This window comes from Pandoraea bronchicola (assembly GCF_902459805.1).
Classification (GTDB): Bacteria; Pseudomonadota; Gammaproteobacteria; order Burkholderiales; family Burkholderiaceae; genus Pandoraea; species Pandoraea bronchicola.
Window position 1 is genome coordinate 1 of sequence record NZ_CABPST010000017.1, and the last position, 57,671, is coordinate 57,671.

At 63.3% G+C, this 57,671-nt stretch carries 48 protein-coding genes (1 of these 48 running past the window's edge); 31 read left to right on the forward strand and 17 right to left on the reverse strand.

What is annotated here, in order from left to right; all coding sequences use genetic code 11:
* Positions 1–97: 97 nt before the first annotated feature.
* Complete coding sequence (locus PBR20603_RS22590) at positions 98–1,201, forward strand: NAD(P)/FAD-dependent oxidoreductase (RefSeq protein ID WP_150561701.1); 1,104 nt, start codon at positions 98–100, stop codon at positions 1,199–1,201.
* A gap of 145 nt (positions 1,202–1,346) precedes the next feature.
* Here PBR20603_RS22590 and PBR20603_RS22595 read toward each other — a convergent pair whose 3' ends face one another.
* Complete coding sequence (locus PBR20603_RS22595; RefSeq protein WP_039366796.1) at positions 1,347–1,742, reverse strand: transposase; 396 nt, start codon at positions 1,740–1,742, stop codon at positions 1,347–1,349.
* Positions 1,743–2,470: 728 nt separating this feature from the next.
* On the opposite strand from PBR20603_RS22595, the gene PBR20603_RS22600 reads away from it, so the two are divergent.
* The 3 genes from PBR20603_RS22600 (at position 2,471) to PBR20603_RS22610 (ending at position 6,467) form a co-directional block, all read left to right on the forward strand.
* Positions 2,471–3,286 carry an IclR family transcriptional regulator gene (locus PBR20603_RS22600; protein WP_150561702.1) on the forward strand — a complete coding sequence of 272 codons (816 nt, stop codon included), beginning with the start codon at positions 2,471–2,473 and terminating at the stop codon, positions 3,284–3,286.
* Positions 3,287–3,902: 616 nt separating this feature from the next.
* Complete coding sequence (locus PBR20603_RS22605) at positions 3,903–4,988, forward strand: porin (RefSeq protein WP_174978032.1); 1,086 nt, start codon at positions 3,903–3,905, stop codon at positions 4,986–4,988.
* 96 nt (positions 4,989–5,084) lie between these two features.
* On the forward strand, positions 5,085–6,467 hold the full coding sequence (locus PBR20603_RS22610; protein WP_246174947.1) for an MFS transporter: 1,383 nt from the start codon (positions 5,085–5,087) through the stop codon (positions 6,465–6,467).
* Between the two features lie 15 nt (positions 6,468–6,482).
* On the opposite strand, the gene PBR20603_RS22615 is transcribed toward PBR20603_RS22610, so the two are convergent.
* The 3 genes from PBR20603_RS22615 to PBR20603_RS22625 all read right to left on the reverse strand — a co-directional run bounded on the left by PBR20603_RS22615 (position 6,483) and on the right by PBR20603_RS22625 (position 10,098).
* Positions 6,483–7,493 carry an AraC family transcriptional regulator gene (locus PBR20603_RS22615; protein WP_150561704.1) on the reverse strand — a complete coding sequence of 337 codons (1,011 nt, stop codon included), beginning with the start codon at positions 7,491–7,493 and terminating at the stop codon, positions 6,483–6,485.
* Between the two features lie 143 nt (positions 7,494–7,636).
* Positions 7,637–8,404 (reverse strand): 3-hydroxyacyl-CoA dehydrogenase, encoded by a 768-nt coding sequence (locus PBR20603_RS22620; protein WP_150561705.1) that lies wholly within the window; start codon positions 8,402–8,404, stop codon positions 7,637–7,639.
* Positions 8,405–8,439: 35 nt separating this feature from the next.
* Complete coding sequence (locus PBR20603_RS22625) at positions 8,440–10,098, reverse strand: acyl-CoA synthetase (RefSeq protein ID WP_217425997.1); 1,659 nt, start codon at positions 10,096–10,098, stop codon at positions 8,440–8,442.
* Between the two features lie 440 nt (positions 10,099–10,538).
* Between PBR20603_RS22625 and PBR20603_RS22630 the strand changes: the two genes are divergently transcribed.
* The 3 genes from PBR20603_RS22630 to PBR20603_RS22640 all read left to right on the forward strand — a co-directional run bounded on the left by PBR20603_RS22630 (position 10,539) and on the right by PBR20603_RS22640 (position 13,548).
* Positions 10,539–11,672: an acyl-CoA dehydrogenase family protein gene (locus PBR20603_RS22630; RefSeq protein ID WP_150561707.1), complete on the forward strand. Its 1,134-nt coding sequence runs from the start codon at positions 10,539–10,541 to the stop codon at positions 11,670–11,672.
* 90 nt (positions 11,673–11,762) lie between these two features.
* Entirely contained in the window at positions 11,763–12,926 is a 1,164-nt protein-coding gene (locus tag PBR20603_RS22635; RefSeq protein ID WP_150561708.1) for an enoyl-CoA hydratase/isomerase family protein, read from the forward strand.
* Between the two features lie 64 nt (positions 12,927–12,990).
* Positions 12,991–13,548: a YggT family protein gene (locus PBR20603_RS22640; RefSeq protein ID WP_150561709.1), complete on the forward strand. Its 558-nt coding sequence runs from the start codon at positions 12,991–12,993 to the stop codon at positions 13,546–13,548.
* Here PBR20603_RS22640 and PBR20603_RS22645 read toward each other — a convergent pair.
* Positions 13,522–13,914 carry a hypothetical protein gene (locus tag PBR20603_RS22645; RefSeq protein WP_150561710.1) on the reverse strand — a complete coding sequence of 131 codons (393 nt, stop codon included), beginning with the start codon at positions 13,912–13,914 and terminating at the stop codon, positions 13,522–13,524. The two genes, PBR20603_RS22640 and PBR20603_RS22645, sit on opposite strands and share 27 nt — an antisense overlap.
* Before the next feature lie 418 nt (positions 13,915–14,332).
* Here PBR20603_RS22645 and PBR20603_RS22650 point away from each other — a divergent pair, with 418 nt between their 5' ends.
* The 14 genes from PBR20603_RS22650 to PBR20603_RS22715 all read left to right on the forward strand — a co-directional run bounded on the left by PBR20603_RS22650 (position 14,333) and on the right by PBR20603_RS22715 (position 30,866).
* Complete coding sequence (locus PBR20603_RS22650) at positions 14,333–15,436, forward strand: MurR/RpiR family transcriptional regulator (protein ID WP_150561711.1); 1,104 nt, start codon at positions 14,333–14,335, stop codon at positions 15,434–15,436.
* On the forward strand, positions 15,433–16,389 hold the full coding sequence (locus tag PBR20603_RS22655) for an isoaspartyl peptidase/L-asparaginase family protein (RefSeq protein WP_150561712.1): 957 nt from the start codon (positions 15,433–15,435) through the stop codon (positions 16,387–16,389). The genes PBR20603_RS22650 and PBR20603_RS22655 overlap by 4 nt, the downstream gene beginning before the upstream one ends.
* Before the next feature lie 80 nt (positions 16,390–16,469).
* Positions 16,470–18,356: a dipeptide ABC transporter ATP-binding protein gene (locus tag PBR20603_RS22660; protein WP_150561713.1), complete on the forward strand. Its 1,887-nt coding sequence runs from the start codon at positions 16,470–16,472 to the stop codon at positions 18,354–18,356.
* Positions 18,357–18,545: 189 nt separating this feature from the next.
* Positions 18,546–20,105, forward strand: coding sequence for a glutathione ABC transporter substrate-binding protein GsiB (gsiB, locus tag PBR20603_RS22665; RefSeq protein ID WP_150561714.1), 1,560 nt, complete (start codon positions 18,546–18,548; stop codon positions 20,103–20,105).
* Between the two features lie 97 nt (positions 20,106–20,202).
* Positions 20,203–21,123 (forward strand): glutathione ABC transporter permease GsiC, encoded by a 921-nt coding sequence (gsiC, locus tag PBR20603_RS22670; protein ID WP_150561715.1) that lies wholly within the window; start codon positions 20,203–20,205, stop codon positions 21,121–21,123.
* A 10-nt stretch (positions 21,124–21,133) separates the two neighbouring features.
* A complete protein-coding gene (gene gsiD, locus PBR20603_RS22675) occupies positions 21,134–22,042 on the forward strand; it encodes a glutathione ABC transporter permease GsiD (RefSeq protein WP_150561716.1) in 909 nt (302 codons plus the stop codon).
* Between the two features lie 20 nt (positions 22,043–22,062).
* On the forward strand, positions 22,063–23,184 hold the full coding sequence (locus tag PBR20603_RS22680; RefSeq protein ID WP_425495840.1) for a DmpA family aminopeptidase: 1,122 nt from the start codon (positions 22,063–22,065) through the stop codon (positions 23,182–23,184).
* A gap of 24 nt (positions 23,185–23,208) precedes the next feature.
* Positions 23,209–24,027 (forward strand): M55 family metallopeptidase, encoded by an 819-nt coding sequence (locus tag PBR20603_RS22685; RefSeq protein WP_150561717.1) that lies wholly within the window; start codon positions 23,209–23,211, stop codon positions 24,025–24,027.
* A 330-nt stretch (positions 24,028–24,357) separates the two neighbouring features.
* On the forward strand, positions 24,358–25,239 hold the full coding sequence (locus PBR20603_RS22690) for a DUF4118 domain-containing protein (RefSeq protein WP_150561718.1): 882 nt from the start codon (positions 24,358–24,360) through the stop codon (positions 25,237–25,239).
* A 2-nt stretch (positions 25,240–25,241) separates the two neighbouring features.
* Complete coding sequence (locus PBR20603_RS22695; RefSeq protein ID WP_150561719.1) at positions 25,242–26,111, forward strand: alpha/beta hydrolase; 870 nt, start codon at positions 25,242–25,244, stop codon at positions 26,109–26,111.
* Positions 26,112–26,366: 255 nt separating this feature from the next.
* Positions 26,367–27,575, forward strand: coding sequence for an ABC transporter ATP-binding protein (locus PBR20603_RS22700; RefSeq protein ID WP_150561720.1), 1,209 nt, complete (start codon positions 26,367–26,369; stop codon positions 27,573–27,575).
* A 118-nt stretch (positions 27,576–27,693) separates the two neighbouring features.
* Positions 27,694–28,998: an ABC transporter substrate-binding protein gene (locus PBR20603_RS22705; RefSeq protein ID WP_150561721.1), complete on the forward strand. Its 1,305-nt coding sequence runs from the start codon at positions 27,694–27,696 to the stop codon at positions 28,996–28,998.
* 111 nt (positions 28,999–29,109) lie between these two features.
* A complete protein-coding gene (locus PBR20603_RS22710) occupies positions 29,110–29,985 on the forward strand; it encodes a carbohydrate ABC transporter permease (RefSeq protein WP_150561722.1) in 876 nt (291 codons plus the stop codon).
* Positions 29,982–30,866 carry a carbohydrate ABC transporter permease gene (locus tag PBR20603_RS22715; protein WP_246174948.1) on the forward strand — a complete coding sequence of 295 codons (885 nt, stop codon included), beginning with the start codon at positions 29,982–29,984 and terminating at the stop codon, positions 30,864–30,866. Before PBR20603_RS22710 ends, PBR20603_RS22715 begins: the two co-directional genes overlap by 4 nt.
* A 145-nt stretch (positions 30,867–31,011) precedes the next feature.
* Here the strand turns inward: PBR20603_RS22715 and PBR20603_RS22720 are convergent, their stop codons facing one another.
* From PBR20603_RS22720 to rarD, 3 genes are all read right to left on the reverse strand, one after another.
* Positions 31,012–31,473, reverse strand: a complete 462-nt coding sequence (locus tag PBR20603_RS22720; RefSeq protein ID WP_150561723.1) for a universal stress protein — start codon at positions 31,471–31,473, stop codon at positions 31,012–31,014.
* Positions 31,474–31,722: 249 nt separating this feature from the next.
* Positions 31,723–31,977, reverse strand: coding sequence for a hypothetical protein (locus PBR20603_RS22725; RefSeq protein WP_150561724.1), 255 nt, complete (start codon positions 31,975–31,977; stop codon positions 31,723–31,725).
* A 92-nt stretch (positions 31,978–32,069) separates the two neighbouring features.
* Positions 32,070–32,990 carry an EamA family transporter RarD gene (gene rarD, locus PBR20603_RS22730; RefSeq protein WP_150561725.1) on the reverse strand — a complete coding sequence of 307 codons (921 nt, stop codon included), beginning with the start codon at positions 32,988–32,990 and terminating at the stop codon, positions 32,070–32,072.
* Between the two features lie 207 nt (positions 32,991–33,197).
* Between rarD and hisN the strand changes: the two genes are divergently transcribed.
* Entirely contained in the window at positions 33,198–33,998 is an 801-nt protein-coding gene (gene hisN, locus PBR20603_RS22735) for a histidinol-phosphatase (protein ID WP_150561726.1), read from the forward strand.
* A gap of 15 nt (positions 33,999–34,013) precedes the next feature.
* Here hisN and PBR20603_RS22740 read toward each other — a convergent pair whose 3' ends face one another.
* Positions 34,014–35,345, reverse strand: coding sequence for an MATE family efflux transporter (locus PBR20603_RS22740; protein ID WP_150561727.1), 1,332 nt, complete (start codon positions 35,343–35,345; stop codon positions 34,014–34,016).
* Positions 35,346–35,566: 221 nt separating this feature from the next.
* On the opposite strand from PBR20603_RS22740, the gene PBR20603_RS22745 reads away from it, so the two are divergent.
* The 5 genes from PBR20603_RS22745 (at position 35,567) to PBR20603_RS22765 (ending at position 43,660) form a co-directional block, all read left to right on the forward strand.
* Positions 35,567–35,956 carry a YXWGXW repeat-containing protein gene (locus PBR20603_RS22745; protein ID WP_174978033.1) on the forward strand — a complete coding sequence of 130 codons (390 nt, stop codon included), beginning with the start codon at positions 35,567–35,569 and terminating at the stop codon, positions 35,954–35,956.
* A gap of 719 nt (positions 35,957–36,675) precedes the next feature.
* Positions 36,676–38,364: an aspartate-alanine antiporter gene (aspT, locus tag PBR20603_RS22750; RefSeq protein WP_150561729.1), complete on the forward strand. Its 1,689-nt coding sequence runs from the start codon at positions 36,676–36,678 to the stop codon at positions 38,362–38,364.
* A gap of 73 nt (positions 38,365–38,437) precedes the next feature.
* Positions 38,438–40,123, forward strand: coding sequence for an aspartate-alanine antiporter (gene aspT, locus PBR20603_RS22755; protein WP_150561730.1), 1,686 nt, complete (start codon positions 38,438–38,440; stop codon positions 40,121–40,123).
* 129 nt (positions 40,124–40,252) lie between these two features.
* Positions 40,253–41,866 carry a bifunctional aspartate transaminase/aspartate 4-decarboxylase gene (locus tag PBR20603_RS22760; protein WP_150561731.1) on the forward strand — a complete coding sequence of 538 codons (1,614 nt, stop codon included), beginning with the start codon at positions 40,253–40,255 and terminating at the stop codon, positions 41,864–41,866.
* Between the two features lie 579 nt (positions 41,867–42,445).
* Positions 42,446–43,660 carry a ShlB/FhaC/HecB family hemolysin secretion/activation protein gene (locus PBR20603_RS22765; RefSeq protein WP_150561732.1) on the forward strand — a complete coding sequence of 405 codons (1,215 nt, stop codon included), beginning with the start codon at positions 42,446–42,448 and terminating at the stop codon, positions 43,658–43,660.
* On the opposite strand, the gene PBR20603_RS22770 is transcribed toward PBR20603_RS22765, so the two are convergent.
* On the reverse strand, positions 43,644–44,192 hold the full coding sequence (locus tag PBR20603_RS22770) for an SLOG cluster 4 domain-containing protein (RefSeq protein ID WP_246174949.1): 549 nt from the start codon (positions 44,190–44,192) through the stop codon (positions 43,644–43,646). The genes PBR20603_RS22765 and PBR20603_RS22770 overlap by 17 nt on opposite strands.
* Before the next feature lie 323 nt (positions 44,193–44,515).
* On the opposite strand from PBR20603_RS22770, the gene PBR20603_RS22775 reads away from it, so the two are divergent.
* Positions 44,516–45,010, forward strand: a complete 495-nt coding sequence (locus tag PBR20603_RS22775) for a hypothetical protein (RefSeq protein ID WP_150561733.1) — start codon at positions 44,516–44,518, stop codon at positions 45,008–45,010.
* Between the two features lie 390 nt (positions 45,011–45,400).
* Positions 45,401–46,249, forward strand: coding sequence for an EamA family transporter (locus PBR20603_RS22780; protein ID WP_150561734.1), 849 nt, complete (start codon positions 45,401–45,403; stop codon positions 46,247–46,249).
* Positions 46,250–46,279: 30 nt separating this feature from the next.
* Here PBR20603_RS22780 and PBR20603_RS22785 read toward each other — a convergent pair whose 3' ends face one another.
* From PBR20603_RS22785 to PBR20603_RS22815, 7 genes are all read right to left on the reverse strand, one after another.
* A complete protein-coding gene (locus PBR20603_RS22785; protein ID WP_150561735.1) occupies positions 46,280–46,513 on the reverse strand; it encodes a formate dehydrogenase subunit delta in 234 nt (77 codons plus the stop codon).
* 211 nt (positions 46,514–46,724) lie between these two features.
* Positions 46,725–49,589, reverse strand: coding sequence for a formate dehydrogenase subunit alpha (gene fdhF / locus PBR20603_RS22790; protein WP_150561736.1), 2,865 nt, complete (start codon positions 49,587–49,589; stop codon positions 46,725–46,727).
* Between the two features lie 13 nt (positions 49,590–49,602).
* Entirely contained in the window at positions 49,603–51,201 is a 1,599-nt protein-coding gene (locus PBR20603_RS22795; RefSeq protein WP_150561737.1) for a formate dehydrogenase beta subunit, read from the reverse strand.
* Positions 51,198–51,665, reverse strand: a complete 468-nt coding sequence (locus PBR20603_RS22800; protein WP_150561738.1) for a formate dehydrogenase subunit gamma — start codon at positions 51,663–51,665, stop codon at positions 51,198–51,200. Before PBR20603_RS22800 ends, PBR20603_RS22795 begins: the two co-directional genes overlap by 4 nt.
* A 582-nt stretch (positions 51,666–52,247) precedes the next feature.
* Positions 52,248–52,961, reverse strand: a complete 714-nt coding sequence (locus PBR20603_RS22805) for a GntR family transcriptional regulator (RefSeq protein WP_039409675.1) — start codon at positions 52,959–52,961, stop codon at positions 52,248–52,250.
* A gap of 29 nt (positions 52,962–52,990) precedes the next feature.
* On the reverse strand, positions 52,991–53,209 hold the full coding sequence (locus tag PBR20603_RS22810) for a hypothetical protein (protein ID WP_150561739.1): 219 nt from the start codon (positions 53,207–53,209) through the stop codon (positions 52,991–52,993).
* Positions 53,210–53,782: 573 nt separating this feature from the next.
* A complete protein-coding gene (locus PBR20603_RS22815) occupies positions 53,783–54,796 on the reverse strand; it encodes a 2-dehydropantoate 2-reductase (RefSeq protein ID WP_150561740.1) in 1,014 nt (337 codons plus the stop codon).
* Between the two features lie 740 nt (positions 54,797–55,536).
* On the opposite strand from PBR20603_RS22815, the gene oxlT reads away from it, so the two are divergent.
* On the forward strand, positions 55,537–56,883 hold the full coding sequence (gene oxlT / locus PBR20603_RS22820) for an oxalate/formate MFS antiporter (protein WP_010806386.1): 1,347 nt from the start codon (positions 55,537–55,539) through the stop codon (positions 56,881–56,883).
* A gap of 191 nt (positions 56,884–57,074) precedes the next feature.
* Positions 57,075–57,671, forward strand: partial view of an oxalyl-CoA decarboxylase gene (gene oxc / locus PBR20603_RS22825; RefSeq protein WP_174978034.1) — the start only. It continues 1,194 nt past the right edge of the window; 597 of the gene's 1,791 nt are visible here — the first part of the coding sequence; the start codon lies at positions 57,075–57,077; the stop codon falls past the right edge of the window.

The following is a 57,671-nucleotide window of genomic DNA, read 5'->3' on the forward strand; positions in this document are numbered from 1 at the left end:
GTCGGTGGAAGATGCGCTGCCCGCAGCCGATTCGCATGAGGAGACCGGCGGCGGTGCGGTGTCTTTATGCGAATCGGAAGGCAATCAAGGAACAGCAATGGACAAAGTCGATTGCGTCGTGATCGGCGCGGGCGTAGTGGGATTGGCCGTCGCGCGGGCGATGGCCGTGGCCGGCCGCGAGGTGATCATCCTGGAATCCGAGCGCGCGATCGGCACTGGCACGAGTTCGCGCAACAGCGAAGTTATTCATGGCGGTATCTACTATCCGCCCGGCTCGCTCAAGGCAAAGCTGTGCGTGGAGGGCAAGCACCGGCTGTATGACTTCTGTGCCTCGCATGGGGTGGAGCATCGCCGCTGCGGCAAGCTGATCGTCGCGACCACCGATCACCAGGTGAGCGAACTCGAAGCCATTGCCGCCAATGCGCGCGCCAGCGGCGTCGACGACTTGCAGTGGCTCACCGCCGACGAGGTCACTCAGCGCGAGCCAAGTTTGCACACATTTGGTGCGTTGCTTTCCCCGTCAACGGGCATCGTGGACAGTCACGGTCTGATGCTGGCCTTGCAAGGCGACGCGGAGAACGCCGGTGCCATGCTCGCGTTCGACGCGCGCGTCGTCGGCGCCCGTGTCGGCCACGCGCACGGCATCGAACTGGATGTCGAGACGGACGGCGTCACGTCGACGTTGCTCGCCGGCACGGTCATCAACAGCGCGGGACTTTACGCCGTCGACATCGCCCGCACGTTCGAGGGGTTGGCGCCCGAGCACATTCCGCAGCGCTACTACGCGAAGGGGAGTTACTTCACGTGTGCGCAGCGCGCACCGTTCTCGCACTTGATCTATCCAGTGCCGGAGCCTGGCGGGCTGGGCGTACACCTGACGCTCGATCTGGCGGGACAGGCGCGTTTCGGGCCGAACGTGCAATGGATCGACGAGATCGACTACACGGTCAATCCGGCCGATGGTGATGGCTTTTATGCGGCGGTGCGGCGCTATTGGCCGACGCTGGCGGACGGCGCGTTGCAACCCGGCTACGCCGGCATTCGACCGAAGATCAGCGGACCGGGGGAAGCGGCGGCGGACTTCCGTATTGACGGGCCGGCGGTGCATGGTGTCGCGGGACTCGTGAACCTGTTCGGCATCGAGTCGCCCGGCCTCACTGCGTCACTGGCCATTGCCGAAGCGGTGCGCGCGGCGCTTTGACGCGAGACGTGACCGTTGGTCACATCTCGCGCATTGGCTGCTATCTGGCTAACCCCGTGATTCCTGCCCGGCGGTGCCGCGAGCGTTGCGCGGGCATTCCTGTCGGATGAGAATGGTTGCGATGGCGTTGCGGCTTTTCGGCCGATCAACGCATGGCAACCGGCGGCTTCCACGAAGCCGGGTTCGTCCAGAACACCCCGCGCAGGCGATCGGTGTCACCGCACGGCGTGCTGCGCGCCGGCTTGCTGATTTGGCCTGCACAGGCGCTGATATCGCGGCCCGATTGTTGCAGGCGTTTCAAGATCGTATCGAGCATGCCCGATTCACGCCATTCATTGAGTTTGCGGCGGCAAGTCGGCACGGAAGGGTACTGCATGGGTAACTTGGACCAGCTCTCGCCAGTGAACAGCACCCACAAGACAGCATTGGTCAGCGTGCGCTGCTCGACTTGAGGGCGGCCGCGTCGTTCCGTACGGACCGGTCGGTCGCAAATCAGATCACGCAGGGCGTGCCATTCAACGTCGCTCAGTTCAGTAAACATAACACCTCGACCCAAAACAAACGGAGGCGCCGCAGGGGGCGAGTCCGGGCTTCACGATCTGGCAGGCACCGATGCAATCTGGTGAGTGCTTATCAATGAAACCTCGGCCAAGGCGGCGTCGTTCCCCGATGCTGGAAATACAAGCAACAAGCATGCCAGGGCATCGGGTTCTCTCGTGAAGAACGCCGAGGGCGGGTCGAACCACACTGCGAAGGGAGCGTTTAACCAGCAAAAAAACGCCCACTTGGCAGGTGGGCGCAGCTCCTGAGTGGCTATTGGGATAGGCAATCGCAAAAGCGTCAGGAGAAAAGGAATACGTGCCTTTTGGCCAGTCCGGATCGTTTGTTATTCTCGGCCCAGGCCACGGTGTCTCGCTCCACATGCGCCAGCTTGTCAAGCTTGCAGGCGCAATGATGACAAAAAGCAGGAGTCGACGCGCTTCGGAATTACCCCCATTGCGGTGCATGGCCCATGCCGAAGGCGACCCGCCCAAGTTGAGTGCCCGTTTGCGCCCCGATAGGGCACCATGTCGCGAGAATGGGCGCAACCCGATATTGGCAGGGAGCAACCCAATCTCGTCAGGCGAGAAAGTGGTCCGGTCGCGGCCTGATATTCCGTCATGGCCGGGTAGCGGGCCCGTAGCCTATAATGTGCGCCTTCCATGAATATCGTCTATCGGTTGCGCGGAACTGCCGCAGCACCGGTCGGCGCCAGTGTGCGCAAACGGCATGAGCAACGACAGCGATAACAAATACTCTGTTCCGGGTCTTGAGCGCGGCCTGCGCATTCTCATGACCTTCTCTGCGCGCGAACCCGTGCTGGCCGGCGCCGATCTTGCGCGACGTCTTGGCATTCCGCGCTCGACCGTGTTCCGTTTGTTGCAGACGCTCGAAGCCGAGGGCTTCATCGAGAAGGCGGGGGACGACCGTCACTACCGGCTTGGGGTGGCGGTGCTGCGCCTCGGGTTCGAGTATTTGAACTCACTGGAACTGACCGATCTGGGCACGCCGGTCATCGAGAAGTTGCGTGATGCGACAGGTTTCTCGAGCCACATTCTGATTCTCGATCAGCGCGATGCGGTATTCGTCGCCAAGGCGGCAAGCCGTGAACTGGTGTTCGGCACGGTGCGTGTCGGCACGCGTCTGCCTGCCCATGCAACGGCCGTCGGGCACATTTTGCTGGGCGACTATTCGCTGCCGTCGCTCAAGCAGCTCTATCCGGAACGTAAGCTCGAAGCCTATACGGCGCACACACCGACAACGGTGGAAGCGCTGTACCGTGTGGTGCAGGAGGACATCGCTCGCGGTTACAGCATGAGCCAGGCATTCTTCGAGCAGAATATCTCGACGATTGCTGCGCCCGTGCGCAATCATCGCGGGCAGATCGCTGCCGTGATCAGCGTAACGATTCCTCAGGCACGCGTCGAAGCGGATTTGCTCGAGAACGGGATCGTCGAGAAGGTCGTGTCCGCCGCCGACGAGCTTTCGCACAAGCTCAACTATCGTGCCGAACATTCCGGTGTTGCGCCGCTGGCGGTGAAGTAAGCCGGCTTGCCAGGCCACCGCTGCCTGCGTGATTGATGTGGCCAAAAAATAGCGGCCAGTCAGCCGGCGCGACTGCGTGCAGAACAACATATCCTTCTGCGCTTCGGGCCGCCTTTCAGTCAACCGAGCAATGCCGGTCTGCGTATTGGTGGGCCGGTCGCCGGTCGCCGGTAGCCGGTAGCCGGTAGCCGCCGCACTTCCGATCGTGCGGGCAGATGTCTCAATCTGCCCCCCTCTCCACTGACGCACCACCTGGCTCATTGAGCACCGGGCCCGCCTCACGAGCGCCGTCGCTCAGGTCGCGGACCTGCATATTTCCAGTACGCATGGGCCCGCGCAGCAAGGCGTTCGTCGACCTGCAGCATCGAACCTTCCTCAATTTTTTCCGCAGACGCGCGAAGGCTTTGTCATTAGCATTTGCGCAACATCAATAAGCACCGACTTATTTTCTGCTTGTCTCGCGATATTCACTTCGCCATAATTGTCTCACCTATTAACCATTGTTTCATAGGTAAGACAATATCGATGCGACGGCCGGAACGTCACTGGTGACGTCAACCGTAACGGCATGGGGTGTCAGACAGCCTCAGAGCATCAGGAAGCACAACAGGAGTGGATGGTGAAGAGACGCAGTATCGGCGCAGCATGCCTTTTGGCGTGCATTGGCGCGGCGCATGCCGCAGGCAATTCGTTGCAGATTTACGGGACGATCGACGACGGCCTCACGTATGTGAGCAATCAGGGCGGTGGCCGTCTGTTCAAGATGGATGCCGGTATCGGGCAACCCGATCGCTTCGGCCTGAAAGGCCGTGAAGACCTCGGTGGCGGACTGGCGGCGGTGTTTCAGTTGGAGCAGGGCTTCAACACGAGCAGCGGGGCACTCATCAACAGTGGTGTGGAGTGGAACCGCCAGGCGTGGGTCGGTCTTGCGAGCGATCGCTTCGGCACGGTGTCGATCGGCCATCAGACGGACTTCATGCAGGACGTTTCGATTCGCTATTCGAACGGTTTCTGGCAGCACAATCTGTATGCCTATCACCCGGGCAACCTCGACAATCTGGCCAACTCGTCGCAGGTCGACAACGCGGTCAAATGGAACAGCACGAGCTTTCACGGCCTGACCGGTGGTCTGATGTACGGCTTCGCGGGGGGCAGCGCGCTCGGTCGCACGGCTGGGGGCTACGCGAAGTACGACAACGGCCCGCTCTCGGTCGCCGCGACCTATGTGAGCATCAACAAGCGGACCTTCGATTTTTCGTCGCGACTCGGCATTGCATCCATTTTCGGGCAGTCTGGTCTTTCCGCCACGAACGTGTTCAAGTCGGATGCTGTGAACAATACGGGCATTGGCGCGTCGTATCGCATCTCGTCGCGTTGGAACGTGCATGCGCTCTACACGCGCAGCGAGGTGCGTGCGCCGGGCGGCTCGGGCAACATGTTCAACTACGATGTCGGCACCGAGTACCGGGTAACGCAAGCCAATGCGCTGACGCTGGGCTATTCGTATTCGTCGTTCAACCACACGCACTACAACCAGATCGAAGCGGGCGACCTCTATTCATTCTCGAAGCGTACGCAACTGCAAGCGCAAGTGACGTATATCGGCGCGAATGGCAATAACAATGCCGCGTCGTACCCGATCGGGGCGTCGAGCAATCACGATCAGATGCTGCTGCGAGTGGGCATGTATCACAGCTTCTAAGCCGCGACGCCACTGGGCCCGGCGTTTCGGGTTTGCGTGGCGGCGGGAATTTCGGTGGCGATGTCGACGACATCGCCGCTTATTGTGAGACTCATCATGTCAGTTTCTCTGCGCCAGTCGTCCTCACAGCGCCCTTCGCGTGTGCGCTACTGGATGCTCTTTCTGGTATTTGTCGGCACGGTCATCAACTATGTCGACCGTGCCAATCTTTCTGTGGCCGCACCGATGCTCAAGCAGGAGTTCGGCCTCGGTCCCGTGGAACTGGGCTTTATCTTCTCGGCCTACGCGTGGACGTATGTCATCGCGAACATTCCCGGCGGCTGGGTTATCGATCGTTTCGGAACACGCGCCATCTACGGCATTGCGATTCTCAGCTGGTCGGTGCTTACGTTCATGCAAGGCTTCGCAACGCGATTCGTCACGTTGTTCGGCATGCGGCTGGGCGTGGGTGTGGCCGAAGCGCCGACGTTTCCGGTCAACAATCGCGTGGTATCGATCTGGTTCGCACAGCGCGAGCGGGGCGTGGCCACGAGCATCTATCTTGTGGGGCAATACATCGGCATGGCGGCCCTCACGCCGCTGCTGTTCTGGATTGCGCACACGTGGGGCTGGCGCGAGATTTTTTACGCGACCGGTCTGCTGGGCATTGTCTGGGCGGGGGTGTGGTACGCCGGTTACCGTGATCCGGACAAATGCGCGTGGGTGAATGCTGCCGAGCTGGCACATATCCGCAGTGGCGGGGCGCTCGTCGAGACCAAGCCGGCCGAGCGCGCGGCCCCGCAGAAATTCCCGTGGCGCAAGTTGCTGGCGCTGTTCCGCAATCGTCAGATCATCGCGATCTGCGTGGGCAAATTCGCGTCGCTGTCGTCGCTGTACTTCTTCCTGACGTGGTTTCCGACCTACCTGATTACCGAGCGTCACATGACGGTGCTCAAGGCGGGGGGCATGACGTCGGTGCCGTTCGTGGCGGCGTCCATCGGGGTGGTCTGCGGTGGCTTGCTCTCGGACTGGTTGTTGCGTCGCGGGGTGGCTGTCGGAACGGCGCGCAAGACACCTATCGTGACCGGCTTGCTGCTGGTGCCGACGATGTCGCTCACCGTGCTGACCGATGCCAACTGGCTGGTGATCGCCATTATGTCGTTTGCGTTCTTCGCGCAAGGTGTGGCGTCGGCCTCGTGGTCGCTCGTGGCGGACATCGCCCCGAAGGGCATGGTTGGCATCACGGGCGGTGCGGTGAACTTCGCAGGCAATCTGTCGGGCATCGTCACGCCGATCGCCATCGGGTTCATCGTCAAGGCAACCGGCTCGTTCGGTTGGGCGCTGGGGCTCATCAGTCTCTTCGCCATTGCCGGGGTGCTGTGCTACTTACTGCTGCTTGGCGAAGTGAAGCGCATCGAGCTGGACGAAGACGGTGACGACGGCGAGGGCGAGCCGGCAGGGAATGCAGGTCGAGTCCGTGCCAAGGCGCACACCGCCTGACCTTCACGATACGCGTCAGGCCTCCACGGCCTGACGCCGATAGTCGCCGGGACGGACGCCCGTCCACTTCCGGAACGCGCGAAAGAACGCGCTCGGATCGGCGAAGCCCAGCGAAAGGGCAATCTCCAGCATCGGCTTGGACGTGTGGCATAGCGCGTGAATGGCGAGATCGCGCCGCAATTGGTCTTTGATCGACTGATACGACTGACCCTCGTCTTCCAGCCGGCGGCGCAGTGTCGACGGGGTCGTGTGGAATTCTCCTGCGAGCGCTTCGAAAGCTGGCCAGCCATCGGTTGGCATCGTCTTCAGACGCCGGCGCACCCTTGCGACCATTCCCTTCGTGTTCTTGTACTTGAGAATGATGTTGGCCGGGGCCGCACGCAGGAATTCCTTGACGGATACTTCGTCCTGCACCACGGGCAGGTCCAGACACGCGGCATCGAATTCAATGGCGGTATGCGGTGCGTGAAAGACCAGACGCGGGGAATACATTGTCCGGTATTCATCGCTGTAAGCTGTCTCGGGAAACGCGAAGTAGGCCGTGCTCAACGTAACGCGACGTGCGATCAGCCAGCATGTCAGCGCATAGAAAAGGATCAGCAGCGTTTCGTGCCCGAAGATGCGCGGCGCTTGCGCGTCCTCACGCTCATGCACTTCGATCCGGGCGAGTGCGCCGTCCCGAACCAGATGCACTTCGAGATCGTCCAGCAGCAGGCCCATGAAGCGCGTCGCGCGTTGCAGTGCCTGCTCCAGCGTGCGGCAGGCGATGACGCTGTGGCACAGCATCGCGAAGCTGCCAACCTTCATGCGGCGGGAATCCTGCCCGAAGAATTCGTCGTCGAGTGCAAGACTGATCAACCGCCACAAGTGAGCATAGCGATCGGCCGAGACGCGAGCTTGCGTATGCGCAAGCAACGACGGCGCAATGTCGGCGGCACGCAGCAATGCCGATGGATCGCCGCCGAGTCGTTCGACGTGCGCCAATGCGTTGATAACGAAATAGATCGAGATGCTGCCTTTTTCCATGCGTCGCGAAACAGTACGTCGTAGCAGGGGGACGCAAGGATTCTAGCAGTGCGGCCCCTGTCGACGCTTCCGGCGCCGTCCGAAAGTGGGTTCGGCGCTTTCCGATTTCGCGTGTGTCGCCGTATCTCGATACGAGCGGCGACTTATTTCGGCGCCATGCGCAACGCACCGTCAAGTCGAATCACTTCGCCGTTGAGCATGGTGTTCTCAACGATGTGGCGCACGAGCGCCGCATACTCCGACGGACGTCCGAGGCGCGGCGGGAACGGCACCGAGGCGCCCAGTGCCGCTTGCACCTCCGGTGTCATGCCGGCCATCATGGGTGTCTCGAAGATGCCCGGTGCGATCGTCACAACGCGCACCCCGACGCGTGCCAGTTCGCGCGCCGCGGGCAGGGTGAGGGCGGCGACGCCCCCCTTCGATGCCGCATACGCGGCCTGGCCGATTTGTCCGTCGAACGCCGCAACGGACGCCGTGTTCACGATCACACCGCGCTCGCCCTCGCTGTCTGCCGTTCCCTCGGCCATTGCCGACGCCGCGATACGCAGCACGTTGAAGGTGCCGATCAGATTCACATTGACGATGCGGGCAAAGCTGTCGAGCCGGTGCGGACCCTGCTTGCCCAGAATGCGCTCTCCGACGACCAGCCCGGCGCAGTTGACGACGCCGTTCAGCGCGCCGAACGCGCTCTTGGCGGTGTCAACGAGACGCTGCACGTCGTCCTCTCGTGTGATGTCGGTGGCGACAAAGCGAGCGGCGTCGCCCAGCGCGTCGGCTTGCGCGGCGCCCGCTTCCGCATTGATGTCGCCGAGCACGACTTTCGCTCCGGCGTCGACGAACATGCGTGCCGTGGCGGCACCCAGACCGGACGAGGCGCCGGTGACGAGAAAAACGCGATCCTTGATTTGCATGAGCTGCGATTCCTGAAAAATGGGTGGGGCGGCGTTCAGGCCGCGTTGGCCGCCGCCTGCGCGGCCTTGGCGATTTCCTGATTACGCAGGATGAAGCGCTGGAGCTTGCCGCTCGGTGTCTTGGGCAGTTCGTTGACGAATTCGATTTCGCGCGGGTAGGCGTGCGTTGAGAGGCGGTGCCGGACGTGCGCCTGCAACTCGCTCGCGAGGGCGTCCGTCGGTGCGAACTGCGGATGCAGCACGACGAACGCCTTGACCAGTTCGGTGCGCTCCGGGTCCGGCTTGCCGACTACCGCCGTTTCGATCACTGCCGGATGCTCGATCAGTGCGCTCTCGACATCGAACGGCCCGATGCGGTACCCGGCCGACGTGATGACATCGTCATTGCGTCCGACAAAGCTGATGCTGCCATCGTCATTGCGCTCGACGGTGTCGCCCGAGAGGTAATAGTCGCCGACGAACGCCGGTGTCTCGCGCTCCCAGTACCCGCCAAACCACATCAGCGGTGATTGCTTGCGATCGAGCGCGAGAACCCCCGGCTGTCCGGCCGGGCACTCCCGCCCGTCGTCGTCGAGCACGACCACGCGATGCCCTGGCGAGGCAAAACCGGCAGTCCCCGCCTGGACGGGATGGGCGAGTGCATGGTGGTTGCAGACGACCATACCGAGTTCCGTCTGCCCATAATGGTCGTGAATGGTCACGCCGAGATGTTCGGCGAACCAGCGGATGACTTCGGGATTGAGCGGTTCGCCAGCACTGGACACTGCGCGGAGCTTGTCCTTGAGCGGTGCCGCCGCTTTGTCGCCGCCGGCAATCAGCAGGCGGAATGCCGTTGGCGAGCCAGCCAGATTCGTGATGCCGAGTTTATGGATGATCCGGTAGGTGCTTTCGACATTGAACGGGCCGTCGTAAAACGTTGTGGGAATGCCCATCGCGAGCGGCCCCGTCACAGCGTAGTACAGGCCATAAGCCCAACCCGGATCGGCAATGTTCCAGAACGTATCGGTGGGCCGAAGGTCCACGGCGTCGCGCATGTAGCCTACGAAGGCCAGAATCGCGCGCAACGGCACCATGACCGGCTTGGCAGACCCGGTCGTGCCGGAGGTGAACATCATCAGGAACGGATCGTCGCCGCGACGCATCACCGGCGCGAAGTCCGGAGCGTGTTGCTCAACCTCGTGCCAGAAACTGAAGTCACCTCGGTGCACGCCCTGTCCGCGCGGGCCGCTGACCGTGGCGACGGGCGGGCAGTTGGCCACTTCGTCGAGCTTGGCTCGATTTGCACCGTCGGTGACCACGAGCTTGCTCTGCGCGCTGTGCAACCGGTGTTCGATGGCCTTCGGTCCGAACGCCGTGAACAGCGGTTGATACACCGCGCCCGCGCGCCATGTGCCAAGGATCGTGACGAGCAGTTCGGGCGTTCGCGGCAACAGCCCGCTCACGCGGTCGCCGGGCTGCACGCCCTGTTCGCGCAGAAAGTTGGCGAAGCGCGCGGACAGCGTTTGCAATTGCCGGAATGTCCATGTCTGGCTCGTGCCGTCCTTGCCTTCCCAGAACAAGGCGATGCGGCCGGGAAGTGCGTGACGGTCGCAGCACTCGATGCACGCGTTCATCGCGTCGAGATTGCCGGCAAGGGTGGCGCGCACGGCGTCGTCGAGGTCGAACGCCTGGTAGGCGTCGGCGTAATCGGCAATCATGGATCGTCTCCTGTAGTCGGATGCTGGCCGGCGGCGCGCCTGGGATGAAAGGGCCCGGACGCGCGTTGCCGGCCCCCCCATGGCGCCGTCTGCATCAGGCGCGGCGCTCACGGAGGCAATGGCAAATTCATCGTAATGCGTGGCGTCGGCGACAGGCAATGTCCAAACGGGTCAGAGTTCGTGAGGGATTTATCCACTCCAGCGGTGGGGGAATCTAGACTGGCTGGGGCTTTACCCGGCGGGGCGCCTCGCGGCCGCTTGCCCCGCTAAGGGTTTGTCCGGGGCGGGTGTCGGACGTCTCCGATGGCAATTCCGCTCATTCAATTTGCCGTTTTTGGCTATGGTGCCAATGCGGCGCGATCCCTAAACTGGATCCATCGACATGGCACAAGCGCCGGCGATCCATTCGGACAACGTCAGGGTGCAGGAGACAGAACATGGATTTCTATACTGAAGACCAACGCATGATTCGCGACATGGCGCGCGCGTTTGCCACCGAGCAGCTCGCGCCAAATGCCGCGCAATGGGATCGCGATTGCGCATTGCCGGACGCGATGGTGGCGCAAATGGGCGACCTCGGTCTGCTGGGGATGATGGTGCCCGAGCAATACGGCGGCTCGTACACCGATTACACGGCGTACGCGCTCGCGATGGAGGAGGTCGCGGCGGGTTGCGCATCCACGGCCACGATGATGTCGGTGCATAACTCGGTGGGATGCGCACCGGTCCTGAAATTCGGCACGGACGCTCAGCGCGAGCGCTGGCTGCCGGATCTGGCCGCCGGGAGGAAAATCGGGGCGTTCTGCCTGACGGAACCGCAGGCCGGATCTGAAGCCAACAATCTGCGAACGCGTGCGGAGCGTCGAGGCGACAAGTGGGTGCTCAACGGCAGCAAGCAGTTTGTGACGAACGGCAAACGTGCGGCAATGGCCATCGTGTTTGCGGTGACTGACCCCGCTGCCGGAAAGCGTGGCATTTCGGCTTTCATCGTGCCGACGAACACGCCGGGCTTCGAAGTCGGCCATCCGGAGCACAAGCTCGGCATTCGAGCCTCGGATACATGCCCCATCACGCTCGTTGACTGTGAAGTTGGCGACGAGGCATTGCTCGGGGAACTGGGGCAGGGGCTGAAGATCGCGCTGTCCAATCTCGAGGGTGGACGCATCGGTATCGCTGCACTGGCCCTTGGCGTGGCGCGTGCGGCTTTCGAAGCGGCGCTGCGCTACGCGGGTGAGCGTCAACAGTTCGGCAAGCCGATCCGTGAGCATCAGAGTATCGCGAACATGCTTGCCGACATGACGACGCGCATCAACGCGGCGCGATTCCTGATTCTCCACGCGGCGGCGCTTCGCACGCAGGGATTGCCGTGTCTGTCGGAGGCATCGCAAGCCAAGCTCTTTGCGTCCGAGCTTGCCGAATGGGTGTGCTCACACGCCATCCAGATTCACGGCGGTTACGGATATCTCGAGGACTATCCGGTGGAGCGTCATTACCGCGATGCGCGCATCACGCAGATCTACGAGGGCACCAGCGAGATTCAGCGGCAGGTCATCGCGCGCGCGTTGGACTGACCGCGTCTCGGCAATCGCCGGGAATCGTATTGCCGCAAGATTTTGCCTGTGCCCGCGACGTGTGACCGGGCATGGCAAGGAGGAGGGAGAGTGAATCTGCGTGACAACGCCGTTCAGGCGGAAGACGAAGTGTTGTTCGATGTTATCAATGGGTTCGGCGTGATCACACTGAATCGGCCGCGCGCACTGAACGCCCTCACGCACGGCATGGTGCGCTCGATGTGGGGGCAACTCAACGCATGGGCCGGCGACCCGGCAGTGCGGGCCGTGTTGATCGAAGGGGCAGGCGAGAAGGCGTTTTGCGCGGGCGGAGATGTGAGAGCGCTCTACGAGAGCCGCGTGAATCACGCGAATGAGCATCAGGCGTTCTTCATCGACGAATATCGGCTCGACTATTTGATTCACCGGTATCCGAAGCCGTATATCGCGCTGCTCGACGGCATCGTGATGGGCGGTGGCATGGGCGTCGCACAAGGGGCGGCGCTGCGCATTGTGACCGACCGTACACGATTGGCGATGCCGGAGACAGGTATCGGCCTGTTCCCGGACGTTGGGGCCAGTTGGTTCCTGGGGCATCTGGCGCCGACGCTAGCGCGCTATCTGGGACTGTCTGGCGTGACCATCACGGCGGCTGACGCACTGTATTGCGGGCTCGCCGACGTGTGGCTCGAGGGCGATGCACCTCAGCGACTCAAAGCGATGCTCCGAGCATTCGATTGGACCACGGGGGCGGCGGAAAGCCCCGCGACGGGCCGAGAGGGGCAACGTCCGTCGGACTCGACCGATCTGTTCGAGCGGCTGCGCGCCGCCATCCTGCCGCTGGGGCGCACATGGACGGACGCCGCGCCGCTTGCTCAGGTGAGGGCGACGCTAGACAGGCATTTCAGCGCCATCGACGTGAGCGGCATCGCAGCGTCGCTTGCCGAAGATGCGCAGACGCCGTGGGCGGCCGAGACGTTGGCATTGTTGCAGCAGCGCTCCCCCCTGAGTCTGTGTGTGACCGACCGGCAATTGCAGAAGGGGCGCCGCCTCGATCTGGCCGACGCTTTCCGGATGGAACTGGTGTTGGGGCACCACGCGTTCGCGTCGGGGGACTTTGTCGAAGGCGTCCGGGCGCTGCTGATCGACAAGGACAAGCAGCCGCGATGGCGCTACGCCACGCTGGCGGACGTGCCTGCGGCACAGGTCGAGGCCTTCTTCGTCTCGCCATGGGGGCAAGACGGTCATCCCCTCAAAGCGTTAGGGGGGCATTGAACTCGGGCAAACGCGTGCGACAATGCCGGCTTTGCGGGGGACCGCACAATCCGTTGGAGTCCAGATGCTCGTCGAAATCGCCCGTCTGCTGCTAGACCTTGTTTTCTCGCTATTCGGCGCTTTGTTGCTGTTGCGTGTGTGGATGCAGGCCACGCGGTTGCCGCCGCGTAATCCGCTTTCGCAAGGGGTGTTCCAGTTCACCAACTGGATTGTGTTACCGCTGCGGCGTGTCGTGCCGGGGGTTGGCGGGATCGACTGGGCGTGCGTGATCGGCGCGTGGCTGAGCGCCATCGTCTATCTGGTGCTGATCACCGCTGTGGTGGGGGTGTCGCCGGTCTCGGTCTTCCCGCGCGGCTTGCTGGTGGGGCTGGTGCTGGTGGCCAAGTGGGGCGCCAACCTCGTAATGTGGCTGACGCTGCTGATGGCGGTGCTGTCGTGGGTCAATCCGCGTGCCGTTGCCATGCCGATCCTCCAGCACTTGCTCGACCCGCTGCTGCGCCCGATCCGGCGTGTCATTCCGACGATGGGCGGTTTCGACCTGTCGCCGCTAGCGCTGTTCCTGCTGATGCAGATCCTGTTGATCGTGCTCGCCCGCTTAAGCCTGTTCTTCGCGACGCTCTGATGCGTCAGCAGGCGGCGTCGCTGCCTGCTGCAACTCACGGACGGTTTCCCCGACGGAAGCACCCGTCGGCGCGAGCCGTCCGCCAACACCATTCCCTGCCTCCTGATCCGCACGTCGCGCGGTCGTCATTGCCAGACGCGGCGCTTCTGCGCGCTCGCCGACCGAGCGTTCCAGCCCAAGACGACGCAGCACTCGACGACCATCTTCGGTCACGATCACTTTGGCTTGTCCCTGGTCGACATCCACATGCACCAGACGCGCCTGCTCCAGCGCAGCAAGATCCGGTGGCTCGAGCGCGTCGGCATCGATAGGTCCAAGGGATGCTGCCGCCAGCAACAGCGTGGCGATTTCATGCGGGCTCAGCATGCTCATGCTCCTTGAGGCGAATTCATATCGTCAGCGTACCGGGCGGATGTAAGCCCACCACTACGCCATGTTTACTGCACGTTACGACTCGCCTCCGACCCAGCCTCCCCAGGCGGTCCTGCGACAGTTCTGTATTCCGTTGCCTGATTTTTTCGCGGTGGCAGAAGACCATCGCGAAGTGACACCGTAGTTCTGAACTCGGATCGCAAAGCGTCCGGCAAGTTCGTGCATTCGGGTTTCCCCTAGTATGCCCGTATTTTGCGTATTGATGTGGCGCGTCCCCCTTGTTTTGACAGGGTTTGCGCGGTGTTTGAGGGGAGTGCGCGCGTCCCCTGACAATATTTGAACTATTTTTTTTCTTTTGACTGGGTGCCAATGAAAATATACTTTCCTTCACTCCGATGGACAGCCTTGACTCATGATTGACGCCGAATCGTTGCCCGCCGATCTGCCGCTCACCGAGCGCATCGTGCGTGCCATGCCCGACCTGACGCCAGCGCAGCAGCGCATGGCGGCGTTCGTGCTCGACAATACGTTTCGCGCGGCGACCATGCGTATCGACGAATTCGCGCATGCCGTTGGCGTGTCGATCGCCACGGTCAATCGTTTCGCACGCGCGCTTGGCTTCGACGGCTATCCGCAATGCCGCGCAGCGATGGTGCGCGGGTATGAGGCGACGCTCGCGCCGATCGAAAGTCTGCGCACGAGCAAGGCGCAGGCGAGCGCCAGCGCCGATGTGATGGCCGCCTCGCTGGCGCAGGCCATCGAGAATCTCGACTGGACGCGCCGGGCGCTCGATGCCGGGACTTGCGAGCGCGCCGTCGAATCGATCCTGCATGCGCGTCGCATCTATGTTCTGGGGCTGGGGGCGAGCGGGTATCTCGCCGGGCTGCTGCACCACGGTCTCGATCCGTATTGCGAGAACGTGCAGGCAGTGGTCGGTGCCGGGGGATCGACCCATGCGGCACGCCAGCTCTTCAAACTGCGCGAGGGCGATCTGGTGATCGCGCTTGGCTTCCCGAGATACGTGTCGGACACCATTACGCTGTGCCGGCGCCTGCGCGGGCGCGGCGTCCCCGTGCTGATACTGACGGACAGCCCGACGTCGCCGTTGGCGCCGCTTGGCGACATTGTGATTTTCGTGCGCAGCAAGCCGCGGCTGTCGAGCAACTCGGAAGCGAGTGTGCTGGCAATCATCGATGCCTTGTGCGATGCCGTCGCCCAGCGCGCCAAACACGCGGTGGACCGCGCCACCGAACTGACCGATTTCATGCTGCCGTGGCTCGATTCGGCCTCGCTGGCCTCGGCGGCAAGCGCTAGCGCACCGGCTAATGCACCGGCTAATGCACCAGCGGCACCCGTCGTCGGGCGTGTCGTCACACCGCAACGAACTGCGGCCGCCAACGCTACGGCGAATTCTCTTGCGAACGCTGCCGCTTCGGCGAGCGTACCGACCCCGGGCCATCAGGTCACGCCCCGCACTGCGCCGGGCAGTCAGGACAGAAAGGACAAAGCATCATGAGTCACGCCGAACGCGCGGTGATCGCCATTCATGGCGGTGCCGGAACCATCAGTCGCGAGACCTCGCCCGAAGAACTCAAGGCTTACCACGAGGCGCTGGCTGACGTGCTGCGCGTGGGGCAGGCCGTGCTCGCCGCGGGCGGTTCGGCGCTCGACGCCGTGACGCAAGCCGTGCGTCATCTCGAAGACTGCCCCCGCTTCAACGCAGGACGTGGCGCCGTGTTCACGCACGAAGGCACGCACGAGCTCGATGCCGCCATCATGGACGGCGCCACGCTCGGCGCCGGAGCGATCGCCTGTGTTCATCGTCTGCGCAATCCGATCCTCGGTGCTCGCTCGGTCCTCGAAAACAGTCCGCACGTGCTGCTCGTGGGCGAGGGCGCGGAAGCCTTTGCGGCGGCCAACGGGGCTGAGCTTGTCGAACCCGAGTATTTCTTTACCGAAGCGCGCTACGCGCAATGGCAACGTGCGCTGGCCGATGCGGCCGTGGCGCTCGACCACGACATGCCCCTGAAGACGGAGCCCATCGATCCGGACACCAAGTTCGGTACGGTTGGCGCGGTGGCTTGCGATCGTTACGGGCACGTGGCGGCGGCGACGTCCACGGGCGGCATGACGAACAAGGCGGTTGGCCGCGTGGGCGACTCGCCGATCATCGGCGCCGGTTGCTATGCAAACGATGCCACGGCGGCGGTCTCGGCTACGGGCACGGGCGAGGCGTTCATTCGCGCGGTCGCGTGCTACGAAGTGAGTGCGCTGATGGCTTACGCCGGTTTGTCGCTCGCGCACGCCGCCGAGCGTGTGATCCGCGAGCGCCTGCCGCGCGTGCAGGGCCGTGGCGGCCTGATTGCGGTGGACGCGCAAGGCAATGTTGCCCTGCCGTTCAATACCGAAGGGATGTATCGCGGTGTGGCGCGAGTGGGCGAGACGCCCGTGACGGCCATTCACGAGTAAGACCCGAAAGACAGGGTCGGGCCTTTGACGGCAAGACCTTCAGCATCAGATTCAGCAAGCGAAGATTAGCGAGGACAGGCGTGGCAGAGCGCAAGACAACCCCTACGATTTCGTTGCCCGACGAGCGCGTGCTCGACGTGAGCGGCATTACCGTGCAGTTCGCGACATCCGAGCGCGTGGTCACGGCCGTGCGCGACCTGTCCTTCCATGTCGACCGTGGCGAGACGCTCGCTATCGTGGGCGAATCCGGCTCCGGTAAGTCGGTCACGTCGCTGGCCGCGATGCGTCTCGTCGAGAACGGTGGCGGCCGCATCACCCAAGGCTCGATGATCATGCGCCGCCGCAATGGCAAGCTGGTCGACCTCACGCGTGCCAGCGGCCGGACCATGCGCAGCATTCGCGGCGCCGACATGGCGATGATCTTCCAGGAGCCGATGACCTCGCTCAATCCGGTATTCCCGGTGGGCGAGCAGATTGCGGAATCGATTCGCCTGCACCAGCGCAAGGACGCCGCAGCCGCGCGTGCCGAAGCGCTGCGCATGCTCGAACTCGTGCGCATTCCCGAAGCACGCCGCGTGCTCGGCCGCTTCCCGCACCAGCTCTCGGGCGGTATGCGCCAGCGCGTCATGATCGCGATGGCACTATCGTGCAAGCCGGGCTTGCTCATTGCGGACGAACCGACGACCGCGCTTGACGTGACGATTCAGGCGCAGATTCTGCAACTGATTCGTGCACTGCAAGACGAGATGCACATGGGTGTCGTGTTCATCACGCACGACATGGGCGTGGTGGCGGAAGTGGCCGATCGCGTGCTTGTCATGCATCGCGGCGACAAGGTGGAAGAGGGACCGTCACGCGAAATCTTTGCCGCACCGCGCGAGCGCTACACGCAGGCGCTGCTCTCCGCCGTGCCGCGTCTGGGCTCGATGCATGGCACCGACCTGCCGGCGCGTTTCCCGCTGCTGCGCTACGACGCACCGGCCGATGCCAAGCCCGCTGCCGAAACCCCGCAACCGACCGTCAAGACCGACGCCGGCCCGATTCTTCGCGTAAAGGACCTCGTGGCCCGTTTCGACGTGCCGTCGGGTTTCTTCGGCCGTGTGAAGCAACGCGTACACGCTGTCGAGCGCGTGAGCTTCGACCTCTATCCGGGTGAGACGCTGGGTCTCGTGGGCGAGTCCGGATGCGGCAAGTCGACGACCGGCCGTGCGCTGCTGCGTCTGGTCGCGAGCCAGGGCGGCTCGATCGAATTCGGCGGCAAGCCGATTCAGGACCTCGCCGGCCGCGCGTTGCAGACCTTGCGCCGCGACATCCAGTTCATCTTCCAGGATCCGTTCGCCTCGCTCGACCCGCGCCTGACGGTGGGTTTCTCGATCATGGAGCCGCTGCTCGTGCACGGCGTGGCCAGTGGCGCAGAGGCAGAAAAGCGCGTGGCCGAATTGCTCGAGCGGGTCGGACTGCCGGCAGATTATGCGCAACGCTATCCGCACGAGTTCTCGGGCGGCCAACGTCAGCGCATCGCGATCGCGCGGGCGCTGGCGCTCAAGCCGAAGGTCGTGATCGCCGACGAATCGGTCTCGGCGCTCGACGTCTCCGTTCAGGCGCAGATCATCAACCTGATGCTCGACCTGCAAAAAGAGTTCGGCATTGCGTTCCTGTTCATTTCGCACGACATGGCGGTCGTGGAGCGCATCAGCCACCGTGTGGCGGTGATGTACCTCGGCCAGATCGTGGAGATCGGTCCGCGCCGCGCGATTTTCGAGAACCCGCAACACCCATACACGAAGAAGCTCATGTCGGCGGTGCCGATTGCCGATCCGGCGCGTCGTCACGCCAAGCGGGAATTGTTGACGGAAGAAATTCCGAGCCCGATCCGCGCGGTTGGCGACGAGCCGCAGGTGCAGCCGCTGGTGGAAGTCGGCGCCGGGCACTTCGTGGCCCGTCACCACGTGGCCGGCGCGTATTGAGCCGGCGGACGCGGCAGCGCCCCGATGGGCGTGCCTGCGGCCACCGGCATGGTTTCCCCGGGGGAGTGATTCCCCGGTAGCTCAGGCAGTACCCAGTTGCAGCTCTCGTTGTAGCCACAATGTCCGCCAAGGGAAGCAGTCCTATGACTCGCTCGCGGCGACCCCGTCAGACCAGAAGGAGAATGACAGATGTCGAAAAACGCTTTGTTGGGCGCTCGCTGGAAAACCGCGCTCGCGTCCGTCGCTGTAGCTTCCGCCGTGCTCGGCGCAGCGCCGGCGTTCGCCGCCAAGGATGTCGTGATGGCCGTGCAGTCCACGTTCACCACGATGGATCCGTACGATGCAAACGATACGCTGTCGCAGGCCGTTGCCAAGTCGTTCTACGAGGGCATGTTCGGTTTCGACAAGGACATGAAACTCATCAACGTGCTGGCCGATAGCTACACCGTCTCGCCGGACGGCCTCGTCTACACGATCAAGCTCAAGTCGGGTGTGAAGTTCCAGGACGGCACGAACTTCGATGCCGCCGCCGTCAAGGCGAACTTCGACCGTGTGACGAACCCGGACAACAAGCTCAAGCGCTACAACCTGTACAAGGAAATCGCCAAGACGGAAGCGGTCGATGCGCACACGGTGAAGTTCACGCTCAAAGAGCCGTTCTCGCCGTTCATCAACACGCTGGCTCACCCGTCGGCTGTCATCATCTCGCCGGAAGCCCTCAAGAAGTACGGCAAGGACATCGCATCGCACCCGGTCGGCACCGGCCCGTTCGAGTTCGTCGAATGGAACCGTACCGATTACGTGAAGGTGAAGAAGTTCGACGGCTACTGGAAGAAGGGCTATCCGAAGGTCGACACGATCACCTTCAAGCCGGTGGTCGACAACAACACGCGTGCCGCTGTCATGCAGACGGGTGAGGCGGGCTTCGCTTTCCCGGTGCCGTATGAACAGGCCGAAGGCCTGAAGGCGAGCGGCAAGGTCGACGTGATCGCCGGCCCGTCGATCATTCAGCGCTACGTCAGCTTCAACACGAAGCAAAAGCCGTTCGACGATGTGCGCGTGCGTCAGGCCATCAACTACGCGATCAACAAGGAAGCGCTGGTGAAGGTGGCCTTCGCTGGCTACGCCACGCCGGCTGACGGTGTGGTGCCGAAGGGCGTCGACTACGCGGCCAAGACCGGTCCGTGGCCGTACAACCCGGCCAAGGCGAAGGAACTGCTCAAGGAAGCCGGTTACCCGAACGGTTTCGAGACGACGCTGTGGTCGGCCTATACGTACACGACCGCGCAGAAGGTGATTCAGTTCGTGCAGCAGCAACTGGCGCAAGTGGGCATCAAGGCGCAGGTGCGCGCACTGGAAGCCGGTCAACGCGTCGAGCTGGTCGAGTCGGCACCGGACCCCGACAAGGCGCCGGTGCGCATGTACTACGTGGGCTGGTCGTCGTCGACGGGCGAAGCCGACTGGGCGCTGCGTCCGCTGCTGTCCTCCGAATCGTTCCCGCCGAAGCTGTTCAACACGGCGTACTACAAGAACGAAGCGGTGGATGCCGACTTCAACAAGGCGCTGCTGACCACCGACCGCGCCGAGAAGACCAAGCTCTACACGGACGCTCAGCAGAAGATCTGGAACGACGCGCCGTGGGCGTTCCTCGTGACGGAAAAGCTGCTGTATGCACGTAACAAGAACCTGTCGGGTGTTTACACGATGCCTGACGGTTCGTTCAACTTCACCGATATTTCGATGAAGTAAGCATCACGCGCAAGTGTGAAGTGCCCGCGCCGCCGCATGGGCTGGCGGCGCGGTTTACCGCAAGACATGGTTTGGCAAGACGTTCGGCAAGACTGCGATGCTCACTTATTTTCTCAAACGCCTGCTTGGCCTGATTCCCACGCTGCTGATCGTGGCAGTGCTGGTGTTCGCCTTCGTGCACATGTTGCCGGGCGACCCGGCGCGTCTGGCCGCCGGTCCGCAGGCAGACGAGGCGACCGTGGCGCTGGTGCGTCAGGATCTCGGCCTCGACAAACCGCTGCTCACGCAATTCACGAACTTCATCACGCACGCGGTGCGGGGCGACTTCGGTTTGTCGATGCGCAGCAAGCAACCGGTCTCGGAGGAGATCGGCAGCCGCTTCATGCCGACGCTCTGGCTCACGCTGGTGAGCATGATATGGTCGGTGGTCATCGGCATGGGGCTGGGCGTGGCGTCCGCAGTCTGGCGCAATCGCTGGCCCGACCGGCTGGGCATGACCTTCGCTGTCTCGGGCATTTCGTTTCCGGCGTTCGCGCTGGGGATGTTGCTGATGCAGGTTTTCTCGGTGCAGCTCGGCTGGCTGCCCACGATGGGCGCCGACTCCTGGAAGAGCTACATCCTGCCTTCGATCACGCTCGGGGCGGCGGTGGCGGCCGTGATGGCACGCTTTACCCGTTCCGCATTCGTCGAAGTGCTTCATGAGGACTTCGTGCGCACGGCGCGCGCGAAGGGGCTCAATGAAATGCATGTGGTGTTCAAGCACGCGCTGCGTAACGCCATGATTCCTGTCGTCACGATGATGGGTTTGCAGTTCGGCTTTTTGCTCGGCGGCTCGATTGTCGTCGAGGTGGTATTCAACTGGCCGGGACTCGGACGTCTGCTGATCGATTCGGTCGAGATGCGCGACTACCCGGTGATTCAGGCGCTGGTACTGTTGTTCTCGCTTGAGTTCATTCTGATCAACCTCGTGGTCGACGTGCTGTACGCCGTCATCAACCCGACCATTCGCTACAAGTGAGGCACGCATCATGAACGCGGGTCAACCGACGACTGTCACCAACTCGGCAGCCTCTGCCGGCAGCAATCGCGTGCGCACGCCGTGGCGCGAATTCTGGCGCAAATTCAAGAAACAGCACATCGCCATGGTCGCCGGCGCGTTCGTGCTGGTGCTGGTCATCATCGCGATCCTGGCGCCGCACCTCGTGCCGTTCGATCCGGAGAACTTCTTCGACTACGACGCGCTCAACGCGGGGCCGTCGGCGAAGCATTGGTTCGGCGTCGATTCGCTCGGGCGCGACATCTTCAGCCGTGTGCTCGCCGGCACGCGGATTTCGCTGGCCGCCGGGTTCGGCTCGGTGGCGCTTGGCGCCGTGATCGGCACGGTACTCGGTCTGCTTGCCGGCTACTACGAAGGCTGGTGGGACCGCATCGTCATGCGCATTTCGGATGTGCTGTTCGCCTTCCCGGGCATTCTGCTCGCCATCGGCGTGGTCGCCGTGCTGGGGAACGGCATGATCAACGTGATCGTCGCCGTCGCCATCTTCTCGATTCCGGCGTTTGCGCGACTCGTACGCGGCAACACGCTGGTACTCAAGCAACTGACCTACATCGAAGCGGCGCGCTCCATCGGCGCGTCGGACTGGACGATCATCATGCGGCACATTCTGCCGGGCACGGTGTCGTCCATCGTGGTGTATTTCTCGATGCGAATCGGTACGTCGATCATCACCGCCGCGAGCCTGTCGTTCCTCGGTTTGGGGGCACAGCCGCCCACGCCCGAGTGGGGCGCGATGCTCAATGAGGCCCGTGCGGACATGGTCAACGCGCCGCATATCGCCATCTTCCCGAGTCTGGCCATTTTCCTGACCGTGCTCGCGTTCAATCTGTTGGGTGACGGCTTGCGCGACGCGCTCGATCCGAAGCTCGACCGCCATTGATTTAGGTGCAGGAGCGCGACATGACGCCGTCGTCAGATCCTCGCGAAGCCCTGTTCGGTGCGCCATATGTCGGGCGTCTGCCCGCCGGGCCGCGCCATGCGATCACAGACGTGCCGGGTGTCTTCGTCGGCCAGGTCACGCTCGCCGACGGACCGGTGCAGACGGGCGTGACGGTGGTCTGTCCCACGCCGGCTGACGCGGCGGGCGCTCGCGCAGGCGAGACGTCTCCCGACGTGCGCTGGGACCCGTTTCGCACCAAGGTCCCGGCAGCGGCGGCCGTCATCAATGGTTTTGGCAAGAGCGTCGGTCTGATGCAGATCGACGAACTCGGCGTCATCGAGGCGCCTGTGGCGCTCACCAACACGTTTTCCGTGAGTCACGTGGTGCTCGGCCAGTTGCGCGCGGCGCTCGCCGCGAATCCGGACATCGGACGCGGCAGCCCGTCGCTCAATCCGACCGTGCTCGAATGCAACGACGGCTACCTCAACGACATGCAGGCGTTCGCCGTGACCGAGGCGCATTATGTGCAGGCGTTGGCGAATGCCTCGTCGGAGCTCGAACAGGGTGCCGTCGGCGCCGGGCGCGGGATGTCGAGCTTTGGCCTCAAGGGCGGTATCGGTTCCGCCTCGCGTGTCGTGCAGACGGCCGGGCAGACGTTTACCGTCGGCGTGCTCGTGCTGTCGAACTTCGGCCGCCCCTCGCAACTGGCGATTGCCGGGCGTCACGTCGGTCCAGTGCTCGATGAGCGCCTGGCGCAGCCCGAGCAAAGCGCAGCACCCGAGCGCGGCTCCATCATCATGCTGGTGGCCACCGACGCGCCGCTCGACGCACGCCAGTTGCGCCGAGTCGCCACGCGCACCGGTGCCGGACTGGCGCGCACCGGATCGGTGTACGGCCACGGCAGCGGCGACGTTGCGCTTGCCTTCACCACGGGCTACACGGTGCCGCACGACGCGATGGGGCGTGTGGCCCCTGCGGCCCTTGTGCCCGACCCACAACTCGATCCGATTTTTCAGGCCACCGCCGACGCCACGGAGCAGGCGATTCTGCACGCGCTCTTTGCTGCCGAGTCCGTGCGCGGACGAGACGGCCACGTGCGGCGCGCGCTCGCCGACGTGCTGCCCGACTGGGCGACGCTGTGAGCCTTTCTCTACCTTGCTGACATCATGCGAATCCTGATTTCGACCGATATTGAAGGCGTTGCGGGCGTCTTTCACGCCGAACAGACCCGGGCGGGAAACGGCGAGTACGAACGCGCGCGCCGCTGGATGACGCGCGAAGCCAATGCGGCCGTCGAAGGCGCCTTCGCGGGCGGGGCGACCGAAGTCATGGTCAACGATTCGCACGGCGGATTTCGCAACCTGCTGCCGGATGAACTCGATCCTCGTGCCCGCCTCGTATTGGGCAAGCCGCGTTACCTGGGCATGGTGGCGGGCGTGGAAGCCGGCTGCGATGCGCTGTTCATGATCGGCTACCACGGCAAGTCGCAGAGCGCCGGAATTCTGGCGCACACGATCAACAGCTTCGCGTTTGCGCGTGTATGGCTCGCGGGCGTGGAAGCGAGCGAGGCCATGCTGTATGGAGCGCTCGCGGGCGAGCGCGGTGTGCCGATGGTCATGGCGAGCGGTGACGACGTCTTCTGCGAGGAGACCCAACTGGTCTTCCCGCACGCACGTTACGTGCAGACGAAGGCGGCCTGGGGGCAGGGCAGCGGCATGACGCTCAGCCCGAGCCAGTCGTGCGACCTGATTCGCGACGCCGCGAAGGAATCGCTTGCGCAGCCACGCAAGTGGCATACGTACAAGGTGCAGGCGCCCGTCGAAGTGCGTCTGCAGGCGCAGACCACGGCGCTGGCCGATCTGTTCTGCCAATGGCCGACGCTCGAACGAGTCGACGGTGTCACGCTCCAGTTTGTTGCGCCGAGCGTCGAGGCGGCCGTACGGGTGTTGAACTGCCTCTCGGCCATGTCGTTCATGCTGCGCTAAGTCGCGGCCGCGCAACGTGGCCCAACCGCTGCGGCAGCTTTCGTTGCCTTACCCGCCTGTCTATCGCCCCTGACGCCGCCGGGGTCTCTCGCCGGATTTTGGGCCTGTGCGCGGCGGGATTTTTCCTGCCGGCCAGACTGGCGGTGCCTGTCCGGCCGCGCCAGTGCTGGTTTGGCCGCCAGTGTTGTTAAGGCGCTACTGAATAGGGGTTCGCCGCCACGGAACGTCAAGTTCCGGCATGCGATAATCCGTAATATTTTGTAACAGGTGTGCCGCCTTATGGGGCACCGCTTCGGATTATTGAGTGCCGGCAAGTCCCGGCGGTGAATCATGGATATCAGAAACGCCCGACGGTGGGCGGAGCCCGGCGCCAAGCGTTACGTCGGCGCGTTAATGGTGGTACTTGCTGCGTTTCTTCTTCGCAGCCTGCTGCATCCGGTGTTGGATCACTCGATGCCGGGCATTTTCTTCGCCTGCGCAGTGATCATCGTCGAATTCGTGTGGGGGTTGGGGCCGGCGATCATGGCCATGGTCATCAGCATTCCGATTTTCGACTTCTTCTTCGTACCGCCGTTTCGCGATATCGCCCAGTTTGACCGGCGCGATGCGATGATCGTTACCGGCTTCCTGACCATTACGCCACTCGCCGTTGCGCTGATCGAGCGCCTGCGCCGCGCCCAGTACCGGGCCGAGTTGATCGCCGAAGTCGCTCAGACGCGCTACGAGATGTTGTTGCGCGCTGAGAACGAGCGCATGTTGCTGTCCGACTCGGTGCAGTTGGGCAATGCCTTGATGACGTATCTGACGAAGCATCTCGATACGATCTTCTATCTGGCCAATCCGGCGACGCACTACGAATTCATCGACGAGCATTTCCGCCGGGCAACGGGGGTTGCGCCCGAGGTGTTCAAGCGCGACGGTTTGCGCGCGTTGCTGCATGCCGAGGATGCACAGCGTCTGGCTGGGCTGTTTTCTGTCGACGGCGAGCGCCCCCAGCACGGTGCGCACAACCTGCGCATGCGCACGCGCGAAGGCGGCTATGAAATGTTCCACTGCGAATTACAGTATTTCCGTGCCCATGTCGGCACGTATGTGATTTTGCGTTTGCATGCGGGGCCGGCGGTGCGCCCGGTCACGCCGTTGCATACGCTCACGCCGGCGGCCAATGCGCGTGGTGTTATCGAGACGCCGGTCGTCTCTGGCGGAGTTTGACGATGTTCCAGGACGATATCTTTTACAAGGGCGGCGACCATGCGGTGCTGCTGTTGCCGGGGCTGTCGAGCACGCCGCTCGAAATGCGTCCGGTGGCGAAGGCGTTGCATCGCGATGGCTATACCGTTTCGGTGCCGCATATCGAGGGCTACGGACTCGGCACGCCGTGCACCGACTGGCGCTCGTGGATCGCTGCCGCGCGGACGAAGTATCGCGAATTGCGCGACACACATGAAACCGTGTCGATATGCGGCCTGAGCATGGGGGCGACGCTGAGTCTGGCCGTGGCGCAAGAGGAGCCTGATATTGCGGCGCTCTCGCTGTTGGCTGTCACGCTCGTATATGACGGCTGGACCATTCCCTGGTATTACCCGCTCATCGATCTGGTCTACCACACACCGTTGCGTCATCGGTATCGCTATCAGGAGAAGGCGCCGTACGGCCTGAAAAACGAAGCGCTGCGTGCGCGCGTGGCGAAATCGATGTCGCTGCACGACGCCTCCGAAATCGGCTCGGCCTCGCTGCCGCTTGCGCACCTGTATAACGCGCGTCGACTGGCGGCGCACGTGCGAGAACGGCTGAGTCGCGTGACGGCCGATTGCCTCATCATTCACGCGGTGGATGACGACACGGCAAGCCCGCACAATGCGCGCATCGTCTACGACGGTGTGTCGTCCGAGGTGAAGCAGAAGTGCCTGCTCGGCGAGAGTTATCACATTCTGACGATGGACAACGAGCGCGAGACTGTCGCCGACGAGACGCGCCGCTTCTTCCGCGATGCCGTCGCGCGTAGCGCGGGGGCTGCCTCGTCCGAGACACGCATCATCTCCAAGGCGCTGCTGCGCGCCAAACGCCGTCAGGCGGCTGCCTGATCGAGACGGGCAGCGGCAGCACGCGCCTGCGGGCGCGTGCCGCTATCGTCGCATTCCCTATTTTCTCTGCGCTTCATTTCTCATCGCGTGCGAAACCTGGTGAGGTGTCCGGTCGCCTGACTGGCGACCTGATAACCCCGCGTGATTGTGAAGCGCGCGCGGTGTCATCAAACTGCCTTCGATAGCCGGTTATGGTCGGGGTTTTCCGATCTAGCCGCCTGCATGACCTGCGGGCGGCGCTGTACACATCAGGCCATGTCATCGCTCGTCATCGAATCCGTCAGCAAGCAGTGGGGCAATACACACGCGCTTCACGATGTGAGTTTTGCCGCCGATGCCGGCTCGCTGGTGGTGCTTCTCGGCCCGTCGGGCTGCGGTAAGTCGACCCTTCTGCGCATGATCGCCGGGCTGGATACGCCAAGCACCGGACGCATTCTGTTGGGCGGCACCGACGTGACCGGGTTGCCGCCCGCGCGCCGCAAGCTCTCGATGGTATTCCAGTCGTATGCGCTGTTCCCACACCTGTCGGTGCGCGAAAACCTGCTATTCGGCCTGCGCGTGCGTGGCGAACCGGCGCGCGATTACCCGCAGCGTCTGGCACGCGTGGCATCGATGCTCGGGCTCGAACCGTATCTGGAGCGTAAGCCGTCGCAGCTCTCAGGCGGTCAGCAACAGCGCGTGGCACTGGGCCGCGCTGTGATCGCCGAGACGTCGGTCTGTCTGATGGACGAACCGCTCTCGAATCTCGACGCGCAACTGCGTCAGGAAATGCGTCGCGAGATCAGGGCACTGCAACAGCAGCTCGGCATGACGCTCGTCTACGTGACCCACGATCAAACCGAAGCCATGAGCATGGCCGATCAGGTCGTGCTGCTGCGTGACGGCCGCATCGAGCAGTGCGGTGCGCCGCACACGCTCTATGCCACCCCTGCCACCCGTTTTGCTGCGAGCTTCATCGGCACGCCGCCGATGCAATTGCTGCGCCTCGTGCGTCACGGCGATGCACTGGTGCCTGCCGGGCAGACCGGTCCGGCGCTGGCCCCGGCCCGGGGCGAGGCGTGGGACACGGCGTTGCTCGGGCTGCGTCCCGAGCATGTGCGCGCGGTCCCGCCAACCTCGGTGGGCGCTGTGCTGGCCACGGTGAGCGCTGTCGAATATCTGGGCGCGGACACGCTCGTCGCCTGCACGCTGGGCAACGCGGGCGAAGTCGCCACCCGCGTGCCGGGGCATCGGCCGTTTGTGCCGGGCGAGGCGATCGGTTTGCAGTGGGATGCGGCCGACCAGCATTTGTTCGACGCAGCCACTGGCGTGCGCATCCCGGGGGCGACGGCGAACTGGCGAACCATGGAGGTTGTCGAGCCGGTTGCCGACGACGCCATCGCTGCGCCGGCCGCCGACGTGGCGATGACAGCGCCGCTCGCGGTGGCAGCCCTCACCTCACTCAAACCCGAACAACACGTCTGACACAGGCCCGCCGCCATTGCCACCGAATCTGCGCGATCCGACCCGGCACGGCGATCCAGAGGCCTGGCTTCCGACACCTGTCACATCAACACTACGCTTACATGGGGAACCAAGCGACATGCGACGCACGATTCTGAAAACGTTTGCGGCCAGTCTGGCCACGCTGGCATTGGGCGGCCTGACGGGCTCGGCCGTGGCGCAGCAAAAGCCGGTCGAACTCACGTTCTACTACCCGGTCGCCGTTGGCGGCCCGGTCACGAAGATCATCAACGAGCTGGTGGCGGACTTCGAGAAGGATCATCCGAACATCAAGGTCAAGCCGGTGTACGCCGGCACGTACCAGGATTCCGTGGTCAAGGCATTGACCGCCGCGAGAGCCGGCACGCCGCCGCAACTGGCCGTGCTTGCTGCGGCCGATGTCTTCACGCTGATCGATGAAGACGCCGTGGTACCCATCGACAGTATCGCCGGCACGCCGGCCGACAAGCAGTGGCTCGACGGCTTCTATCCTGCGCTGATGCTCAACTCGCGCATCAACGGCCACACCTGGGGGGTGCCGTTCCAGCGCTCGACCATCGTCATGTACTGGAACAAGGACATGTTCCGCGAGGCCGGTCTCGACCCGGATCGCGCCCCGGCGAACTGGGCGGAACTGACCAGCTACGCCCAGAAGCTCACCAAGCGCGATGCCTCGGGCAACGTGACGCAGTGGGGTATCAAGGTGCCGTCCGTGGGCTTCGCTTACTGGCTGTTCCAGGCGTTCACCACGCCGGCGGGCATCGAGCTGATGAACCCGGCGGGCACCAAGACGTTCCTCAATGCACCTCAGGCAGTCGAGTCGCTGCAGTACTGGGTGGATCTCACCACGAAGTACAAGGCCATGCCGACGGGGGCGATCGAGTGGGGCACCACGCCGAAGGACTTCCTGGAGAAGAAGACGGCCATTATCTACACGACGACCGGTAACCTGACCAACATCCGCACCAACGCTACGTTCCCGTTCGGCGTTGGCAAGATGCCGGCCAAGGTGCGCGGCGGCAGCCCGACCGGCGGCGGCAACTTCTACGTGTTCAAGAAGACCTCGCCGGAAGAGCGGCAGGCTGCGATGACGTTCATCAAGTGGGCTACCACGCCTGAGCGCGCGGCGCAGTTCGGCATCGACACGGGCTATGTTGCCGTCACGCCAGCCGCCTGGGAGACCCCGGCGATGAAGCAGTACGTGCAGAAGGTGCCCGCTGCTGCCGTGGCGCGCGACCAGCTCGGCGTGAGCGTGGCCGAGTTCTCCACGCATGACAATCAACGCGTGACGAAGGCGCTCAACGATGCCCTGCAAGCGGCGCTCACCGGTACCAAGTCGCCTAAACAGGCGCTGGACGATGCGCAACGCGAAGCGGATCGCATTCTGCGTCCGTATGCGCGCTGAAGTCCTGCCCTCGCTGGACTTCGCTCTCTGCCTCGTTGAAATGCGGGGCCGGCACATCGCGGTGACCCTTCCGCGTGGACCGGCCCCGAGTGTCGAATCGATGGACCGTCGATGAATCGTTCCTCTGCTTCGTGGGTGCCCTGGCTGCTGCTGTCACCGGCGCTGGTGCTGCTTGTCGCCTTCACCCACTACCCGGCTGTCGCTACGTTGTGGCACAGCCTCTTCTCGACGGCCCGTGCCGGGGCGTCGTCCGTGTATGTGGGCGCCGAGAATTATCAGCTTCTCGTCGAAGACCCGGTCTTCTGGCAGGCGCTGCGCAACAACCTTCTGTTCGCACTGATTACCGTGCCTGCGGCGATCGCGCTGTCGATCGTCATGGCGCTGTGGGTACACCGTCAGGTGCCGGGGCGTGCGTTGTTGCGTCTGGCGTACTTCACGCCCGCCATTCTGCCGATGATCGCCGTGGCGAACATCTGGTTGTTCTTCTACACACCGCAGTACGGGCTGATCGCGCAGATTTCGCAGGCGTTCGGGTGGGGCGATCACAACTGGCTCGGTCAGCCGAGCACGGCACTGCCTGCGCTGATGATCGTGACGATCTGGAAAGAGGCCGGGTTCTTCATGATCTTCTACCTGGCGGCGCTGCAGCAGATTTCGCCGACGCTTGCCGAGGCGGCTGCCCTCGAAGGCGCGTCGCGCTGGCAGTTCTTCCGGCGTGTGCAGTGGCCGCTGCTCATGCCCACGACCCTGTTCGTGGTGATCAATGCGCTCATCAACGCGTTCCGTCTCGTCGATCACATCGTCGTGATGACGCGCGGGGGGCCCGATAACGCGACGCAATTGCTGCTGTACTACATCTATCAGGTGGCCTTCAGCTTCTGGGATACGTCCTATGCGGCGGCACTCACGGTGGTCTTGCTCACGCTGCTCGCGGTCGTCGCCTTTGTGAAATTCCGTTTGCTCGACTCACGTACGCACTATCAATGACGACCTCCGCCAGCCCGACATCTGCCACGGGCACCCCTGCGAAGCCACATGCTGCCGTTGCGTCGTTTTCCGCAAACGGACAGGCGAACCTGATCGACGTCGCCGGTGCATGGCTGCTCGGCCTGCTGTGGCTGCTGCCGTTGCTCTATGCCTTCTGGAGCGCGTTTCATCCGTCGGCCTACGCCACGCGCTTTTCGCTGAGTGCGCCGCTCACGCTCGAGAATTTCGTGCACGCGTGGCAAGCCGCGCCGTTCGGGCGCTATCTCGTCAATACGTTTGTCCTTGTGACGGTGATTCTCGCCGCGCAACTGGTGCTGGCGACCCTCGCGGCCTATGCCTTCGCCCGCTTTACGTTTCGCGGCAGCGAGGTTGCGTTCATGCTCGTGCTGTTGCAATTGATGGTCATGCCCGACGTGCTGATCGTCGAGAACTATCGCACCATCGCGTGGATGGGCCTGCGTGACACGATCTTCGGCATTGCGTTGCCGTACTTCGCGTCGGCGTTCGGCATCTTCCTGTTGCGCCAGGCGTTCAAGACGGTGCCGCGAGAACTGGACGATGCCGCACGCGTGGAAGGCGCCAATGCATGGCAGGTGCTCTGGCGCGTGTATGTGCCGCTCGCGCGCCCCGTGTATGTCGCGTATGCGCTGGTGTCGATCAGTCACCACTGGAACAACTTCCTGTGGCCGCTCATCGTCACCAACTCCGTCGAGACGCGTCCTCTGACGGTCGGTCTGCAGGTGTTCGCTGCGCTGGATCAAGGGATCGACTGGTCGATGATTACAGCCGCCACGTTGATGACCGCCGCACCGCTGTTCATCGCCTTTCTGCTGTTCCAGCGGCAGTTCGTGCAGTCATTCATGCGGGCAGGCATTCGCTGACGCTTGCGGGGATGCCGGGCGTTCAAACGCGCAAAAGCAAAACGGCACGCCCTAGGGCGTGCCGTTTCGTTCTGCGCCGGTCGATAACGGGGGGCGTCGTATCGCGTCGTATGGCGTCGTATCGGACCGGCGGCTGCCGCCAAACTTATTTATCGGCGGCCTTGACCAGCAGGATCGGCAGCGTGGTGATGCGCAGCAGCGTTTCAGCAACGCTGCCGAGCAAGAGCCGATTGATCCCGCGGCGGCCGTGCGTGCCGAGCACGATCACGTCGGCGTTCCAGGCCTGCGCGTCGCGCAGTACGGCGTCGGCGATCTCGTCGGTGCCCGCGTCGAGCGTAATCATCTTCGTCTCTGCCTCGACACCGCGCTTCTTCAACTCGGCTTGTGCCGTGGCGAGGATCTCAGCCGTTTCCTTCTCGAACGACTCCTGGCTTTCCAGCGGCACGAAGCCACTGTAGGCGCCGGCGGCGTAGGCGTTGGCAAGCGAAGGAACGACCGATGCCAGGCGGATCTTGCCATGGCTCAGGGCCACGAGCTTGACGGCTTCGTCGATGGCGCGGTTCGAGGGGGTACTGCCGTCGATCGAGACCAGAATGCGTTCGTACATGATGGTGTCCTCTTTGGGCTGGAAATGCGTGAAGGCTTGTGCGATGCCGCGGGGGCGCTTCAATACTGCGATGCGCGGCAATCCGCCGGGATGCTTTTCATTCTCGCACTGCGTGTATCGAAAGTCACCCGGCACAGTGAAGCAACGTTGACCATACGCAATAACGCATCGTAATGCCAACGCCCGGCGCGTGCACACCTGGGTGCCGGGAGGGTACCGCTGGGTTCAGATTCCGAACGGCCTGCGGGCTCAGTTCGGCCGGCAGGCGATCACGAGGTTGGCGACATTGCCGGTCACGTCCCGTGCGAGCACATCGTAGCCCTTTTGCAGGCATTGGGTGCGGGCGCGCTGGTCACAGTCGCCGGCGCTGCTGGCCGAGCACTGGATCTGCTGGGTCGGACGCCCGTCCGAGGTGAAGAGCGGGGCAGACGAGCCGCAAGCGGACAGCGTGACAGTGAGAAGCCCCGAGGAAAGCAGAATGGCGATCTTGGCGAGATTTTTCATGATGGTCGTCTTACAAGCTCTCGCGAGTATAACGCGGCGTCATGACCCGGGAGCGGGCGCTCGCCGAAGGTTGGGATACGTCACATGCGGCCTCAATGCGCCGCGTCCGACCCCGTGGCGGCACTTGCCAGTCGCTGCCGGCGCAGCGTGCGCAGGCTGTCGAAGACGATGAGCGCCACGCCGAACCAGATCGGCACGTACGTCCACAGACCGCGCGCGGTGAAAGGCTCGTCGAGTAGGAAGATCGAGACGGCGAAGAGCAGCACAGGCTCGACGTATCCGAGAATGCCGTAAAGCCCGATGGGCAGCATGCGTGCGGCGCCCAGGGTGCTCGCCAGCGCGCTGGCGCTGAGCAGACCGAGCGCGGGCAGCCAGAGCCAGTAGCGCGGCTCGCCGAGCACCATGGCGTTTTGCGGCCATGCCTGCCATAGCACCATGGTGGCCAGTGGTGTCATGGCGAGCAACTCCAGGATGAAGCCGCTGAGCGCGTCGAGCCGCAGCCGGCGGCGCAGTATGAAGTAGGGCGGATAGCCGAACATGATGAGCGCCGTCACCCATGACAGCGCGCGCGTCGCCCAGAGTTCATGCATGACCCCCACGGCGGCCACGATCAAGGCGGCCGTCTGCAACGGGTTCAGACGCTCCTGATACACGGTGCGGCCGGCCAGCACCATGGTGAGCGGCAACAGAAAGTAGCCAAGTGAGACATCGAGCAAGCGCTGTTGCAGCGGGGCCCACACGAACAGCCAGAGCTGAACGCCCAGCAGCGCCGCGCAGAGCAGCACCGCACCCAGCAGCGCGGGCCGGTGCAGCACGTGCGAGATCGTGCGGCCGAGTACGTGCCAGCGCCGCAGTGCCGTCACGATAACGAGCGTGCCGGGCAGCGTGAGCAGAATGCGCCAGGCGAACACGTCCAGCCCGGACAGGGGCGCCAACTGCGAGACGAGCGCGGGCATGACGGCGAACATCACCGACGCCGAAACAGAGAGCATCACGCCGCGACCGGAAAGCATGGGTGTCCTGTGAAATGAAGCTGGAGGGGAGGGGACGGGCTTGGCCCGGATCAGGCCGCGAGCATAGCAAATTTGCACCAGACCGGGGCGTTCCAGAGGGAGCCCGACGGCAGTGCCAAACTTGGCCCTCGAACGCGTATGATCGCCATTCGTCAACGTTTTCCATTTCTTGCCGCCGTGAGCGGTACTTTTGCAGGAGATTCGTGCATGTCGTCCGTACCCGCAGTTGCTGAATACGCGGCTTTCGCAGCTTCGATGGCCGATGCCGTCAGGCCGCTGTCGCTGGGCTGGTTCCGCCGGCGGCTTGCCGTCGACGACAAGGCGGACGAGAGTCCGGTCACGATTGCCGATCGCGAAGTCGAGACCGCATTGCGCGAGAAGATCGCGGCGCGCTATCCGTCGCACGGCATCTGGGGGGAGGAGTTCGGCAAGCGCGGCGTGGATGCTGAGTTCGTCTGGTCGGTCGACCCCATCGACGGCACGCGCAGCTTCATCACGGGACACCCGCTGTGGGGCACCTTGCTGGCGCTATTGCAGAACGGCAAACCGGTTGTCGGCCTGATCGATATTCCGGCAACGGGCGAGCGTTGGGTTGGCGTGAACGACGCCGTCAGCGGCGTGCACGAAGCTCGCTTCGGCACCGAGCTGTGCCATACCAGCCCGGTGACGGTGCTCGCCGACGCGACCGTCTACGCCACGTCTCCCGACATCTTCGATGCGGCCGAGTATGCGCAGTTCGAACGTCTGACCAAGGCTGTAAGCCGCCGTCGCTTCGGTGGCGATTGCTATGCCTACGGACTGCTGGCGAGCGGACACATCGAACTCGTCATGGAAGCGGGATTGCAAACCTACGACTATCTGGCCGTGGCGCCGGTCGTCGAAGCGGCGGGCGGCGTCATCACCGATTGGGAGGGCCAGCCGCTCACGCTGACCTCGCAGGGGCGTGTGCTGGCTGCCGCGAACGCCGAGCTGCACGCCGCTGCGCTCGCGTGCATTCGCGGGGCCTGAGCCGCCTGCGGCCGATTACGCGAGTTGGTGTGGGAGACCTCGCCAGATGCGTGGCAGCAACACGCCAAGCACGACGCCGCGCGTGGCGAGAAACGCCAGCAGCGCGAGCCACAAGCCGTGATTGCCCCACGCCGCGAGCGTGAGCGGCATCACGGCGCCAAACACCAGCAGACCGATCAGCGAGGACGTGAGCAGTTCGCGTGTGCGCGTCGCGCCGATGAACACGCCGTCGAGCTGGAAACACCACACCGCGACAATCGGCGAAAGCACCGCCCACGGCAGGAATTCGCGCGCGGCGTCGCGCAGCGCGGGTTGATCGGTCAGCGTGTCGATGATGGCGCCGCCGGCCAGGGCGTAGACGAGCGCGAACGCCATGGCGCAGCCCAGCGCCCATCCCAGTGACAACCGGATGGCATGCAGCAACGCCTGCCGTTGCCGTGCGCCGATATAGGCGCCGACCAGCGCTTCGGCCGCGTGGGCAAAGCCGTCCAGACCATAGGCCATGAACGTCTGGAAGTTCAGCAACAGGGCGTTGGCGGCGAGCGTCGTGTCGCCGAGCCTCGCGCCGACGCGGGCAAACCACGCGAAGGCGAGTTGCAGGAACAGCGTGCGAAGGAAGATATCGAGATTGAGCCGCAGCAGGCGCCACAAGGCGCTTCGCTCGACGAGCGTGGCGAGTCGCAGCGGCGGTAAGCCGGGGGTGCGGGCGAGCCAGAGCAGCCATGCGCCCAGCGCGAAGCCGAGTCCGTCCGCCAGTGCGGTGGCCGATGCAATGCCTGCCACTCCCCAGCCGAATCCGCGAACGAAGACGAGCACGGCGACGATGTTCACCAGATTGATGAACACTTGCACGGCGAGCCCTTGCCGCACGCGCTGACACGCGAGCAGATAGCCGAGCACCACATAGTTGCCCAACGCCAGCGGCGCGGCGAGAACGCGGATGCTCGCGTATTCGCGCCCCAGCGCCTGAACCTGTTCGCTGCCTCCCAGCCATGAGACACCGACGGACACCAGCGGGTCGCGAAAGACCAGCAGGAGGGCGCCGATGGCAAATGCCAACGCCAGCGCACGCGCGAGCGTATCGCGCAGACGCTCCGTATCGTTCGCGCCGAACGCCTGCGCGGCCAGGCCCGTGGTGCCCATGCGCAGGAACGAGAAGCCCCAGAAGATCAGGTTCAGCAGCAGACCACCGAGTGCGACACCCCCCAGATACGCGGGGCCCGGCAAGTGGCCGGCCACGGCGGTGTCGACGGCCGAGAGCAGGGGCTGGGTGAGATTGGCGAGCACGATGGGCACCGCCAGACGAAGCAGTTGCCGGTGACCGGCGGCCGCAGGGGCAGGGTTCATGGGTGTGATGTGCGGCAGCCGTTCATGGCGGTGCCGTCGATCCGCGCGCAGGCGGTGGGTTATGAGTGCGCCGATTATAAGGTCTCGCATAAGGTCTGACATAAGGTCTGACAGACGCCGGGCGCGATCAGGCGCCAGGGCGCGCGCGAAACACGACCGGTACAATGTTCAGCTTCTCCGCCTTCACTGAAAGTCCGCGTATGCCGTCTCCGTCGCATTCAATGGTGTCGTCCTTCCTGGCCTCGCCGATCTTCCCGACCTTCCCGACCTCGCGTCTGGCCCGCCGCCGTTGTGCGCTTGCCGCTGTCTTGTGTCTCGCGAGCCTGCCGGTGCTCGCCGACGTGACCCTGCAACGCAGCCCGCCGCCCCCGCGCTTCGAAGACCCGCACGCGGCCGCCAAGGGGGAGTTCTGGGTGCCTGGCTATTGGCAGTGGAAAGACGGCCGCTACGACTGGGTCGACGGTCATATGGAGCCCAAACGGCCAGGCATGCGTTACACCCCGCCGCACTGGGAGGAGACAGGCCATCACGAGTGGACCTTGCGCGATGGTGTATGGGAGTCGTCGGGCTGGGGGGCGGGCACGATCCACGAGATTCGTTCGCCAAAGTGATATCGCCCATAGCGCTGCGTCATTGCGTCGCAGTGCTCGCATGGGTTTCATCTGCTCAGTCGGTAAGTGGAAGCGGTCGTCCTGGCGCGGACTGGCCGTTCGCCACTGCGCGGCATCGTCCATCGAGCATGGAAACCGCTCTCTTTGTATTAATAAGTAATCCGATGTATTGAATAATTTGCGGACTTGACGGGCACAAGGCGGTGCCGTTACGCGAAAGCTATTGACACGTCCGGAACGTTGAACAACACTATGCGCACATCGCGTCACCACGAAACGCGGAACAGTCGCAGGCAGCAGTAATTTAAATTACGGCACAACGAAATTGCGCGATTTTGCGCACGTCGCACAAGCATTTCGGAGGTGTTCGCTGGCGGCTGATGGTGTAACGCCCAAGGTCTTTCGGGGAGAAGGCGGGCGTAATCGATTATCGGGTTGTCTCAACGGTTTGGGATCCGCTATGTACACCGCAAGCAATGTCTGGAGCGCCTCTCCTGGGGCTGCGCGCTTCGCTCGGTATCTTTCCGCTCCCACTCAAACGTCTGGCGGACTGACGCACAGACGCATAACGTAAGACCGCTTGTACGGTCTGCTGTCTCTTCGATCTGCGGGGCAATCGCCGCGAAGATCCGCCGTTCCCTGAAGTCTCATATGCCGGACAGACGCCGCGAAGTGCGGCACAGTTCGTCACCTCTGCGTGACATGTGGCAGGAGCGTGTATGCAGTGTTCAGTTCCGTTGTTCGATGCAGTGCCGTTGATCACCGTGTTCGTCTGCGTCGTTCTGGGCCAACTGCTCGGACGCATCAAACTCGGCCCGATCCAGCTCGGCGGCGTGTGTGGAGCGCTGCTCGTGGCCTTGCTCGTGGGCCAGACCGGGTGCATGGTCGAAGGCTCGCTCAAGGACTTCGCCTTCGCGCTCTTCATTTTTGCCATGGGCTTTTCCGCCGGGCCGCAGTTTGTCGAGAACCTGAACCTGCGGGGCCTGCGCTTCAGTGTGCTCTCCATTATTGAAGTGGTCTTCGTGTTCGGCATCGTGATGATCGCCGTGAAGCTGCTCGGCCTCGATCCGGGCACGGCGGGCGGGCTCGCGGCTGGCGCTGCCACGGAGTCTGCAATGGTCGGCACGGCCATCGAAGCCCTCAACCGGCTCGGCCTCGCGCCTGAGAACTTCAAGGCGCTGCAGGCCAACGTCGTGACCGCTTACACGCTCACGTACGTGTTCGGCCTTATCACCATCGTGCTGTTCACCAACCTGCTCGCGCCGCGTCTGTTGGGCATCGATCTCAAGCAGGACAGTGCACGTCTCGCTCGGGAAATGGAAGACGAGAACGGTGGCGAAGCTGGCGCACCCGCGGCGCCCGATGTGGTCGGACGCAGCTATCGCGTAGCGCATCCGGGACTGACCGTCGCCGCGCTGGAGGCCGCGTTCGAAGGGCGGGTGGCCGTCGAGCGGGTGCGTCGTGCGTCGGCGTCGGTGCCTGTTGCGCAGCGTCTCGCGCTCGAGCCGAATGACGAGCTTCTGATCGTCGGCCGGCGCGACGCCATGCTCGAAGCGCATGCGCTCATCGGCCCCGAGGTCGCTGGCACCGAAACGAATGAGATCGTGCTGGTCGAGCGCGAGTTCGTCATGACCAACAAGGAAGCCGAAGGCCGCACGGTGACCGACCTGCGTCGCGAAGCGCCCGTGGATGTGCGTCACGGCGTGTTCGTCAAATCGGTCAGGCGTATGGGCATGCAACTGCCCTCGCTGGGCAAGATCGCGCTGCAGCGAGGCGACGTCGTCACGCTGCAAGGTCAGGAAAGCGATGTGATGCGCGCCGGGGAGGTGCTCGGCAAGCCGGTGCCGTATGGCAACAAGACGAGCCTCGTGTTTGTCGGCCTCGCGCTCATCGTGGGGCTTTGCATCGGGCATCTTTCGGTGCGCATTGGCGGTGTGCCGATGACACTGGGCTCCGGCGGCGGCGCGCTGCTCTCCGGTCTGGCCAGCGGCTGGCTGCTCTCGCGGCGTCCCACATGGGGCACGTTTCCGCCTGCGGCTTTTGAACTGCTGAAGGATCTGGGGCTGGCCGTGTTCGTGGTGTGCGTTGGTCTGTCGGCAGGGCCGCAGGCCGCCGTGCTGTTGCGAGAGCACGGTCTGGCCCTGCCTGTCGTGGGCATCTGCGTGTCTCTCATCCCGGCCCTGGTGTCGCTGTGGGTCGGCCACAAGTTGCTGCGTATCGATGGGCCGATTCTGATCGGCGCCATTGCCGGTCAGCAGGCCAGCACGCCTGCAATCAGCGCGGTGGTGCAAACGGCGGACAGCGCATTGCCGGTCGTGGGCTACACGGTGACCTACGCCCTGTCGAACGTGCTGCTGCCGCTCATGGGGCCAGCGGTAGTTTTCGTCGCCCACCAGTTTTCGCGTTAGGGCGTGCCGGCACGGTCGGGGGAGGCCCTGACACTGCCGGTCACCGCACCCATTCATTGACGGAGGTTCTGCCGTGGAACTCGTGCATAGCATTCTCAACCATGTCCCGGAGGTCGCGATCTTTCTATCGCTCGCCATCGGGTACGCGATCGGGGCGATCAAGTTCGGGTCGTTCCAGTTAGGCGGTGTGGGCGGCTCGCTGCTGGTGGCCGTTATCGTTTCCCAGATCGGTATCTCGGTCGACGCGGGTGTGAAGAGCATCATGTTTGCGCTCTTCATCTACGCCGTGGGCTACGAGAGCGGTCCGCAGTTCTTCAGTTCGCTGTCGCGCAAGACGTTGCGCGAGATCGGCATGGCCATTTTCCTGGCGGCCTCGGGGCTGATCACGGTGCTGATCTGCGCCAGGATCTTTGGCTTCGACCAGGGGCTGGCGGCCGGTGTCGCCGGTGGCGGTCTCACACAGTCGGCCATCATCGGCACGGCCGGTGACGCCATCTCGCGTCTGGGCCTGCCTGCCGATGAGGTCAAGCGTCTGCAATCGGAAGTGGCCATTGGCTATGCCGTCACGTACATCTTCGGCAGCCTCGGCGCGATCATCGTGTGCGCGTCGCTCGTGCCGAAGCTCATGGGACGCACGCTCAAGGACGATGCGAAGAAGGCCGAGCTCGCGATGGCCGGTGGCCAGACCGTGCTTTCGGCCGATCAGGTCAATTCGCTGCCGGCGCTCGTCGGCCGCGTCTATCGCGTGACGACCGGGGCGGGCAAGCGCGTGATCGAAATCGAAAGGCAACTGACCGACGGTGTGACCATCGAGCGTTTGCGTCGCAACGGGAAGATCATCATCGCCACTGACGATTTGGTCCTCGAAGCGGGCGACGACGTCATGCTCATCGGGCGCCGTGAGGCGGCGACTGAGGCTTGGCGTCTGCTGGGCGACGAACAGCCGCCGACACACGACCTCGACATTGTGCTGCGCATGCAGGAAGTGGTGTTTGCCCGCAAGGGCGGCAACGGCAAGACGCTCGGCGAGCTCAAGGCCGGTGTGGATCGCGACCTCAAACATGGCGTGTACATCGCGCAGATTACCCGCATGGGCCGGCCCTTGCCGGTGCTTGACGACACCATCGTCTATCACGGCGACGTGGTGACGCTGTATGGCGCCGACAGCGACGTGCAACGCGCCGCGAAGGAGGCTGGCTATCCCGTCGCCTACTCGGTGAAGACCGACTATGTGTACATGGGCATCGGTATCGTGGTCGGTCTGCTGATCGGCTACATCGTGGTCAAGGTCGGCGGTATTCCGCTCACGCTCGGCAGCGGCGGCGGTGCACTGCTCGCGGGTCTGGTCTTCGGGTGGATGCGTGGCAAGCACCCGACCTTTGGCGCGATGCCGCTCGCCGCGAGTTCGCTGCTCAAGGAGTTGGGGCTTGCGACATTCGTGACCTGCGTCGGCCTTTCGGCAGGCGCGCAGGCATGGCAGACCTTGCAGCAAAGCGGCATCTCGATCTTCGTCGCCGGGGTGATCGTCACGATCGTGCCGCTGCTGCTCACGTATCTGTTCGGTCGCTACGTGCTTCGCTATGACAACGTTGCCATTCTGGCGGGCGCGTTGTCAGGCTCGCGCAGTGCCAACCCTGCCTTCGGCGAGGTTCTCGACAAGGCCGAGAGCAATGTGCCGACAGTGCCGTTCGCCATCACTTACGCGATCGCCAACGTACTGCTCACGCTGCTCGGACCGCTGGTGGTGTCGCTGACCTGACTGACATGACGGCGCCGCGATATCGCGGCGTCACGCCATGCATTTGCCTCATTCGCCCGATCGTCCGTCGTTGCCCCAGCAAGACGGAGTCGCAATTGGTTGTAGATGGTTGTTCATGGAGAAATCGCTATGAAATCGAAGGAACTCGACGCACTCGCCAAACTCAGCCCGTTCGAATTCAAGGACACGCTGATCGATCTCGCACAGGACAATGGCGCACAGCGCTCGATGCTCAACGCCGGGCGCGGCAACCCGAACTTCCTCGCGCTTGAGCCGCGTCACGGCTTCTTCCTGTTGGGGCTGTTCGCGCTCTCGGAAGCCGAGCGCCAGTTCACGTATATGCCGGAAGGCGTGGGTGGCATTCCGCCGGGTAAGGGCGTTGAAGCGCGCTGGCAGGACTTCGCGCGCGAGCACCAGAACGAGCCGGGGGTGAAGTTCATCGAGAAGTCGATCTCGTATGTTCGCGACCAGATGGGCCTGGCCGTCGAGGACTTCCTCACGGAAATGGTGCACGGCATTCTCGGGTGCAATTACCCGGTGCCGGACCGCATGCTGCGCAATACCGAGAAAATCGCCGCGAAGTATCTGCGTCACGAAATGGTCGGCCGTCATCCTTTCGTGGGTAACTTCGACCTCTTCGCCGTCGAGGGCGGCACGGCGGCCATGACGTACCTGTTCAATACCCTCAAGACCAACCATCTGCTGCAGGCCGGCGACACCATCGCGCTGGGCATGCCGATCTTCACGCCGTACATCGAGATTCCGGAACTGGCCGATTACCAGCTCCACGAAGTGAACCTGAACGCCGATCCGGATCTGGGCTGGCAGTATTCGAAGAAGGAACTCGACAAGCTGCTCGATCCGAAGATCAAAGCGTTCTTCCTCGTGAACCCGAGCAACCCGCCGTCGGTCAAGCTCGACGATGCGTCGCTCGACCATCTGGCCGAGATCGTCAAGAAGCGTCCGGACCTGATCATCCTGACCGACGACGTCTACGGCACGTTTGCCGACGACTTCCGCTCGTTGTTTGCGATCGCGCCGTACAACACCATCCTCGTGTATTCGTACTCGAAGTACTTCGGGGCGACGGGCTGGCGTCTCGGGGCTATCGCCACGCACGAGAAGAACCTGTTCGACGACAAGATCGCCAAGCTGCCCAAAGCGCAACGCGACGGGCTCAATGCCCGCTACTCGTCGATCACGACGGAGCCGGAGAAGCTCAAGTTCATCGATCGTCTGGTGGCTGACAGCCGTGCAGTGGCGCTCAATCACACGGCCGGTCTGTCCACGCCGCAGCAGGTGCAGATGGCGCTCTTCTCGCTGTTCTGCCTGATGGACGAGCCGGATGCCTACAAGCACGCCGTAAAGCGCATCATCCGCCGCCGCAAGACCGCGATGTATCGCGCCGCCGGTATTGCCGATGAGACCGGACCGACGGCCGTCGATTACTACAACATCCTCGATCTCGAGATTTTGGGAACGAAGATCTACGGCAAGGGCTTCGTGGACTGGTTCATGAAGAACATCGAACCGACGGAGGTGCTGTTCCGCCTGGCCAAGGAAAGCGGCGTGGTGCTGCTGCCAGGCCGCGGCTTCGGCACGCTGCATCCGTCGGGCCGCGTGTCGCTCGCCAACCTCAACGAGCCGGACTACATCCAGATCGGTGCGACGGTGCGCAAATTGATGGACGAATACAACGCACGCTTCCTCGCTAGCGGCAGCAAGGGCGGCAAGAAGAAGTAAGCCGCACCGTTCGTCAAGCCTTGAACCCGGTGCCGGGCCTGATCGCCCGGCACTCGCTGGCCCCCCCTCGATCGCCCCCTCCATGGCGATCGACCCTTGCCCGGGAAAACGCTTCCCGGGCTTTTTTATGATGTGAAATCGATGCCGGTCGCTGGCGCAGTGAATTCACGCAAAGTGCGTGGTTGGTCCGCAACGTTCGGAGGCAGGCGCCTGACCGGCGAGCCCCAATAAAAATGCCCGCACGAGGCGGGCAAAAATCACTACAGGGGAAGTCACGCGATAAGAGTGGCAATTCGCCGAAAGAGTTCCCGGCATTCCGTGACTGGCAGCGCGTCACCCGATCGACGTAAAATAGCCCCTTGTCGCTAAAGCACCCCCTCATGTCGGACGCGGCGCACGACGCCGGTGGATGGCATCAGCGTGGGGTGGGATTTCAGGTGTCGAATGTCGTCGGTAAAACCGGTCGTGCGGGGTTGCCTCCTGCTGGCCGCGTGCCTGAGTGCCGGGATACCGGTGCTTGCGCACGCACAATCCCTTTTCTCGGATTCCAATCCGCCATGCTTCACTGAGCGGAACGCCGTGTCCTATGGTTTGTGGGATCGCGGCCTTGCGCCTCAGTATTTCGTGCCGCCTCCGGCGCCCGTGGTGCCGGATCCGGACGTCTCGTCAGACCCCATCGCGTTGTTCGCCGGGGACGATCCGAACGCGGTCGCCGCTGCCGTCGATCGCGAGGCCGCGCAACGGGCGGCGGCAAGTGCCACGGCGACCGCCGGCGGCGCCGCGCAGGCGCCGCAGACCGCTTCCGGGGCACAAGCATCGAATGCCGATGCATCGCAAGTGGCGCCGGGCGTAGAGGCCGCTGCGAGCGCACCGTCTGCTGACGTGCCACCGCCCCCCCCGTCTCCCCCATTGCCCGCCGCGGATTTCGCCATTGCGCCGGAGTTGAGCGCCGATGGTACGGCGATTTCGGCGGTGGATCTGGATGCTGCGGCGTCTGCACCGTCGGCCGCAAGCGAAACCCCTCAGGCACCCGACGTCGCGCCGCCCAATGCCTTCCTCGCGCGGGCCTCGTGCCTGCGCGGACTGCCGCGTCACGAAAGCCTGGCAAACCGCAATATCCGCATGTTGATGCGCCGGGGGCTCGTGGTGCGTAACGACCAGTTGCCGCTTATCGCCACGCGCAGCCGTACCCCTGGCGAGGGCGCTGTCGGCCTTCAGGTGCTCAACGAGCAGCCGTATCAGTTCAACGTCGGTATGAACAACAGCGGCATGACGACCACAGGCAAGATGCAGGGCACGGCGAACCTGTTGATGAACAACCCGCTGGGCATGTACGGCAAGTTCAATACGACGCTGAGTCAGGACTTGCAGAATGCCCGCCGCGATGCGACAAACCGGGATGTCACGGCCAACTACTCGGTGCCGATCGACGCCGACTGGACTGTCGGGATCACGGGCAAGACCAACGCGGCCACCGACCAGATGGCCACCAGCACCACGCAGACGCAGACGCTGCAATGGCGCGTGCGCCGTGCGTTCGACTTCACATCCAATGGCTCGACGGGCCTCGAATTTCGCTACAACCGCAGTCGTACCGAGGACCCGAACGCCATGCATACCTACGACAGTTATGCCGAGGTGGGGCTGAGCCACACGCACTATCTGGGCTCGTCGAAGCTCGATCTATCGGTGATGCAGCGCCTGAACGCGCCGTGGATGCCTGCGTCGAGCGGGCCGCCGGGGTGGTCGTATCGCTTCCAGTCGATCGACGCGAAGCTCACCGTGCCGTTCTGACGAAGGTCATCACGGCATCGAGCGATACCGTTCGCACGAGCGAAGCGGACATGTCCGCGAAGTGCTCGCTTTCCCCGAACAGAATGACGGGCTTGCCGTAGTGCACGGCGAGCCTGACTTCGTCGCGTGTGCCGTGATTTCCGGGCAGGGCGACGATGACGTCGCTCGAGAGCACATTGATGTGATTGCGCGAGAGCGTGCCGGCCGGCGCGTCGGGCAGATGGCGCGGCAACGGACTCACGATGGGCACTTCCACGAACGGATTCGGATACCCGGGCAGGGGACGGAACGTCGGGTCCTCGCCGTCGTCGCCGACGGCCTCGGTCGGTATGACACCGATACTGCGTCCTACGCGCTGAGGCACGGCGCAAAAGGCTTCGCTCACGCTGGCCATCACGCCCTGCCCGCCGCCGGTGAGCAGGTGGTAACCAGCGAGCGCGAGTGCGCGGCCGAGGGGGGCGGCGAGTTCGGTCCACGGCTGTTTGCCGGAACCCATGACACCGATGGTTTTAGGGCGCAGGGGAGTGGTCATAGTGGGAGGCGGGTCAGAGCGCTGCCGATGATAAACGAATTCGCGTCGACTCATCGGGCGGGAGGCTGGGGCGGGGTGGGGCGGGACGGCGGTAACGCCGCCCTGGCGACGCAGATCGAGCGGGCAAAAAAAACCCGCCGGATCGGCGGGTGAGGAAAGCAGGCCTCCCACGGGGAAGTGAAAGCCTGATCTCGCGAGGTGTTTGCGAGACCCGTGTAGTATCGTGACCCAAACGTCTGTTGGCTATGGGTCAAGTCCTAAAGTCCGTGTCAGACGCTTTCCAATTCCGTTTCCCAACCTTTCTGACGTTCACGGGGCGATAGATGACCGAACCGACTGATACCCCACCGGCCACGGCCGCCCAGATCGCCGCCATGCAGGCGTTGCGCGCGGCGCTGCTGGCGCAACACAAAGTGCTGATTGCCAACGATCGTCAGCAATACGAAGCAGTCTTCGGGCCGGTGCCGACCGGGCGCTTCGTGCAGTTGTTGACGGAAGACGCCTGGTTCCGCTGGCTCGATCCGCTCTCACGCCTGATCGTCGCCCTCGACGAATGGCTCGAGCAGACTCCGCCGCTGGCCGACACCGGCATTGCGCTGGCCGATGAAGCCGGCAAGCTGTTCCGGCACACCGACGCCGAGTTTGGTGAGCGTTACCGGCTGGCCTTGCAGCAGGCGCCGGATGCGGTGCTCGGTCAGAGTCAGGTCGTCGCGGCGCTGCGTGGCGTGCCACAGTCGCCGCCCGATGAGGCAGGAACCGCCGATGCATCGGTCAGGCAGGACCCCGATACGTTGGCAAACAAGGGGAATGGCGCTTGAGCAGGGAGGGGGCAGACCGTCAAGCCGAATATTTGTTCCATCGCTGATCGTTTTTTGGGCAAGGATCTTGACAGCCCCTGTTCACGGGGCATTCGGGAGGGCGAGGGCAGGTTATCCAGTGGGTTATCCACAAAGGGTGTGGACAACTTCCGGGGCGGCGTTGCGCCGCCTCTGATTGCCTGCCCCTCCATGCGCCACGCAATGGCTCGCCCGTTTCGCGGGAGATGGTGAGCGAACGGGGAGGATGGCGAAGTCGTCTGGCCCGATGCGAATCTGCGGCGTTGGCTCTATGTCGATCCTTCTCACGCTGCGACAATACCGTCTTTGCCCTTCGCCGGATGCGCGCCGTGCCGGTCGTTTTCCGACACTTTCCTGCCGCGTTCGATTGACATGACTACCACGCCCATCGTGCTGCTGGTGCTGCTCTCGGCACTGATGCATGCCACCTGGAACGCATTTCTCCACGCAAGCCCCGATCGTCTCTGGCAGGTGGGCATGATGGCCGTGCCGCAGTTGCTCACGGCCGTGGCCGGCACCTTGTGGTTACCGATGCCTCCGATGCAGGTCTGGCCGCTCATTGTGCTTTCCGCCTGTGCGCAGGTCGCTTACACGGCGGCGCTCATCCGGGCGTACCGCGTGGGTGAGTTCGGGCAAATCTATCCCATAGCGCGTGGTATTTCGCCGCTGCTGATCTCGGTGGCGGCGTTGCTGCTGGCGGGCGAGTCGCCTCGCTGGGTCGCCGTGGCGGGAATTGCGTGCATTTGCACCGGCATTCTCACGCTGGCGCTGCGCGGGCGCCGTTTGTCGGGCGACAGCGTGCCAGCGGCGTTGCTCACCGGCGTATTCATCGCGGCTTACACAATTGTCGACGGCTTCGGTGTGCGTCTGTCCAACGGCAACGGCGTGAGCTATATCGCGTGGGCCTATCTGTTCGCCAGCGTGCCGCTCGTGGGGGCGGTGTGGAAGTGGCGGGGCGGATGGCGTGGCATGTTTCTCGCACCGCGCCGCCGCGTGACGGAGGCGCTGGGCGCGGGCATCGTCGCGCAATGCGCTTACGGCATGGTGGTGTTCGCGCTGCAATACCTGCCGATGGGCGTGGTATCGGCGCTGCGTGAGTCCAGCGCCATCTTCGCGGTGCTGCTGGGCTGGCTGTTCCTGCGCGAGAAGCTCAACGCCCGCCGCCTCGTGGCGTGCAGCCTCGTGGTCGGCGGCGCGGTACTCATCAAGCTGGGCGCTTAGGCAATGTCTGCGCCCGCCCCGTCGTCTGGCTTAGCTGCGCGGCCAGAGTTCGGCACGATGCGCCGTAATCGCGGCCACGACGATCTCGCGCATGCCATGCCCGTCGGTGGCTTCGAGATGCTCGAGAATCGTCATACGCATGCGCGGGGCCCAGAAGCGTCGCAGGTGGCCTGCAATGTTCTCGAGCGCTTCACCGCGATCGGGCATCGTCTCGAAGAAGTCCCCGATCTGATTGGCCATCTTGACCAGGTTGTCGGTGTCCATGATCTGTGCTGTCCCCTGAAATCGTTCTCTGTCGGTGTGCTGCCGTGTGATGTCCGGCGCTGGGTGGCCAATCTCGCGTCCGCCGCACTGTCTTCTGGCAATAGACGGTGAGGCTCGCCGGAGCCCTCCGGCGCTGGACACGGATTGTCCGTCGCCGCGCACCGCTTCGCGGACATCCAATGAAGCGGCGCGCGTTGCTTCCTTTGACGGCTTAACTCGTGCTGGCTTGCGTCGCGCCGCGAGCGTGCTCGAGGAATGCCTCCTGCTGACGGTTGAAGTCCGAGTACTGACGCTGCCATTGCGACGGTTGGGCAACCGGCGTGACTTGCACCGCCGTCACCTTGTACTCGGGGCAATTCGTCGCCCAGTCCGAGTTGTCCGTGGTGATGACATTCGCGCCCGACTCCGGGAAGTGGAACGTCGTATAGACCACGCCCGGCTGCACACGCTCGCTCACGACCGCACGCAACACCGTCTCGCCCGCACGACTCTGAATGCCGACCCAGTCGCCGTCCTTCACACCGCGTTCTTCTGCATCGTGAGGATGGATCTCGAGGCGGTCCTCGTCGTGCCAGTAGACGTTGTCCGTACGACGCGTCTGCGCACCGACGTTGTACTGCGACAGAATCCGGCCGGTCGTGAGAATAAGCGGGAAGCGGCGCGTGACCTTTTCGTCCGTCGGCACGTATTGCGTGATGAGGAACTTGCCCTTGCCGCGCACGAATTCGTCGATGTGCATGACGGGCGTGCCGTCCGGCGCGGCGTCGTTACATGGCCATTGCAAGCTGCCCATGCGGTCGAGCTTCTCGTAGCTCACCCCGGTAAATGTCGGCGTGAGGCGGGCGATCTCGTCCATGATCTCCGACGGGTGCGAGTAGTTCATCTCGTAGCCCAGACGCTTGGCCAGTTGAATCGTCACTTCCCAGTCGGCGTAGCCGGCGCGCGGCGGCATGACCTGACGCACGCGCGAGATGCGGCGCTCTGCATTGGTGAACGTGCCATCCTTTTCGAGGAATGACGAACCCGGCAGCAGCACGTGCGCATACTTCGCCGTTTCGTTCAGGAAGATGTCCTGCACGACGATGCACTCCATCTGTTCGAGTGCGTGCGTCACGTGTTGCGTGTTCGGGTCGGACTGCACGATGTCCTCACCCTGGCAATACAGGCCCATGAAGGTGCCGGCGAGTGCGGCATCGAACATGTTCGGGATACGCAGGCCCGGTTCGGATTGCAGCTCGACACCCCATTCGGCTTCGAACAGCGCACGCGCGCTTGAGTCCGACACGTGACGATAGCCGGGCAGCTCGTGGGGGAAGGCCCCCATGTCGCACGAGCCCTGCACATTGTTCTGACCACGCAGCGGGTTCACGCCCACGCCTTCACGGCCGATGTTGCCGGTGGCCATGGCGAGGTTGGCGATGCCGATCACCGTCGTGGAGCCTTGTGCGTGTTCCGTCACGCCCAGACCGTAGTAAATGGCCGCGTTGCCGCCCGTGGCGTACAGGCGCGCAGCCCCGCGAACGAGGTGTGCAGGCACCCCCGTGTGGGCTTCGGTGGCTTCGGGGGAATTCTCGGCACGGGCGATGAAATCGCGCCACTGTTCGAACGCGCGGTCTTCGCAACGCTCGGCAATGAACGCGTCGGCCATCAGGCCTTCCGTCACGATGACGTGCGCAATGGCATTGACCATCGCCACGTTCGTACCCGGACGCAGTTGCAGGTGATAGTCGGCCTTCACGTGCGGGCTCTTCACCAGATCGATGCGGCGCGGGTCGATCACGATGAGCTTGGCGCCTTCGCGCAGACGTTTCTTCATGCGCGAGCCGAACACCGGATGGCCGTCGGTCGGATTCGCCCCCATCACGAGGATCACGTCCGAATGCTCGACCGACTTGAACGTCTGCGTGCCGGCGGATTCGCCGAGCGTCGCCTTCAGGCCGTAGCCGGTCGGCGAGTGGCACACCCGTGCACACGTGTCGACGTTGTTGTTGCCGAATGCGGCTCGCACGAGCTTCTGGACCAGATAGTCTTCTTCGTTCGTGCAGCGCGACGACACCAGGCCGCCGATCGAGTCGCGCCCGTACTTGGCCTGAATGCGCTTGAACTCCGACGCTGCGTAGTCGAGCGCTTCGTCCCACGACACTTCCTGCCACGGGTCGGTGATCTTCTTGCGAATTTTCGGTGTCAGGATACGGTCCTTGTGCGTGGCGTAACCCCAGGCAAAGCGGCCCTTCACGCAGGCGTGCCCTTCGTTGGCCTGACCGTCCTTGTGCGGCACCATTCGCACGACTTCATTACCCTTCATCTCCGCCTTGAACGAGCAACCCACGCCGCAATAGGCGCAAGTGGTGATCTTGGCGTGCTCGGCCTGACCGAGATGAATGACCGACTTCTCCTGCAGCGTCGCGGTCGGGCAGGCGGCCACGCAGGCCCCGCACGACACGCACTCCGAATCCATGAACGGCTGATCCTGACCCGGCGACACGCGGGCTTCGAAACCGCGGCCCGAGATCGTCAGCGCGAACGTGCCCTGCGTTTCTTCGCAAGCGCGCACGCAGCGGTTGCAGACGATGCACTTCGAGGCGTCGTAGGTGAAGTAGGGGTTCGACTCGTCTTTCTCGCTGTCGAAGTGATTGGCGCCGTCGAAGCCGTAGCGCACTTCGCGCAGGCCCGTCACGCCGGCCATGTCTTGCAGTTCGCAGTCGCCGTTGGCCGCGCACGTGAGGCAATCGAGCGGGTGATCCGAGATGTACAACTCCATCACGCCCTTGCGCAGTTCCTGCAGCTTCGGCGATTGCGTGCGCACCTTCATGCCGGGCTCGACGGGCGTCGTGCACGACGCCGGGAAGCCGCGACGGCCTTCGATCTCGACAAGACACAGGCGGCACGAACCGAACGGCTCGAGCGAGTCGGTGGCGCACAGCTTGGGCACATTCACGCCGCCTTCAGAGGCGGCACGCATGATCGACGTGCCGGCGGGCACCGTGACCTGTTCGCCGTCGATCTCCAGCGTGACTTCCTTCGTCGATTCGCGGCGCGGGGTGCCGTAATCCTTTTCAAACATCGGGTCCATCATGGTGGGCACTCTCCTAGGCGGCCTTGGTCGGCAGATTCGACGGTTCGGCCGCGCCGAAGTCTTCGGGGAAATGGTTCAGCGCAGACAGCACAGGGTAGGGCGTCATGCCGCCCATGGCGCACAGCGAGCCTGCGAGCATCGTGTCGCACAGGTCGCGCAGCAGCTTGATCTGCTTGGGACGGTCGCGTCCGTCGATGATCCGGTCCATCACTTCGACGCCGCGCGTCGAGCCGATACGGCATGGCGTGCACTTGCCGCACGACTCGATGGTGCAGAACTCCATCGCATAGCGGGCGAGCTTGGCCAGATCGACGGTGTCGTCGTGCGCCACGATGCCGCCGTGGCCGAGCACGGCCCAAAGTGCGGCGAAGGCTTCATAGTCGAGTGGCGTATCCCACTGCGATTCCGGCAGATACGAGCCGAGCGGGCCGCCCACCTGTACGGCACGCAGCGGGCGGCCGGTGATGGCGCCACCGCCGAACTCGTACAGGATGTCGCGCAGCGTCACGCCGAAAGCCTTCTCGATGAGGCCGCCGTATTTGATGTTGCCCGCGAGCTGGATGGGCAGCGTGCCGCGCGAGCGACCCATGCCGAAATTCTTGTAGAACTCGGCGCCGCGATCCATGATGATCGGCACCGATGCCAGCGAAATCACGTTGTTGATAACCGTGGGCAAGCCGAAGAGACCTTCGATGGCGGGCAGCGGCGGCTTGGCGCGCACGACGCCGCGCTTGCCTTCGAGACTTTCCAGCAACGCGGTTTCTTCACCGCAGACGTAAGCCCCGGCTGCCTTGCGCACTTCGAGATGGAACGTCTTGCCGGAGCCGAGGATGTTCTCGCCCAAGTAACCTGCCTGGCCGGCATTGGCGATGGCTTCGTTGAGGACATCGATGGAATGCGGATACTCGCTGCGCACATAGATGTAGCCGCGCGTGGCGCCCACGGCGATGCCGGCAATCGTCATGCCCTCGACGAGCACGAGCGGATCGCCCTCCATGAGCATGCGGTCGGCGAACGTGCCCGAATCGCCTTCGTCGGCATTGCAGACGATGTATTTCTGGGCGGCGGGCGTGTTGAGCACCGTCTTCCACTTGATGCCGGTCGGGAACGCCGCACCGCCGCGGCCACGCAGGCCCGACTCGGTGACTTGCGCGACGATCTCCGCGCCGTCCATCTCGAGCGCGTTGCGCAGGCCGCGATAGCCGTCGTGCGCAACGTAGTCATCAACGGACACGGGATCGGTGATCCCCACGCGGGCGAACGTCAACCGCTCCTGCTTCTTGAAATACGGGATTTCTTCAGTCAATCCGAGTGCGAGCGGATGATCGCCACCGGCCGCGACGTTGGCATCGAACAGACCGGGCACGTCGTCGACGTCGACCGGACCATAGGCAACGCGCCCCGCAGGCGTGACGACTTCGAGCAGCGGCTCGAGCCAGAGCATGCCACGCGTGCCATTGCGTACCAGCTCGATGTCGATACCGCGCTGGGCGGCTTGCGCCACGATGGCGTCGGCGACGTCGTCGGCACCGAGCGCGAGCGCGGCGGAGTCACGCGGCAGATAGAACCGCACCTTGCCGGGCGTCTTGGCGGAAGTGAGAGGTTGGCTCATGCGGCATCCTTGGCGCGGGCGACCAGGCGGTCGAATTTCTCGGGGGTGACGCGCGCGTGCAGCTTGTCGTCGATCGTGATGGCGGGCGAGGTCGCGCACTGGCCGAGGCAGTACACAGGCTCGAGGGCAACGTCGCCGCTATGGCTGTGCATCGCGCAGCCCAGCACACGTTCCGCATGCGCGACAAGTGCGTCGGCGCCCATGCTCTGGCACGCTTCGGCGCGGCATATCTGCACGACGTGACGCGGCGGCGGGCTGGTGCGGAAATGGTGATAGAAGGTGATCACGCCATGCACTTCGGCGCGAGAAAGGTTGAGGGCACTGGCGATGACAGGCACGGCATCCGGGGGTACGTAGCCGAAAGCATCCTGAACGTCATGGAGAATCGGCAGAAGGGGGCCTTCCTGAGCCGCATGAACGTCCAGAATCGCTTGCACCGTCGCGATGGAAAAAGCCTCGCGCATGGCTGTTGTCTCCTGTTTGGCCCACCTTGGGGAACGGTGCGCCTGAGGGTATGGGTTATATGTTCTTGTCCTGCCCCGGGGCGAGAGGCCCAATGGTCACCTCCGGCGACGCTGCTCGGGTCTAGCGATCAGCGCGGCGCCGGAAGAGCGTGCGGCACATAGCCCCCACCATATGCCGCACGGGCTCGGCCTCTCGCCCGTTGCTGACTTCCGTCAATCTTCGTCAACGCTTGCGTACTGCGACTCGGAAACCGCTCGCCGCCCATCGATTCATGCGATGAAGGGCGGCGCTTCGTCACACGTTCTTCGGTGGCTTGGCAGGCCGCTGCCGCCAGTGTGGCGAAGCATCAGTATGTGAAACACGATATATGATATACGGTATACGTGCAATAGCTTCACCCCCAGTTTGGCAGGCTCGTTTACCCGAATCGGGCGGGGGGCTGCAGGGAGATCGGATGGGCGTTGGCGCGAACGCGCGGCAAGCGCAGAAGCCGAGGGGGCAAAGAAAAAAGCCAGCGACACAAGCGTGTCACTGGCTTCTTTTCGGGCGGCATCCGTTACCGGACGCGCGGCATGCTGGCGTTACTCGAGGAAGTCGCAGTGCTCTTCGACGAAGGCGGCCAGGCCCAGCGTGTGGTCGCGTGCGAGTTTCTCGGCGAGTTCGGTGTCGCGCTTCTCGAGGGCGGTGATGATCTTCAGGTGATCGACAATCGAGCGAGCCGCCCGGTCGTTCTGCGCAATCGTCACCTTGCGGATGGCGCGCACGTGAATGAAGAGGTTCTTGATCGTATTGGCAATCGCTTGCGACCCGCCAAGATTGATCAGCGCCTGATGGAAGTCGATGTTCGCGTCCGAATACTCTTCAATATGATCCGTCGGCGGTGCATTGACGAACTCGTCGAACAAATGACGTAGCTTGGCGATTTCCTCATCGCTCGCGTGCAATGTGGCCAGCCGCGCGGACATCCCTTCGAGGGCGGCCCACATCTGAATCATTTCAACGATTTCACGCTTGGTCTTGCGGATGATGAAAATGCCCCGGCGCGGCACCGTGCGCAAGAAGCCTTCCTGTTCCAGCAAGGTCATCGCTTCGCGAATCGGCGTGCGCGAAACGCCAAGCACCTGGATGAGCTGACGCTCGTCCAGGCGAATTTCTTCCTTCTGGTTATAGATATCGGCATCTGCGATGGCTTTTTTCAGCAGCGCATACGCCTGATTGCGAAAACTCGTGGTGGTGTCGATCGGCTCCAGCGCGAGCGGAGTCACGCGCGCCGGAGTTGGGGTGATCAGGGACATGCAATAGTCTCCTAGGTATTACGGCCCCTTCAGAGGCGCAATGCTTGCTGCCCCACGATGGTTGCCGGCTTGGTGACGAGTTTACCCGATTCGTTTGCCTGCGTGGTTTCCGCCAGATACGCGAAACGACCGTTCGTTTCGGCCTTTTCGAGCATCGAAGCCGGCAGGGCGACGAACAGGTGAACCATCGCAACACCGGCAGCAAGGGCGGAAGCAAGGGCAAGCAAAGTAAGCGCAGCGACTAACATGGTGACACTCCTGATAAACGTTGAACGGTCGTAATGTGGGGGAGAACTTGCTTTGCATTGTATGTCGCGCCGCAACAAGTCTCAAGATATACCACATACCGAATATCAAAATTTATCGTTTTTCGGGACGTTCTTTACGTCACCATGCGTGTCTGCTGCCTCGATTTGTCTCTTTTTCCGATAGGATTCAGGGGATCGATGATGGCGGTGCACCTCCTCAGATGTCCGTCGGGCTTGCGTTAGTGCGGATTTCGGGACGCGGGTGGCGTGCTCGATTTTCGGTGGTCGCGGTGGTGCTTTGCGGGTGAGGCCAATGAACGATATTGCGTTGCCGCGAAACCACATCCGGTGTTGCATGCGCCGGCCAGACACGCCGGAGGTTTGCGGCAAAAAATCGGCCGCGACCGGAGATCCGGCGGCGGCACGTTTGAGCGACTGCGGGTGGGGCCGCAACGCGACTGATTCAATCGGTTGCGCTACTTTTTTTCTGCACGCTATATATATAGGCGCCGAATTCAGCGGGGCGCCGTTGTGCGCCCTGCATGACACCGTCTCAAATCAACGGCGTTCGGCTCATGCTGCTTTAGCCAACCGTTCCTGCGCGGCGGCGACGGCATCGGGTTGCGTCATGAACTCGCGCTGCTGAATGAGGGCGAGCACCACGTCGAGTGTCGGCGTCGGCACGCCGGCGAGGCGACCCATTTCCTGCACCACCGAGACGAGCGGATCGATCTCCATCGCGCGGCCGCGCTCGAGATCCTGGAGCATTGACGTCTTGTGCGCACCGACGGCACCGGCGCCATTGATGCGACGCTCCACGTCGACGCGGAAATGCACGCCGAACTTGTCCCCGATCGCCTTGGCTTCGAGCATCATGGCGCGCGCAATGGCCCGTGTGCCCGGATCGCTCGCAATGATGTCGAGCGTACCGTGCGTGAGCGCCGAAATCGGGTTGAAGCAGAGATTGCCCCAGAGCTTGAGCCAGATTTCGTCGCGGATGTTCTCGCGGATCGGTGCGTCGAGTCCGCCGGCGATCATCAGTTGCGAGAGCTTCTCCACGCGTTCGGTGCGCTCACCGCTGGCTTCGCCGAGCGGAAACTTGTTGCCGTAGACATGCTGGATCACGCCCGGTGCGACCACTTCGGTGGCCGGATACACCACGCAGCCAATGGCGCGCTCCGGTCCGAGCTGACGCCACTGACGGCCGCCCGGATCGATGCTCTCAAGTGTCGTGCCTTCGAGCGCGCCGCCGTGCTTATAGAAGTACCAGTAGGGAATGCCGTTCACGGCCGTGACGACGGCCGTATCCGGGCCTATCAACGGCTGCATCGCGTCGAGCACAGCCGGAACCGAGTGCGCTTTCAGGGCGATGATCACGTAATCCTGCGGACCGAGTTCGCGCGGGTCGTCCGTGCAACGCAACTGGGCGACACGTTCCTCGCCATCGATCAGCAGCTTGAGTCCGTGCTCGCGCATGGCGGCCAGATGCGGGCCACGCGCCACCAGACTGACATCGGCTCCGGCGCGCGCGAGTTGCACGCCGAGATAGCCACCGATGGCACCGGCGCCATAGATGCAAATCTTCATGAAGTCTCTCCCTCCAAAGGTCAATCGAAACCTGGGCCTGGTACTGGCCGTTTATTTTTCTAATATCAAATGTTGTATATCGTATATCACAAGGAGGGCAGCGCCAAGCATTCTGGGGACGATCGTCATCATGGTTTCCCCGCAGGCGCGCGCAAAATCGTGGTCTCGATGTGTGAGCGCGACCGGCATGAACGGCGTCGCCGGAAACACTTCGAGCGAGCGATAAGCGAATTATTACGGTGTGTTACAGAGACGCCGAGGCGATGCGGGAATCGGCGTCTTGTGAATAAAACTAACAGAAATATCGCCTTGTGCCGGTTTTAAAAATTAGCAAGGAGCCCGATGCAAAAAGGCTGAGCGCCTTATCCGGCAGGCTTAGAGGATCAGGTTAACTCCTTAGTGTTTTCGCATTGCGTTGTTGCGCCGCTCCGTCCTACAGTTGCGTTACTGTATCTAGCCGCCACTTAGGACAGTGCCTCGCGTGCCGTAGTTGTTTTCGCTGCAATGGACGAAAACGACTTCGGCACGCGAGGAGGAAAACGAGGACAGCAATAAATTAGTGTTGACTTAAATCTGATATATCGTATATTTCGTTCGGTATATTTACGGGAAAAGGCAATGGACCCCGTAAGCATCAGAGATAAGTCGACGAGGCGAAGACCTCGTAAAGCATACCCAGGGGGCGCAGACCCCATCCGGAAGGTGTTGTTGTTGTGAAGCTGCCAAACAACTGGAAACCGATGGAGGAGGTACAAGTGGAGACGACAAATCAACACGGCAAACAATCCGTGTTCGCGAGCCCTTGGGTTCAGCTCGTGTTCGGCGTGATTTGCATGGCGATGATCGCCAACCTGCAGTACGGGTGGACGCTGTTCGTCAACCCGATCGATGAGAAGTATCACTGGGGCCGTACGGCCATTCAGGTGGCATTCACGATTTTCGTCGTGACCGAAACCTGGCTGGTGCCGATCGAAGGGTATCTGGTCGACAAGTTCGGTCCGCGCCCGGTGGTGGTCGGGGGTGGTCTGTTGTGCGGTATTGCATGGGTGCTGAATGCCTATGCATCCTCGCTGCCGATGCTGTATTTCGCAGCAGCGGTGGGTGGCGTGGGCGCCGGTGCGGTGTATGGCACCTGCGTGGGTAACGCGCTGAAGTGGTTCCCGGACCGTCGTGGTCTTGCCGCAGGTATTACCGCTGCCGGTTTCGGCGCCGGTTCGGCACTGACCGTGGTGCCGATCGCCAACATGATCAAGTCCAGCGGCTACGAGAACACCTTCCTGACCTTCGGGCTGGGGCAGGGGATCATCGTTCTGGTGTTGGGTCTGGCGCTCGCCAGTCCGCCTGCATCGATCGAAGCGCTGAAGAAGCTGGCTCCGGGCGCCATGCGCTACAACGCCAAGCCGACGGAAGTCATGCGCTCCCCGGTCTTCTGGCTGATGTATCTGATGTTCGTGCTGATGGCCGCTGGCGGTCTGATGGCAACGGCGCAGCTCGGCCCGATCGCCAAGGACTACGGTCTGGATCAGGCACCTGTCTCGCTTCTTGGCCTCACACTGCCCGCACTGACCTTCGCACTGGCCATCGACCGTGTGCTCAACGGGGTGACGCGTCCGGTGTTCGGCTGGATATCGGACAAGATCGGTCGCGAAAACACGATGTTCATCGCCTTCGCGATGGAAGCCGTGGGGATCTACGCACTGGCGAAGTATGGCCAGCACCCGGTGGCCTTCGTGCTCCTGACCGGCCTGGTGTTCTTCGCCTGGGGTGAGATCTACAGCTTGTTCCCGGCGACTTGCGCCGACACGTATGGCTCGAAGTATGCCGCTACCAATGCGGGGATGTTGTACACCGCGAAGGGGACCGCCGCTTTGCTGGTGCCCTTCTCAAGTGTCATCACCTCGATGACCGGTAGCTGGCAGGCCGTGTTCATGGTCGCCTGCGCCATGAATGCCTTCGCTGCCTTCCTTGCCTTGTTCGTCCTCAAGCCGATGCGTGCCCGTCTGGCACAGCGTTATGCCAGCGACTTCAAGGAGCAGTCCAGTGAGCCGGTCGTGAAAGCTGCGGATCTGAGCCGCAGCACCACGTAACGCGCACTGATGAAGTGAAGAAGCAGCCTGGCTGGCCTGATTAGAGAACTGTTTGACCGGCGTGCAACCCGTGCCTTCGCGGGCCCGGTTGCACGACCGGATGAGCAAGTAGAGAAGCAGTACAGGACTACCCACTAATCGTCAGACAAGACGACGCAACACTGAAACCGGAAAAATTGGAGGAGAGAATTATGTCCATTGCGATGACCGTGCCAGTCGGCAAGGCGGAAAACGACACCGCGGGCGACACGCTCAAAGACACCAGCCGACACGCGAACATCGTGTCCGAGGCAGAAACGACGGATGGTTTTCATCTGGTCATCGATGCCCTGAAAGCGAACGACATCGACACCATCTTCGGTCTGGTGGGGATTCCCATCACCGATCTGGCTCGCCTCGCGCAAGCCGAAGGCATGCGTTTCATCGGCTTTCGCCATGAACAGCATGCAGGCCACGCGGCCGCCATCGCTGGCTTCATGACGCAGAAGCCCGGCATCTGCCTGACCGTATCTGCACCTGGCTTTCTGAATGGCCTGACCGCACTGGCCAATGCGACCACCAACTGCTTCCCGATGATCCTGATCAGCGGCTCGAGCGAGCGTGAGATCGTCGATCTGCAGCAGGGCGACTACGAAGAGATGGATCAACTCAACGCGGCCAAGCCGTATTGCAAGGCCGCCTACCGTGTGCTGCACGCCGAAGACATCGGCGTTGGCCTGGCCCGCGCGATCCGTGCGGCTGTGTCCGGCCGCCCCGGTGGCGTCTATCTGGATCTGCCGGCCAAGCTG

Coding starts and splice junctions, on each gene's coding strand:
- PBR20603_RS22590 (WP_150561701.1), top strand. CDS start 98: ATGGACAAAGTCGATTGCGTCGTGATCGGCGCGGGCGTAGTGGGATTG.
- PBR20603_RS22595 (WP_039366796.1), bottom strand. CDS start 1,742: ATGTTTACTGAACTGAGCGACGTTGAATGGCACGCCCTGCGTGATCTG.
- PBR20603_RS22600 (WP_150561702.1), top strand. CDS start 2,471: ATGAGCAACGACAGCGATAACAAATACTCTGTTCCGGGTCTTGAGCGC.
- PBR20603_RS22605 (WP_174978032.1), top strand. CDS start 3,903: ATGGTGAAGAGACGCAGTATCGGCGCAGCATGCCTTTTGGCGTGCATT.
- PBR20603_RS22610 (WP_246174947.1), top strand. CDS start 5,085: ATGTCAGTTTCTCTGCGCCAGTCGTCCTCACAGCGCCCTTCGCGTGTG.
- PBR20603_RS22615 (WP_150561704.1), bottom strand. CDS start 7,493: ATGGAAAAAGGCAGCATCTCGATCTATTTCGTTATCAACGCATTGGCG.
- PBR20603_RS22620 (WP_150561705.1), bottom strand. CDS start 8,404: ATGCAAATCAAGGATCGCGTTTTTCTCGTCACCGGCGCCTCGTCCGGT.
- PBR20603_RS22630 (WP_150561707.1), top strand. CDS start 10,539: ATGGATTTCTATACTGAAGACCAACGCATGATTCGCGACATGGCGCGC.
- PBR20603_RS22640 (WP_150561709.1), top strand. CDS start 12,991: ATGCTCGTCGAAATCGCCCGTCTGCTGCTAGACCTTGTTTTCTCGCTA.
- PBR20603_RS22645 (WP_150561710.1), bottom strand. CDS start 13,914: ATGCTGAGCCCGCATGAAATCGCCACGCTGTTGCTGGCGGCAGCATCC.
- PBR20603_RS22650 (WP_150561711.1), top strand. CDS start 14,333: ATGATTGACGCCGAATCGTTGCCCGCCGATCTGCCGCTCACCGAGCGC.
- PBR20603_RS22655 (WP_150561712.1), top strand. CDS start 15,433: ATGAGTCACGCCGAACGCGCGGTGATCGCCATTCATGGCGGTGCCGGA.
- gsiB (WP_150561714.1), top strand. CDS start 18,546: ATGTCGAAAAACGCTTTGTTGGGCGCTCGCTGGAAAACCGCGCTCGCG.
- gsiC (WP_150561715.1), top strand. CDS start 20,203: ATGCTCACTTATTTTCTCAAACGCCTGCTTGGCCTGATTCCCACGCTG.
- gsiD (WP_150561716.1), top strand. CDS start 21,134: ATGAACGCGGGTCAACCGACGACTGTCACCAACTCGGCAGCCTCTGCC.
- PBR20603_RS22680 (WP_425495840.1), top strand. CDS start 22,063: ATGACGCCGTCGTCAGATCCTCGCGAAGCCCTGTTCGGTGCGCCATAT.
- PBR20603_RS22685 (WP_150561717.1), top strand. CDS start 23,209: ATGCGAATCCTGATTTCGACCGATATTGAAGGCGTTGCGGGCGTCTTT.
- PBR20603_RS22690 (WP_150561718.1), top strand. CDS start 24,358: ATGGATATCAGAAACGCCCGACGGTGGGCGGAGCCCGGCGCCAAGCGT.
- PBR20603_RS22695 (WP_150561719.1), top strand. CDS start 25,242: ATGTTCCAGGACGATATCTTTTACAAGGGCGGCGACCATGCGGTGCTG.
- PBR20603_RS22700 (WP_150561720.1), top strand. CDS start 26,367: ATGTCATCGCTCGTCATCGAATCCGTCAGCAAGCAGTGGGGCAATACA.
- PBR20603_RS22705 (WP_150561721.1), top strand. CDS start 27,694: ATGCGACGCACGATTCTGAAAACGTTTGCGGCCAGTCTGGCCACGCTG.
- PBR20603_RS22710 (WP_150561722.1), top strand. CDS start 29,110: ATGAATCGTTCCTCTGCTTCGTGGGTGCCCTGGCTGCTGCTGTCACCG.
- PBR20603_RS22715 (WP_246174948.1), top strand. CDS start 29,982: ATGACGACCTCCGCCAGCCCGACATCTGCCACGGGCACCCCTGCGAAG.
- PBR20603_RS22720 (WP_150561723.1), bottom strand. CDS start 31,473: ATGTACGAACGCATTCTGGTCTCGATCGACGGCAGTACCCCCTCGAAC.
- PBR20603_RS22725 (WP_150561724.1), bottom strand. CDS start 31,977: ATGAAAAATCTCGCCAAGATCGCCATTCTGCTTTCCTCGGGGCTTCTC.
- rarD (WP_150561725.1), bottom strand. CDS start 32,990: ATGCTTTCCGGTCGCGGCGTGATGCTCTCTGTTTCGGCGTCGGTGATG.
- hisN (WP_150561726.1), top strand. CDS start 33,198: ATGTCGTCCGTACCCGCAGTTGCTGAATACGCGGCTTTCGCAGCTTCG.
- PBR20603_RS22740 (WP_150561727.1), bottom strand. CDS start 35,345: ATGAACCCTGCCCCTGCGGCCGCCGGTCACCGGCAACTGCTTCGTCTG.
- PBR20603_RS22745 (WP_174978033.1), top strand. CDS start 35,567: ATGGTGTCGTCCTTCCTGGCCTCGCCGATCTTCCCGACCTTCCCGACC.
- aspT (WP_150561729.1), top strand. CDS start 36,676: ATGCAGTGTTCAGTTCCGTTGTTCGATGCAGTGCCGTTGATCACCGTG.
- PBR20603_RS22760 (WP_150561731.1), top strand. CDS start 40,253: ATGAAATCGAAGGAACTCGACGCACTCGCCAAACTCAGCCCGTTCGAA.
- PBR20603_RS22770 (WP_246174949.1), bottom strand. CDS start 44,192: ATGACCACTCCCCTGCGCCCTAAAACCATCGGTGTCATGGGTTCCGGC.
- PBR20603_RS22775 (WP_150561733.1), top strand. CDS start 44,516: ATGACCGAACCGACTGATACCCCACCGGCCACGGCCGCCCAGATCGCC.
- PBR20603_RS22780 (WP_150561734.1), top strand. CDS start 45,401: ATGACTACCACGCCCATCGTGCTGCTGGTGCTGCTCTCGGCACTGATG.
- PBR20603_RS22785 (WP_150561735.1), bottom strand. CDS start 46,513: ATGGACACCGACAACCTGGTCAAGATGGCCAATCAGATCGGGGACTTC.
- fdhF (WP_150561736.1), bottom strand. CDS start 49,589: ATGATGGACCCGATGTTTGAAAAGGATTACGGCACCCCGCGCCGCGAA.
- PBR20603_RS22795 (WP_150561737.1), bottom strand. CDS start 51,201: ATGAGCCAACCTCTCACTTCCGCCAAGACGCCCGGCAAGGTGCGGTTC.
- PBR20603_RS22800 (WP_150561738.1), bottom strand. CDS start 51,665: ATGCGCGAGGCTTTTTCCATCGCGACGGTGCAAGCGATTCTGGACGTT.
- PBR20603_RS22805 (WP_039409675.1), bottom strand. CDS start 52,961: ATGTCCCTGATCACCCCAACTCCGGCGCGCGTGACTCCGCTCGCGCTG.
- PBR20603_RS22810 (WP_150561739.1), bottom strand. CDS start 53,209: ATGTTAGTCGCTGCGCTTACTTTGCTTGCCCTTGCTTCCGCCCTTGCT.
- PBR20603_RS22815 (WP_150561740.1), bottom strand. CDS start 54,796: ATGAAGATTTGCATCTATGGCGCCGGTGCCATCGGTGGCTATCTCGGC.
- oxlT (WP_010806386.1), top strand. CDS start 55,537: ATGGAGGAGGTACAAGTGGAGACGACAAATCAACACGGCAAACAATCC.